This is a genomic window from Photobacterium japonica (assembly GCF_050337005.1).
GTDB lineage: Bacteria > Pseudomonadota > Gammaproteobacteria > Enterobacterales > Vibrionaceae > Photobacterium > Photobacterium japonica.
Genome location: NZ_JAKJSN010000028.1, coordinates 1 through 57,671 on the forward strand (window position 1 = coordinate 1; position 57,671 = coordinate 57,671).

Genomic DNA, 57,671 nt, shown 5'->3' on the forward strand with positions numbered 1-57,671 from the left:
CATGTAACACGATATGGGTATAGTTACTCATTACCGCATACGCACAGATATCAATCGAGAACACCCTTGCCAGGAAAAGCAACCGCTGTTCCACCCAAGTACGTCGATGCTCATAACACTTCCCCGTTAGCGGATCTTTTCCGCAAAGGAAGGTTCTTCTCACACATCGCGATACACAATGGTAATAAGGCGTGTCGGTTAAACTCACTTGTGTTTTTCTTGCCTTGGGCATGATGGCCGGCTCCCTTTTTCATCCATGAAAAATGAAGCCTAGAACACAGGGCAAGAAAGTACAAAAGTATGGGTGTCTTGGTTGTTCTCGTGTTCTCGCGTGCCGTCACACGGGTATCACGCGTGATATTGAGAGTGGAAGACGTCCAGCAGAGGTTATGGCTGACTCGGGACATGCTGACTTATCGACGTTGAGTATTTACATTAGCCGGTCGGTAGAGAGTAGAGCTGAATCGGCGATGAACAAGCATATATAACCTGATTATCTGATCGTAATAATACGCATTATTACGGTAACAAGCTGTAATATAAGGGGGTATTCACCCCCTCTACCACTTCTTACGTCTTGTTATCAATCTTACTGGTGCTAGTAATGTGTATTATTTGAACTTTCTCGTTTTAAATTCGGCGCCAGCTTTCCAGTCTGATATTTTCATGAACCTTATCGTACCGACGTCGTGCTTATCAAAGATATCTACAATTTTTTGATGATAAGCAATGTACCCCATGTCTGAGCCGGCGATTGGGAAAATGAGTCGTTCTTCTTCTGGAATAGCGTCAAGGATCTCATCTGACAAAGACATACGGTTAAAGAAATGGCGTTTAGAACTAGGGTCGTAATCTATAATATCGGACATAACATAATCTATGGCTGGTAAAGACGCGTAGGTGTTAAAGAACCAATAACCCTCATGGTATTGCTGATTACGGTCGATTATCACAGCTGGATAAAGTTGAAAATTATTAATATCGTAATCAACCAAGTCTAGATAAATATCATTGTTCACAACAAGTCTTTGTATGCTTATATGAGCTTTAGTTGGTTCGATTTCAATTTCCTGACAGGAGTCTTCTAGAAATATGGGTTGTTCACCATAGTTCAATTTAACCGAACGCGGTCTTCTGTTGTTACTGTCGACCGTTAACTTCAGAAATAATACTGCACCATTTTCATCACTCTGGTGAAATGCAAGGTAATATTGTTCATTATATTTGCTCATCGAGTTATTTACCTATTTTCGGCGTCCATGTGCCTTTGAATGTAATGGTTTTTGAGTTCCCCTTTGGGGGCTTACTTGGTTTGCCTGTTCGCTTGCTGATCTTATTTGGGTCGTGTTGCGACCTTAAATCGACCCCATCGTGGCTTGCTGTTAACTCATGGCTTCTCCCTAGCTTACAATCGCATTCATTTATAGCTTCTGGATCGTATGTCTCAAAGTTTATTATTGCTTCATCGGTAATTATTTGATTTGCACATCCAATTTTACTATCAGGGTCAAAATTTTCATAGATAGTAGTAAGTGGCAGAATAAAACGGTTTATTGCTTTTAATGAAGCTCAGGCATGAGGCTCAGGCATGACATCCATATTTAAGCCTTCACAATTTAAAGTTTAATCATGACAGCCATATTTAAATCGCATCCATCAACAACGCCTTTTCTTCAGCAAACAGACGTATTTTGCCCTACAGTTTCCCTTGCACCGACGACCAGCATGAATAATTGGGATCTGATCGCTGTCATATAGAGTGTTCAGTCAATTTCTTGCATAACAAAGCCTAGCCACCTGGCTAGTCAAACATGGGGGGATGGCGGTAAGTTTATCAGGCTGCGTTTAACAGCCGTCGGCAAGCGCTTAGTCCTTGAGTGCGTCGCTGACCGATATGATGGTGGTACTCTCGCAATAAGTGTTCCTTACCGACCGCGCCAGAAAAGTTTTTCTCTAGATAACAGGATAGTTCCAACCAATTTTCTTCACTTARTCCCAAGCGAGCAACAATATTGCGTGCATTRTCTGAGATAGCCCCTTTCTTACCATCACGAATGGCACRTCCCGTTTCATCSACAAGCARYAAATAATCRGTAAACACAAAGGGCAAGCCCTTAGGCATATTGGCGCGAGGGTTACCYACGAAAGGAAGAAGTGTTCTCGGTTGGAAACKGGATTTCGCGGCATTTGCGCGATTTTTAATGCTGGTATGGGGAGAGGTTTCAGGTGTTTTAGCCATTCCTGCCCGAAYAGGATTCAGGTCAACATAAGCCATACACGCAACCAAAGCCGCCTCATCAAGCAGGGCTTGTGACTTGAACCGCCCTTCCCAAAAACGTCCGGTGCAACCGTCTTCTTGGTTGGCTTGTCGGGCTATCGGCTCATTGAGCAGGCGCATGAACCAACTRATATCGTATAGCCGCTCRCGCCAGTYTTCWGCRATCCRCTCRACCGCCAGTAACTGTGCYTTCTCCATGTGRCTTCGTTGACTTTCATCCAGCCAAGTATTGGAGAGGTAATTCCCTTTGCACACCCGATGCCAGCGCGTAATGACCTCTTCCGTTGACCAACGTTGAGCTTGTTCAGCATCCACATGTAACACGATATGGGTATRGTTACTCATTACCGCATACGCACAGATATCAATCGAGAACACCCTTGCCAGGAAAAGCAACCGCTGTTCCACCCAAGTACGTCGATGCTCATAACACTTCCCCGTTAGCGGATCTTTTCCGCAAAGGAAGGTTCTTCTCACACATCGCGATACACAATGGTAATAAGGTGTGTCGGTTAAGCTCACTTGTGTTTTTCTTGCCTTGGGCATGATGGCCAGCTCCCTTTTTCATCCATGAAAAATGAAGCCTAGAACACAGGGCAAGAAAGTACAAAAGTGTGGGTGTCTTGGTTGTTTTGTTCATGCAAGTGAACTTTCTAGAATATTTTCTTGAGATTCTCTTTTTTTTATTCTTCTAAACTTTACAACCCCCATTGTTTTAGAGGACTCACCGTAGAACCGACCATCCATTTCGGTTACTACGTCTCCCCTACTTTTCTTTTTCCATTCAATTTCAACCAAACCAGTGAACCTTTTGGTTGGTGGGGTATCGATTGGAGACTCATATCTGTAGATCAGACGGCCTCTTTTTTTTCCAAAACCTGAAATCAGACTCATCTTAGTTTCAAAATGCAAGTTTTTTGGCGCATCCGAACGCCATCCCTCAATTAAAACTCCATCCTTATCATGAGAAATTTCTGCGATCCGGATCTTAGTCGGAGCTTGGTCATGAGTCGCTTCATCAGGTTCTAAATCCGGAATGTTCTCATATTCCCAACTACCAACAAAGTCAGCCTGCTCATAATAATTACGCAAGAGAGGAGAAAAAACAGCAAATAATGCAACCGCAGCTACTAGAGAAAGAATAGATACCAGTGAAACATCAATTTCGAAAACATTAGATAGCAGCATCAATAGTAACGCCGCAGTGGCAATAAAAAACCTAATAGCCAACCCAATAACATTCATTCCCAGTAAATAGACAAGAAACCGCTTAAATTGTTTATTTTTGGGCCAAAACTTTTGCATTAGTTCCATCCAAAATCCTTATCATTACAGATTGTTAAACATAATACTTTTTATATAAATGCTCTAGTCTAATATTCCATACACACCACTAAAAATACCAATTTACAATTAAGATTATTGGCATTAATAACACACCAGCAAATTATACATGTAAACTTAGTAATAATTTAACATGTCATATTCTTCATTTTTATCATTCGTAATATGTCACGGTTAATTGTATAACCATGAAAAATTAATGTTATTTATGTGCTATACATACAAAAACGGCATGCCGAGGCATGCCGTTTTGTTAGTTATAAGCGTTATGTCATCACAAAGGATTACGCTTGTGCTTTCTTACGAGACTTCGCTGCTGGACGCGGTTCGTCCATCAAGCCTTTCACCAACGATACCGTTGCAATCAACAATACGATAGTGAATGGGAAGCCTGTGGTAACCGCCATCGCCTGTGCGGCAGCTAAGCCACCACCCAGCATAAGGGCAATCGCGACCAAGCCTTCAAACGTACACCAGAACACACGTTGTGCCGTTGGTGCATCCACTTTACCGCCCGCAGCGATGGTGTCGATAACCAATGAGCCCGAGTCAGCAGAGGTGATGAAGAAAACAACCACTAGTACGATACCAACCAGTGACGTGATTTCAGTCAGTGGCATAACGTCTAGCATCGCGAACAGTTTCAATGGCAGTTCAGCATTGAATACCGCTTGGTAACCATCGTTCACGTACTGGCTAATTGCCGTGCCGCCGAACGCTGTCATCCACAATACACATACGGTTGATGGGATCAAGATAACGCAGATGATGAACTCACGCACTGAACGACCACGAGATACACGCGCGATGAACATACCCACGAATGGTGACCAGGAAATCCACCATGCCCAGTAGAACGCAGTCCAGCCTTGTGTGAAGTTCACATCTTCACGGCCAAACGGCATAGATAGCGCACCAATGTTAGAGAAGTACGCGCCTAGGTTCTCGAAGAAACCGGTGAAGATGGCCATAGTTGGACCAACCACAATCACGAACAACAGCAGCAACGCCGCCAAGCCCATGTTGATTTCTGACAGACGCTTAACACCGCTATCCAAGCCCGCAACCACCGACATCAACGCCAGTGCAGTGATCACAACAATCAGTACCACTTGCGTGGTTTCTGTCATTGGGATACCGAACAAGAAGTTCAGACCGGTCGCCGCCTGAGAGGCACCGTAACCCAATGATGTCGCCAAACCAAACACCGTTGCGACAACCGCAAGGATATCAATAATGTGACCTGTCCAACCCCAAATACGCTCACCAAACAGTGGGTAGAAGATTGAACGCATGGTCAATGGCAAACCTTTGTTGAACGAGAAAATCGCCAAGCCCAGCGCCAATAGTGCGTAGATAGACCACGGGTGCAGTGCCCAGTGGTAAATCGTTGCTGCCATACCCAATGCTGATGCAGCTTCGGTGTTACCGATGGCACCCGCCAGTGGTGACCAGTCAGTACGAACACCGTCTTCAACGGTTACGCCACCCAATGCTGCACTGAAGTGTGACATTGGCTCTGATACGCCGAAGAATACCAGACCAATACCCATACCTGCAGCGAACAGCATGGCCAACCAACCCATATAGGAGTAGTCAGGTGTTGCTTCTGTACCACCGATGCGAACACGTCCAAGCGGCGTGACGATCAAGACCAAACAGACAACAACAAAAATGTTACCAGCAGAAAGGAAGAACCAATCCATGTTGGATGCTAACCATGAACGCAGGCCAGAAAAGAACGGCTCTACATGTTCTCCAAATGCGAGTGTGACTATAACGAACAGAACAATAAAGAGTCCTGAAATAGCAAACACGCGGTTATGGATATCGAGACCAAATGGCCCTACTTTTAAAGCAACGTTATCTTGACCAATTTGGTAATCGGTGTCGATTGCGTTGACTTTGCCATCGGGGCGTTGGATCCCGCCATTATTATCGGTACTCACGAATTATCTCCTTAAAAATACGTGACCGTTTACATCTTATTTTCTGTATCTGTGATAGCTTTTTGTGGGTTCTATTACAAAATCGTACAAATAAGCATCATTTTAGAGAAAATACTCTAACACCAAGTTTAACGATAAAAAACGCAATAACACATTGCATGTTTTCATCGTTACGATAAGTTTTATTTATCGTTTAAAATCTATCCCTTTGTTTTTAATGCTATTTAAGCATAAGCCCATTGCACGGTTTGTGACTATTGCCACAACGCCGACAGCGGCATGTCAGGGTCAAAATGGTATTGCAACTGCGCTTGAAGAAGCTCTGCCGTGGCTAACGCATCCGTTAAGGCATGATGGGGTTGGTAGGCTGGCAAACCATAACGCTCGCGCGCATGGCCTAAGCGTACAGAACCGGGTTTCTTGCCTTTTAACCAGTTGAGCCACCCAGCGCATTGTCGACGTTGTAACGCATATTCAATGTCTAGCGTGTCAACGACCGGAAATTGAATACCCTCACCAATGCAGTTAACTAACGCATGATGAAAAAATTGGCGCTCAATGTTTTTATAATGCACCAGCACCACTTTTCCGGCCATGGCCTCTAAAATGGGGGCCAGTAATGTATTGAGCTGCGGGGCATTTTTCACGTCTGAATCGGTAATCCCGTGGATCACCACCGACGATTCATTCAGCTCCCGATTTGGGTTCACCACCCAATGCCTGGATCCATTACATTGAATACGCGCCAAGGTAAACGGCACCAATCCAATAGTGAGGATGGCATCGTTTTGGGCATTTAATCCCGTCGTTTCAAAGTCTATAGAGACAAATGGCACGTCTTTTAACGGCGTATCACCGCTCACCATGGGAGTGGCATAGTAGGCTTTAAGGCGTGGATCGGTGGCCTCTGTGGCCAACTGTTGAAACAACGTTGGCCAGTCTGGCGTGCCGGACGTATCCAGCAGCGGCGCATCGCCTGCATGTTTGCTGAAGAGTCGCCTCATTTGCCGCTTCTCTGATAACGGAACTTCATGTAGTTCTGTGCGCTGCTTAAGATTTGGAACGCGGCTTTCAAATTACGGCGTTCAAAATCAGACATATGCTCAGGTTCAATGTTGTTATCCGGTTTTTCACCATTTTCAATATCCAACGCCTGATGTCGGATCCTCACCATGTAGATCAGCTCCATGGCGTCTTTTAAGTCCATGCCCCGCCCTTTCGGCAAGATGCCAGCATCATTGATGTCATCCAATCGCTCAAACGAGTTTTGCGAACGGGAGCCCATCGCCAACGCATGCACGCGGATCAAGTCAGCCATTGGTGCGGTACCACGGCGCTTCAAGTTTATCGAGTTACGGTGACGGCCATCTTTTTCCATCACGAAATCTTTAAAGAAGCCCAATGGCGGCGTACGGCGAATGGCGTTATAGGCCATCGCAGCCAAGAAACGGTTGTTCTTTTTCGCGCGACGTACGACAAAACTGCTAAGGTGTTCGGCCCATTTCAATCGGCCATGCACCGCCAACAAATCAAAGAAGATATTGCTGTTAAGCAGGCGTTCCGGCGTTGGGTTATCAATCCAATTGGCAAAACACTCTTCCCATTCTGCACGGGTTTTTCGCCATTCCGGATTGGTCGCCATGATATCGCCAGTGCAATATTCGTAACCACACTCTGCCAAGCCGTCACACACAAACTTGGCAAACTGCGCGAAGTACTCGCCATGCAATGCTTCATCGTAGCTATTATCTAAGATCAGGGCGTTATCTTGGTCGGTCACGATCAATTGTTCATCACGGGCCATCGAGCCCATGGCAATCAAACAATACGGGATCGGTGCGGGGCCTAACTCTTGTTCGGCCAATTCGGCCAATCTCTGTTTGAAGCTGCTGCCAATCACTGACATGGCGCGACCGATCATGTGCGCGTTGGCGTCTTCACTTACCATACGCACGAAGCAGTCTTTCACCTGCCCCGCCACTTGCTTGAGTTCATCAACGCTGGTTTGCTGATAAATGGTGCTGACCAGCAACAGACTGTTCTGCGATTCATAACGCACAATGTCTGTCATACCAATCACGCCGATCGGCTTCTTGTCTTTTAAAATAGGAAGGTGATGGGTGTTGTAACGCAGCATGGTCAGCATGGCTTCAAACACATACGCGTTGTAGTCCAGCGAGATCACATCGGTGGTCATCACTTCACTGACCATCAAATTGGTATCAATGCCCTGCGCTAGTACGCGAATGCACAGATCGCGATCGGTCAAAATACCCAATAACTGATCGTCATCGTCTTCCGTAGTTTCATCCGGCGAACGCACAATCAACAGCGCAGTAACATTCTCTTCCGCCATCAGCATGGCCGCTTCTTGAATGGTCGCTGTTGATGGTAACGTGACAGGGTCACGGCTTAAGATTTTGCGGGCTTTGGCGGTGGTAAAGTCATTGCCATCCGCTTGGCTGGAAACGGCGGTACGAAGGCGAGCGCTGTCTTCTAACTCCATAAAGTCAGCAAAGTTTTCAAACTCATCACACAACGCAATAAACAGTTGTTCAGGAATACAATATACCAGCGTGTCTTCAATCGCTTTCACGGGCATACGCACGCGGTTATTCATGAGCAAACCCATTTGCCCAAACAAACCACCCGAATCAATGCGGTTATACAGTTCACCTTTACGGCGATACACTTCTACGGCACCACTACGCACAATGTAGAGGTCGCGAATATCATCACCAAACTTCAAAATATCACTGCCCTGCCGGAAGTAAGCCACTTCGGCATTCATCGCAATGTTTTTAAGATGCTCATCGGGTAGGTCGTCAAAGGGGGGGTATTGGCTAATGAAATTGAGGACTTCTAACTGCTCAGCTTCCATTCATTTATTCCGCACATAGCCTAATCATCAGCAATAAATATCACTGAAAACCGCATCAATCAACAACTAAATCATTGAAAATGATATGAATAACCGCGAATTTACCGAATGATATCTCGTCATTTCGGGACCGTTGAGAGTGCGTTTTTTTGACTCTCGCTATTTAACGCTTCTGTTTTTTTCTTTCATATTAACAGGATAGCCAACACATCCTGTTACGCAATTTAAAAAAACAGCGCTTTTTATTTAACAAAAAACCGGAAAAAAAGAAGGGATAAATAAATACAACACATCGTTCACTCAGCTGCATATTACCGTTAATTTTGTGCTGCGGAATGAGTGCAAAAAGGAACAATTCAGTTTAAAGACCTGTATACCTAAAACTGTCCTAGAGCTGCCCCGCTCAGACACAGGGCGTCCCTCAAAGGCACTGCAACAACGCACCGCGTTCCTTTCGGCACACCGCGCGCTGTTTTACATCTCAGCTTGGATCTCGTTTAACGCCTCACGCAATTGCGTCAATGATACCGCTCCGGGAATGGCCCATTGCTGGTTAATCACTAATGTTGGCGTCGAGTTCACACCATAGGCTGCTGCCAATTGACGGTCTGCTTCTATCTCATGATGTCGCTGTGGATCGGGCATGTCCTGTTGGAAACGTGCTGTATCCAATCCGATTTCACCCGCAAGTGCAACCAGTACGGCGTCATCAGCAATATTGCGGTTTTCATGCAAATGCGCATGAGTGATAGCATCAAAGTAGTCCCAATATACGGCTTCGCTGCCCTGTTCTCCCCCTTGTTGAGCGGCCGCTTTACACGCCACCAGCCCAGGAGTTGAAATTGGATAATCAAACGCTTGGGCACGCATGCCTTCGACATTGATACGCTGATCATCGTCGGCTTTGGCACACTGCGCCCAGTGACCCATAATGATCTGTTTGGCTTGTGCGACCGAGCCAAATTTTTCGATTTGATCCTCACGCGTGGCGGTTAACGCAAAGGCGTGATGGTGAATATCAAGGTCAAATTCTGCGGCTAATTGACGTAAACGTGGTGATAACACGTAGCACCAGCCACAAATCACATCGTGGAAAAAATCAATTCGCAGTGTCGGTTGTTGCTTTTTGCTCATGGTGGTTCTTAATCCTGTCTAATTCATGCGATTCGCCGCACGTGGGCTCATTGTTAGGCGATCAGTACTCAGTGGCTTACAGCCAATCCAGTTGCGGCCCTGCCGGCACAATGCCGTAAGGGTTAATGTGTCGATGCGAAAAGTAGTAGTGCTGCTTCATGTATTCGATATCAATCGTGCGGCGAATACGTTCATCGGCAACAAGATCACGCATATAACGATATAAGTGCGTAAATGCACGCAATGGCTGTTTATTGGCCTTAAAATGCACTTCGTACACGGCTTCAAAACGCACTAACGTCGGCAGTAAAAATAAATCCGGCAACGTGACATTGTCACCCAGTAAGTACGTGGACTGACTCAGGCGTTGATCAAGCTGTTCCAAGGCTGCGAACAAGGTGTCACTGGCAGCATCATACGCGGCTTGTTCGGTGGCGAATCCCACCTCATACACTTTGCGGTTCACGTTTGCATGTAGCCATTGGTTCAGTGCGGTGATCTCCACCTGCATTGACGCGGGCACTAATTCAACCGGATGTTTGGCCAATGGCAGCCAACGAGTCGCAAGATCCATCGCCATGGCAGCTGAATCGTTACTGGCAATGGTCGCCGTCTTTTTATCCCACAGTAGCGGCACGGTGACGCTGCCGGTGTAATCGGCTTTGGCTTTCACATACAACTCAGCCAGCTTCGTGCTGCCGTAGAGGGGATCGACATGTGTTTCATCAAATTCCCAACCATCGGCATAACGCTTGGCCGCCACTGACGACACGGAGATCGCTGCCTCTAAGCCAAGATAAGCAATCACCAAATACGGCCGATGGGCAAACGGACAAGCCAGCGACATATATAAGTGATAACGCTCTGCTTCAACCTCGCTAGGTTGTGTAAACTGATCAATATGTGCCAGCTCACTTGCGTCTTTGTTCGGATACCAAATACCTTGCTCTAATACCGCCATGCTCAACCTCGCTCAGTTGGACCGTTATTTCGCGAATAATTATTTTGCGAATAACTGTTTCGCAAATTCACGTTTAGCCTTATCGCCTTATAGCGCACTTTCAAATGTCGCCATCAGGGCTTTCAGCTCAGCAGTGGTTTCGGTATCAAACTTACCCGCTTGGTATTTGTCGTAAAAACCACCCAAGCTGTACGTACCTTTCACATCACCGCCCCACCAAGGCATTAACTCGGCCATGGTTTTTAGGTTCGTTGCGCCACCGTTCGCACCCGGTGATGTGCTCACCAATAACACGGGCTTTTTTTCATCCCCAAAGAAGGAGGTGCCTTGCGGTGCCACACGAGACAACCAATCAATGGCATTTTTTAAGAAAGCCGGCATCGACCCATTATGCTCCGGTGATGCAATGATCAACGCGTCGTACTCATTCAGGGTAGCACGCAGTTTCACCGCGTCTTCCGGTACGCCTTGGCCTTCGACATCCAGCCCATACATTGGTAACGTAAAATCGTTCAGATCCAACGTGTTCACATCCGTTTGGGTCGCATGTGTCGCCAATGATTGAATTAAAATGTTGTGGATAGACTGGCTATTATTGCTACCGGTAAATGCAAGAATCTTCTTCATGGGGAGTCCTATTTTCTCTTCTTTTTCTGTCTACGGCTGACTGTCTTGGCAGCGCCTCTCTCTATGACAATAAGAATAATTGACTCACCTTAATGAATAAATACCATTATAGTGACTATATTGTTCACCAAAGCGGAACAATGGTATCCGCGATATAGGGCATAATACCCACCATCACCCACACAGCAGTACCCACAGCAATACCGAGGATTATGTGGATAAGATAAGAGCATTGACCGTGTTTCGACGTGTCGTAGAACTGGGCAGTTTTGTGGCAGCAGCTGACGATTTAAACCTGTCTAAGGCAGCCGTAAGCCGGAATATCAACGAACTCGAAAGCTATTTAAAAAGCCCATTGATCAACCGCACAACCCGTCAGTTGCACATTACCGATAACGGCCAACTGTACTACCAGCAGGTCTGTAACGTATTAGACGCTTTAAAAAACGCGGACTTATCGGTGATTGAGTCCTCTCAGCGCCTAACTGGCCGATTAACGATCAGCGCCCCGATGTCATTGGGCATTGTGGAGATCAACCCCATCATCTGCGCGTTCATGCAGGCGCATCCGGAATTAACCATTGATGTGGTGATGAGTGATGAAGTGATGGACTTGATCGATCAGGGAATCGATGTGGCCATTCGTGGTGGCGGCGAAATGGGTAACTCCAGTTTACGTTCACGCAAACTGTTCGATATTCGCCGCGTGCTGTGCGCCTCACCCGCGTATGTCGACCAAGCGGGGGCGTTGCAAACACCGGATGACATCGTGAACCATCGCTTACTCAGTTACAGCCTGTCGTCTACCGCCCGTCGCTGGACGTTTAAACAACACGATATGGTCAAGGCCATCGACTTACCCCCGAGTGTGTATGCCGTGAACAGTGGCCTCGCGTTAACCCAAACCGTCTGTGCCGGTCACGGTATTGCACTACTGCCCGATTTTTTTGTGGAGAAAGAGTTGGCGTCTGGTGAGTTGGTGGAGTTGCTGCCCGAATGGCAGATGGACAAACACGCCCTGTATATTGTGTACCCTTATCACAAAGAGCAATCATCCAAAGTCAGGGCCTTTATTGATTTTGTGGTGAAGCATTTTGAAGAAAAGCACACCGAGTACAAATACGCAACGCTCAAATAAAAAAGGAGCGTTTATACGCTCCTTTTACCGTCAGTCCAATCACTGTGTACGGGGCAACACGTTAGGAATGTGAAAAACACTGCCTTGTCACTAGGCCCCATTTCTCATCTTGATACATGTCTTCCTCAAACTTACCAGCGGTGTAATCTGTCACGACATCACGCCAAAATTTGACAGCATGATCGGCACCCGCTACTTGTTTGATTTCCCACGCGCCTCCTAACTGCTCGAAAAGGCGTGTAATAAACTGCTTGCCTACTTTGTTCTTTCTAAAACAAGGCAAAACGTAAAAATCACAAATCTCATAGGCTTTCGGTGATTTCTCATCAATCGCCGTTAGTGCTGCTGGCACACCGTCAACATACAGCAAGTAACCTGAAACATGACCTTCAATTTTCGGATAAATCTCAAACAGGCCATTTTCATTCGGCCTGTCATCAATAATCCGTGAAAACTCTGCCGCGTAACCTTGGTACAAATTTGCGTATACCTGTTCATTACCGATATCGACTTTAACGATATTCATACTTGCTACCTTGGTATAAAAAAAGCGTTCAACGTCCCTTTTATTCTGCCGAACGTGCAATTAGTTTTCGGCGACCTCAACCTCAATACCAAAAGGTCGCATCGCATCGAGCAAACGGGGAATATTATCGCCCCACTGGTTAGATATCACGACTTGCTCACCGGACGACAACGTCAGCCTGTCGGTCGGCGTGCTGTACCAGCGATCCAAATTGTTATCAGCAATCTCACTGACCAATGACACCACGCGCTTTAAATTGAACGGCAACAAAATGTCATGTATGGCCTGTAAGCTGCTTGGCTGATGGTCTTGAATCCAGTATGACAACACCGCGAATGCCAGTTTACGTTTGTTATAGACGCCGCCTTGGAAGCGGTATTTAGTGTAATCACGCTTTCCCTTGCGGCTCACGCGCTGTTCATCACGTTTTTCACGGAATTTGACCTGATATTCTTCCAACTCTGGCACCGGAATAATGTGTTCAGCATTAATCAGCACATCGTCTTTATAACGGTATGGTGTCAATCGCACACAACTGATGTCGATCCCTTTATCACGTAACCAAAGTACGGAGGTGGTCAACTCTTTACCGAAATCGGCGGAAGCCAAAACAATGCGCACGTCATTACCGAAATCATCCAAGCTGCTTTCATCCAGCCCGACAAAATCCAGCATCAGATCCCTTGCGTTTTGCTCTCTGCCTTCTTTTTGTAAATAGCGCTGAAAATAGTCACACGCTTTATCAAACGTCATGGTGGAAATCATCGCGGCGTAACGCAACGCCTGCAGATCCATATGCGCACCGACTTCATCACGCTTTAGTTCAATGACGACTAAATTGGCATTTTTATCGACTGCTAATAGATCAATGCGGCGGCGGCTGTCTTCCCAATCAGAAAATTCTTCCGAGATCACCAAGCAATCTGGCGCGATAGCCTCAATGTTCCTTTTTAGTGCCTCTTGCAAGTCCTGACGCTCTTGCAATCCTTCGGCCGCAAAAGTCGTTGGCGATAATGCCGTTAAGCTTTTATTGGAAATGTTATAAAGACTCATGATGAAAGTAATACGAAAAATAGGATGGAAGCGAGTATACATGAAGTAAATACGCCCTCACCATGGCGGCATACGATTTAAGAATTAACCATTATGAAAAGCGCGGGGAGACGACAGGCAGAAAGAAAGACAAACAGAAAGGTAGCTGTCGTGCCCTATCCCTCGAACGCGGTATAGAACACGACACATCATTAAAGCAGCGAGATTAACGTGCTTTCATTTCACACAGCTTAATGGCATTACCCAATACGTGCAGACAGGTCAAACGGCCGACACCACCCGGTACGGGCGTGATAGCAGCGGCTGAAACAACATCTTCATGGTGTTTAATATCACCCACCAGCTTGCCATCAATACGGTTAATACCAACATCGATGATTAATTGGCCTTCCACAAATTGGCTATTGTCTAGCGTGCCGTGATAACCCGTTGCCACCACGATCACATCAAACTGCGTCCAATCAACAGACGCGATATCAGAACGGCTATTGAAGCTTGATACCGTGCTCTGACGGTTGATCAACTCAATCGCCAGTGGCTTACCGACAATATTACTGCGCCCCAGTACCGCTACTTTAAGACCGGCGAAATGATTATCGCCAGCTTGGTTAGCATAATGATGCTCAATGATGTCAATGACCGCTTGTACCGTACACGGCAATACGGCATTTTGACCCAATACCAACTGACCCAATGTTTCTGAGCCGAAGCCATCCACATCAACCGTTGCTGGCAAATCGGGTGCCACAAGGCCGTTCGGTAACGGTAATTGGAACAACATTGGGTGATCGGCACGGGCAGCCAGACCATCCAAATCCGCTTGTGTGGTACCATCGGCATCCAGCGTGATGTGTTCGCATGGCAAACCCAGCTCATCAAACAAGCGGATTTTATTGCGTACATACACTTTACTGGCCGGATCGTCACCCACGGTCACGATAGTCAGTTTTACATCGAATTTTTCTGCGTCAATTTTCGCTTTCAACGCGGCCATTTTTGAATCGTACAGGCTACTGATTACTTCTTTCATGATACCCACTGCTTATTGATTATGTGTATTCCCTCATGCGCTTGATTCTACTCCAACAATGGCATTGGGCAACCCATGTCTGCAGCGAGCGGGGGTTTTGTTGAAATAACGGACAAAGGCGCGCTTAGCGTCTAAAATACAACCACTCACGCCATTTAGCTGTGGAAGTGGGAATTTTTGTGCTGTCATTCACCTTTCCGACAGAACACTTACGCTACCATGCTGACTTAGGTTTTCCCCAACAAGAGAATAGATGATGGATCTCTTACTGCTTAGCAATGGTAAAGTCGCCGGCAACACAAAAGTGATGGAATTTGCCCTACCCGCAATCACCGAATTACTGACGCGTAAAAACGTGAAAAATGTCGTGGTGATTCCCTACGCCGTGATCCGTGGCAGCCACGATGATCGCGCAGCAATGGTGGCAGACAGCCTAAGCCATCTTGATGTCAACGTGACAGGGTTACACCAAGCCGCCGATCCGGTGGAAGCCATCCGTAACGCGGATGCCATTATCGTCAGTGGCGGTAATACGTGGGTTCTGAACAAAACCCTGCATGATTTAGGCTTAATTGGCCCGATTCAGCAAGCTGTTATGCAACGCGGTGTGCCGTACATCGGCTGGAGTGCAGGCAGCGTAATTAGCGCACCGACCATTCGCACCACCAACGACATGTGTATTGTCAGCGCAGCCATTACCCCGTCACTCAGCTTTGTGCCATTCCAAATCAATGCGCATTATATTGATGCGACCATTGAAGGCCACATGGGCGAAACCCGTGATGAGCGTATTGAAGAGTTTTTGATTGTGAATCCGCACCAATCGGTGATCGGTATTCCAGAAGGCTCATGGTTGGCAGTAACAGATAACACGATGACCTATGAATCCGCCAATGAAAAACCGCTGCATTGGTTCCGCTTGAATCAAGATCGCTGCACCATGGCACCGGGGACGGATGTCAGTGAGCTGCTGGGCTTAGATTGTTAATACCTAGTTGCTAATATCTAGTCGCGAATACGATTAGATCACTAATATATGATTGTTAGCGCATGACCCACAAAAAAAGCACAACGCCATGTTGTGCTTTTTTATATTCATCGGTTTCTGTGTATCGTCGGTTATTGACGCGATACGGCATATTGCCTAGACGATTTTCTTCGGCAACCGCACCATCGGGATCATCACCGGGTAATCCCCCGCATGTACTTCATCCATCATCTCAAAGCCATGGCGTTCATAAAAGGCCATGTTCATCGGATGCGAACAGATCAAATACGCCAATTGTTTTTCTTCATCACACACTTTGGTGACACTTTCCATCAAGACAGAACCCGCACCCCGCCCCCGGTTGGCACTCTCAGCACCAATAAACGGTAAATACCAATGAGGCCGATTTGGCGTATAAGGGCTGAGTTTTTCACCCAGTAAAGCCAGTGTTTCCTGCTGCTGTTCGTTTGTGGTGGAGCGCAATAAGGCGTCCATTCTATCTTCATCCGGCTTCACACCCGGCGGTAACCACAGTGCGCCACAACCATTGTGATATAGCGCTGTACCAGTCGCAAACGCTTGACCGCCACACGCCATGATCCATTGTGGCATCGTGTTGATATAGACATCATTATCGGGCCAGCACCAACGGGCTGTCGGTTCAGTCGAAAACCCCATGACGATACTAATAATAACTTGCGATTGTATATCGTCAGGTACCCGACAAGACAATTCGATGCTGCTTCCGTTCATTCCTCTGCCACCTTTTCCAGGTCTATATAGATACATCGACATACTCACGCCGATATCGAGACATCAATTATCTACTGCGCAACGGTCAGCGCGGCATTCAGTGCCAGAATAAATATCAATACTGGGAGCAACCCCGCTTAACTTGGCCTGATGCCCCGCATCACTTGCCCAGTAACCATACGCCAACTTTGCGATTTATTCTGCCTTTTTGATCACAGCAACTTCCAACTCTCGGTTAAAAAGCCATCAAATTTGTTCGCAATGGTGCTTTTCATCTCATCCGCCAGCAGTAACGAGAAGCTTTCCAACTCATGCCCACGGGTGGCAATGGCCAAACTACGGCTCAGTCCCGGCTCTGGCAATGGCATCACCCGAATATTATCCAACAAGGCCATGTTGTGTGCCAAAAAGACAGGGGTGGCGAGTGTCCAGCCCAGTCCTGCATCAATCAACTCTAAAACGGTATCGGCACGTGACGACTCAAACCGCGTAGTGGGATTGAGCTTGCGCCATTTAAACCAATCCAGCGTTTGTGACCCCGTCGGCGAGGAGCTGGTATAAGAAATATAGTTTTGATTATTGCACAGCGATTTTATCGACTGCTCAGGCCATGACTTTGGGGTAATAGCTAAATATTTTTCCGTCAAAATCGGCGTAATGGTGATATTTCTTAACGGCTCAAGGTGGTTCATGGTCAAGATAATATCGAGATCACCGAGCTTTAGTTTTTCTAATAACGATGGCGCTAAGCCCGTTGATAGGCTGACATGATTGACTTTAGGTTCCAGAAACTGGAATAAATCCAGCCCTATCACCCCCACTAGCGAATCGATCATCCCAATACGCAATCGCATGATTTGATGGTTATCCAACGCATGGATCCGCTCTTCGGCTCGCTTACTTTCAGTAATGAACTTCGATCCAAACTCATACAGCTCATGCCCGGCTAACGTTGGGCGAATGGGCCGCTTGCTTCTATCAAGCAACTGCGTATTCAGGTTGTTTTCAATGCTAGAAATAAGCTGTGACACCGCCGATTGTGTTTGGGATAACTGCTCGGCTGCCGCACTGAATGATCCCGTATCAATCACGGCAATCAATGCTTTCAGGTGGCGTAAATCAAAGTTAAATTTTTTCATAACACTTCATGGCCCAACACTATTAGAAAAACTACTAGTGAATATTACGATAATTCCTACTGATCGGTAGGCGATCAAGCTCGCATTTTCGTTTCGATAATTTCACTACATTGTGTGCCAACAACGTTAATTATCAGATTATCAGGAACAAACACTATGCGTATCGAAACTGACTTTTTAGGCGAAATGGCGATAGATGATGCGGTGTACTACGGCATTCAAACGGAACGTGCCAGACTGAATTTTGCGGTTTCAGGCCGACTGGCTTCTGATGTGCCTTACTACATCGCTTCCATTGCCGTCATCAAGCAAGCCGCCGCCAAAGCCAACCACGCAATTGGTGCACTGGATAAAAACCAAGCCGATGCCATTGTACAAGCGTGTGAAGAAGTGATTGCAGGCCAATTTGCCGACCAATTCCCGATTGATGTGTTCCAAGGGGGTGGCGGTACGTCATCCAATATGAACATGAACGAAGTACTGGCTAACCGTGCCAACGAGATTCTGACGGGCAACAAAGGCTATGACGCCGTGCACCCAAATACGCACGTCAACATGGGCCAATCCACCAATGACGTGATCCCAGCGGCGATGAAAGTGACCAGCTACCAAGCGGTCAACGGTCTGATCGACGAAGTGGCTAAGCTGGAAACCCTGCTTGCACAGAAAACCGAAGACTTTGCTGACATCGTGAAGTTGGCGCGTACCTGTCTGCAAGATGCCGTGCCAATGACCTTCGGCCAGCAGTTCAGTGGTTACTACCACCAAGTGAAACGTCTGCACCAAGCGCTGATCACGGCCAACCGTGGTAACCTCGAACTGCCATTGGGTGCAACCGCTGTAGGTACGGGTTTGTCGACCCATGAAGGTTATTTGGAGCGTGTGTATGTCGAATTGCAAGCGCTAACCGACACCCCTTATGTGGCTGAAGATAACTTCTTTGATGGTCTGCAAAACGGCGACGGTTACTTAGAAGTGGCCGCACAAGTGAAAAAGCTGGCGGTTTTCATGTCGAAAATGGCCACCGATTTCCGCATTCAAAGCTCTGGCCCGCGCGCCGGTTTCAATGAGTTGACACTCCCAGCCGTACAGCCTGGGTCATCTATCATGCCAGGTAAAATTAACCCTGTGATGCCTGAGCTCGTAAACCAAATCGCCTATCAAATCATTGGTAACGACACCGCCATTACGATGGCCGTCGAAGGCGGCGAGCTGGATTTAAACGTGTGGGAACCGGTGATCATCAAGTCCCTGTTTGAATCTATCCAACTGTTGACCAATACCCTGCCGTTGTTCATGGACAAATGTATTGCCGATCTTGAACCGAATGTGGCGGTTTGCCGTGACTACGCCGAAAAGAGTACCGCGCTCGCCACCGTTATCGCGACGCTATTTGGCTACAAAGTAGGTTGTCAGGTGGCCAGTGCGGCATTTGATCAGAACAAACGCGTTCGTGATGTCGTACTTGAGCAAGGCATTCTTACCCCAGAGCAAGCGGATTACCTGCTTGACCCAATGGTGATGACGGATCCCGCCAAAAGTGCTGCCGCTATCCGTCGCTATCAGGAAGAGCAACAATGAGCACCTCCTCTGATACAAACCTAGATTCAAATGTGAATCAGGCGCTGCAGCCCTTTTTAGAACAACTGGCGCAATGGTGTTGTGATTTACAACTCAACGCCATTCCGGCGGAAGCGTTAGACGTGGCACAAACGGCGATGATTGATTACTTTGCCGTGACGATCCCCGGCAGTGAAATGCCGGTATCCAAAAACATTCAGGCCTTTGTGGCGAACCGTGTCACGCACGGACCGTGTCGTATTCTCGGTACCGAGCAAACCGCCAGCATGGCCTACGCCGCGTACGCCAATGGTGTGGCTTCACATGCGTTAGATTTCGATGACGTCAGCTGGGCAACCATTGGTCACCCCACCGTGACGATTGCACCGGCGGTACTGGCAGCAGCCGAACAAGAAAACGTGATGGGTGATGAGGCGCTTTTGGCCTATGTCACCGCCATTGAAGGGCAACACAAAATTGCCCGCTTACTGATGCCGACCCTGTCTGAGCAGGGCTGGCACACGACGCCGGTGATTGGCATTTTTGGCGCGGTAATTGCCGCGGCCAAAATCCTCAAGGTCGATGCCCACACACTCAGCCATGCGCTGGCCATTGCGGCGTCGATGGCCTCTGGCGTGCGCGGTAACTTTGGCAGCCAAACCAAAGCGCTGCACGCAGGCATGGCAGCATTCAACGGTATCAATGCATTAGAACTGGCGCAACTGGGGGTCACTGGCCGTCTTGATGTCTTAGAAAATGCCGATGGCTTTGCCGCGTGTTTTACCGGACTCACCCTCACCTCGCCGTCTGTGGCGGCGATGACGGAATGGGATATTTTGACGCCGGGGATCGTGTTTAAACAATACCCGTGTTGCAGCGGCTCCCACCCAGCCATTGATTGCCTGTCTGACGCGATTGAAAATCATGGCATCTCAGCCGACAACATTGAACACATAGCCGTGGGTGTTAGTTTACTGGGCCCGCGTGAACTGGTGTGTAACGCACCGACCAATGCCATTGAAGCGAAGTTTTCGATGCAGTATGCGCTGGCCGCACGCCTACACTACGGCCAAGTGGGGCTGACACAGTTTACCGACACCGCGGTGCAAGATGACACCATTCAGGATTGGATACGCCGTATTGATATGACGATCGATCCGGAACTGGCCAAGCTCGGTTTTATCGGCACCGCCCCAGCCAAGCTGACCATCACCACCAAAGATGGGCAAACCCATTGTTTTGAAAATAATTTAGCCAAAGGTAATCCGGAAAAACCGTTGTCTGAACAGGATATTGCCAGCAAATTTTCCCACTGTGTCACTCCGATGCTCGGTGAAGCACACACGGAACGTTTGTATCGCCACCTGTGTCAGCTCAGCACCACGCCCATTTCAACAATAATAAAATAATGGTCTGACTATGTACCCGACACATTCCTCAACATCGCAAAAAGTGCAACTCATTACCACCGGCGGCACCATCGATTCGTACTACGATATCGATGCCTGCACGGTGTTCCCTTTAGCCGAAAGTCCGATTCCGGCGTACTTAAAAAAGTACATCCGCATGGACGACAACAAACTGCAGCACACCCCGATCTGCTGCAAAGACAGCCGTGAAATCGACGAGCAGGATCTGAACAGTATCTACCAGTCCATTTTGACCAATGACAGCCGGTCACATGTGATCACTCACGGTACGTTTACTGTGTTTGACAGTGCCCGCAAGCTTAAAGCCATGCTGGGCGACAGCAACCGCCATACGGTCGTTTTTACCGGCGCCATGTGGCCGCTTGAAGGCTTTAGTTTAAACGATGCCGCCTTCAATTTAGGCGCGGCAATCATGGCCGCCAAGTGTTCTGCCCCTGGCGTGTATGTGGTGTTCTTCGGCGAGATCTTTGACGTTGAAGCGATGGAGTCGTTACACGCGTAATGGCCTTGCTGTGAGATATTAATACTGGGGATGTTGAGGAACCGTGTTGATTGACGTAACCATCTGATTAGAAATGGTATATATATCCCCTGTGAGAAATACTCACAGGGGAATTTTTAGGGTCCGCCATATACCCCGATACCAACAGATTACTGAACGGTAGATCGCGACAAATAGATATGCAGCAGCCCCAACAAACCATGCCCCACGATATACGCTTCTATCAGCCCCGTTAACGTTTTGTGCACGTCTTTCGCATCATGACTCCACCCACTATCACTGAGCCATAACATCAACCACATCGAACCGGATATCGCCACCAGCAAACCGGCGCCGAGTCCCAACCCTTGTACACATGCCGCCACCCCCTGCGGATTGGCTTCTGGCAAACGCCGTTGCTTGAGTTGCTGAAAATCGGCCTTGATCTGATCACACTGCCACCAAAGATACGGATAGAAATACCGCAAACCATGCGCACGTAATTCCACCCACGTAAACAGCACAATCGAGAGTAAAAACAGGCACCCAAATACGATGTGACCCCATGTAGAGACTTGCGCAAGCACGGTCTCTCTGATCTGCCCTTGCTTATCAATATGCATCCCATTACTGAGTAGCAACTGCGTTAATGCAATCACCATGACGGTATAATGCAAATAACGAATGTGCCGAACAAACTTCACATGGAAATAGTGTCTGAATAGTTGAAACATTGGCGGCCTTATCGGGATAAAAAGACATGCCGATAAGTATATACCCCGGGCATAAACGCGTGAGAAGGGCAACGCGCCTCTCCCGCCAGAAACAAAAAAGCCCCCGCAAGATGTCTCACGAGGGCTTTTAACGGCAGATGGTTAGATTGCAACCTAGCAACCTAGCAACCTAGCAACCTAGCAACTCATAACAGCAGTCTTCACAAATACTGTCACTATCCAGGAAGCCGGCAGGATAACGATATTTACAAATTATGCAGCGTGGAAACTGACCATAATCGGCCAGTAACCGTAAAAGGGTTTGAATCGCTATCTCAACGTCATCCGAGCAATACGTCGTATGTACACACCAGCACTGCTCTGGGTATTCGTTTTCTCGCTGTATCAATTCACAAGTCTTTAAAACGATCGGTTTAAAGTTTGCGTCCCGACATGGCGTCTCATTTTTCGGGTTCTCATTCGTCCCAAAAAAATCAATCGGCATTAATGAACTCATACTCATAAAACATTGCGGACTTTGTAAATGATAGAGGCACAAATACTCATCACGCGGTATGTTCCGCTCGATCATTAATCCTTCAACATACACCCACACGCCTTGCACTAAATGCTCATCTAAACATACTGCACCTTGTATCAAGGCGTCGTAAGCCGTGCAAAGCTGTTCGTCTGTTAATGCCAACTCATGGCTCCCTGTTTTGTTTCAATAAAACATGCTTCAACAATGCATGTCTATTTGTTACCGCCTATTGTCCATATCTGCAGTAAAAAAACACGCATAAATTCTCAATTTATGGCTCATAAAACAATCAGTTAGATAGCACGTAACACATGAAGATAAAACACACCGCGTCGTTGCATGAATATCATACAAATACTGATTATGAGGATATTTATTTGACTATTTAAACATTAACGACAACAAAAAAGAAGACACAGAAGCCATGATGGGCTTGAATTAGACTTGCATCTACTGCTTTTCGGTATATATTAGGGGCAAACAAAAGTACTGGATAAATAACCATGACTCTCCACAACGACAATCATTCTGCGGACATCAGTGCCGATATTGCGAACAAATTGAATGCGATTGGTTCTGCTCAGCGTGAACGCTTGGCGTTCATTGACTTTGCCCTCTATTTTTTTGGTGAAGTCACGCGGAAGGATTTGATTGATCGTTTTGCTGTCGGTCATGCGGCGACCACTCGCGATCTCGCCCTGTACAAAGAACTGATGCCTGACAACCTCAAGTTGGACATGCGATCGAAAAAGTATTTCAAACAGGCTGACTTTCTCCCGCTTTTTACCCTCGATCTTCAGAAAACCTTAGCGACAATCTCTTTGGGTTACGGGGATGGCTTTGCAGGCCATCAAGCCTTTCCGATCAACTGTGAAACGCCTATCTCGCTGACTATCCCCCGCACGCCGGTCATGGCAGTGTTGTGTGAAGGCATTTACCGCCATCGATTAATCGAGATTGATTATATCTCAGCATCCAGCGGACAAAGTACCCGCGTGATCGCGCCGCACAGCTTGGTCGATTCTGGCAACCGCTGGCACATTCGTTCATTTGACCGCAAGAACAATCAGTTTATGGATGTGGTCTGTAATCGCGTTGTCGCGGCACGCATTATTGAGCAAGCGCCCGATCAACACGAAAGTATCGACGCTGACCGTCAATGGCAGAAATACATTGAATTAGAATTGGTACCGCACCCAAGGTTAATCAATCCAAAAGCGATCGAAATGGACTACGAAATGCGTGAGGGTAAACTTGTGATTGAATCGCGCGCGGCATTAGCCGGCTATTTACTGCGTAAGTGGGAAGTGGATTGCAGTGCGGATGGGTGTCTGTATGTATACGTGGGCTATCAACTGGCACTGAATAACCCGCAAGCCTTGTACCAAGTAACCAGTGCAATGCTCGCCCCCGGGTACAAAGGCTGAGCTATCGCGCTAAACACGCCCTAAGCCGCTGAGCAAGACAACGTCTCAAAGCAACTTCGCAAAAAAACAGAGCCCACCGTATAGTATGTATCTATCACTACCTATCACGGAGGCTCTCTGTTTCGGCTTCTTGGGGGGGGGGTTATTGATAAGTCTTATTGGGAAACCTTCTTTGAGAAGCCTTATTTGGGAATATTAAAACGTTTTTCCCCATTACAGACAAAAGTAAAGTAACGTTGGCGTTCATTAAAGGCTTGGAAGCCTTTGCCATGGCAATAAGCCCCGTTCAATTCATGCATGTAGGCTAACGTGGCTTGATCTTTCACAGTGAAATAGCTGTCATTTTCACAACGCACACGAATTTTGCCATCGTCACCCTGCGAGTACGATTTCACCTTAGACCCACATAAGGTAAAACTGGCTTCCACATAGTCATCAGCCCGCTCATCAACAGACTTGCTACACCCTACCGCCAATAAAGACAAAAAAATCACTATCAGTTGTTTCATCGCTACCGCCTTACACCGATTAACAAAGATTTCTACTTATAATCAGTGTAGTGCGTGTGGTTAAAATTGATGGATTGATTGCCTTTTTTTGTCTTTGTGGTTGTTGGATGGCAGTCTTTTTTTTGTCTTTTTATTTTAGCCGTTCATGCGGCGTTTTTTACCCGGTTTGTCGTCAATACGGCGTCGATGCCAGACCGAGTAATGACGCAATCCCGCAGGACCATGCGCGATAATTACCGACATCAACAATACCGTGATAAATAACGCTGGCTTGTGCGCGGGCAAGAAATAAAAACTTCCGATCAGCGCCAACTTCACATACGTCAGCACGCCTTTTAATTGAATCAACCATAAACGTGACTGGCGAATTTCTAACACCGTCATGATCACACCCGTAACCATGGCCATGATCCACCAGTGGAGCCATAACGATTTATCGACACCATACAAAATGCCCCCAGCACTGCCCGCAATGCCGAGAATGTGTAACGCACGAATGGCGGTTTTGCTCAGGCGCTGAATCCAAAAATGGGTTTCAGACATGCCAAATTCTTCACCTTGCGGGGCGTCTTTCGGTGCTGAGCGGTTTGACTGGGGTGCCTGACGGCAAGAGGAGGTATCTGTCTTGTTTTTCATGATGTGTTTCGGGTATGGCTACAATGCGTGCAAGCATACCCGTTCTCATAGGACAACAACAGGCTATAAGGCTATTTTACACGCTTGGCTTTAATGATGGCACTCAACTGCCCATCCTCAACCATGACACAATCCATGCCTGCGGCTAATGCTGCTTTTTGTCCTAATAAGGTGTCTTCAAACACCAAGCACGCTTCGGGCGCCACACCGATGCGCTTAGCCGCTTCTAAAAACGTATCCGGTTCCGGCTTGTGGTTGTCCACATCATCAGCCGTTACCAACGCATCTAAGTGCGGATAAATGCCGGTTTCACTGAGCAAGGGCTCAGCATTCATCAATCGGCATCCGGTGCCCACTGCGATTTTTTTCGTGGCTTTATTGGCCAATAAAAGCTGATAGGTCACGGGGATGACCTCTCCTTTGAATGCTAACGCTTCAAAATGATGACACTTGGTGTCCGCCAACAGCTGCGGATCAAAGTGCTGTTCCCATTGATGATTAATGGCATGGGCGGTTTTTATGGTGGGTGAACCGCCCAACGCATAAAACCACTGTGCATCAAACGGAATTTCAAATTCTTCACAGGTTTGACGCCACGCTTCAACATGCGCAGGCATCGAATCGATCAAGGTGCCATCCATGTCAAAAATCAGCCCTTGGTAATGTGATAAATCCATTATTAACCTCCTTGCTTATCGTGTTTCTGCCTGCGTTATTGATTTACAAATATAGCTTGTCTGCAGGTATCATGCTTTGCGGTTCAGCTGCAATAAATCCCATTTATTGCCATACAGGTCTTGGAATACCACGACCGTTCCATAATCTTCAACGCGAGGTTCTTCATTAAAAACCACACCGTTTGCTTTCATCAGCCCATAGTCACGCCAGAAATCATTGGTTTGCAAAAACAAAAACACACGACCGCCGGTTTGGTTACCCACCGCTTGCTGCTGTGCTTCATTGCTCGCTTGTGCCAACAATAAATTCGTCCCATTTCCGTTCGGTGGAGAAACTTGCACCCAACGCTTTCCGCCACCTAAATCGGTATCTTCTACCAAGGTAAACTGAAGCTTCTGAGTATAAAAGGCAATCGCGTCATCGTAATTGTCGACCACTAAGGCAATATTGCCGATTTGCTGCTGAACCTGCTGTGACATTGAGACTCTCTGTCAGAAAAAGACGAAGGTCGATCTATACCACTTTCATCCTATGAGAAACAAGCAAATAGCGGTATGGGGTTTACTTCACCTCTAGCTTCACTAAGCCCCATTTTTTTGCGACCCGATCGAAAAAACCTTGCACACGTTTGAGCTCAATCCAGTGGTTCACATAATTGATCCACTCCTGATCGCCTTTTGGCAGCAGCATGGCAATCGGTGTAGGACGACGCATGCCATCTACACGCGCAATGCTCAGTTGTGGATAACGCTGAATTAACGTTGCGGCTTCAATGTTAGAGGTAATGATCGCGGTCGATTTATTATCGAGCAGGTACTGGTAACCTTGGTTGGGGGAATCGAGACTATGCTGACGGGCTTTCGGCAGCATTTCTTTCACGATAGCCTGCTGCACCGTCCCCGAAGTGGAAGTGATGACGACGGAAGGAGAATTGAAATCGCTCCATTTGCGATAGCGACTAAGGTTGTTCTTTTGGATAATCGGTACGAACGCCAAATAGAAGTACGTGTCGCTGTATCCGGCCATGCGTGCACGGTGAAGGTTTAACGAGGCGCTGCCTGTCATGTCATACTTGTCTGTCACGACACCGTTCACCAGTGTTTTCCAGGTCGTCGGGACATATTCCACCGTCACCCCAAGATCTTTGGCTAACTCTGTGGTGATATCAATATCAAACCCGCGGTAAAAATTGGTGGCCGGATCCCGCATCGTCATCGGACTCCAATCGCCCGTTGTGCCCACACGCAGCACACCGCGATCCATAATGTCTGACAAACGGGACGCGGCATAACTGGGAAAGGCATAGAGTAACAGCAATAAAAGCATAGGCAGAACAACAAAAAATACCGCACAATTCCGGCTGCAACGTTCCTTTACAAAGACCCCAGTTACCATCATACAGACCCCTGATACCTTCTACTTATATCGTTGTCTTTAAAAGATAGCAGTAATTTATCTTTCTATTTTTTAACTTTTATAGCCTTGCAAAAACATCGCAATGCAAGCCGTCAAATACGCCTTGCGCTCATCGTCTGACTCCTCCGCGTCTTGCCCGAGATTCGCCCAATACACCGACTTGCCATGGAACATCATCAGCAATTGCAGCGCCGCATGGTGGCAATTTAGGCTTGCCATTAGCTCACCTTTTTCCACCAGATGTGCCAAATACACCGCCATGTTACGCGTGGTGCATTCCGGTCCCGCATGCAAGTACACGGCAGCTAACTCCGGATGGCTATCACTTTGGCTCACCGCCGTTTTATAGGTATTTTTGACTTCATCAGACAGCAACATAGTTTGAAAACGCCAAGCAAAATCAAACAATACTTCGGCCGCAGGACGCGGATCACTCGTTAGGCTGACATCTAACTGATTGGCGATACAACGCGCACGAATACAGGTATCAAACAACTCATCTTTGGTTTTAAAGTGGGCATACACGGTTTGCTTGGACACCTGAGCCTTAGCCGCAATGGCTTCCATGCTGATCCCATACCCCTGTTCCACAAACAATGCCGTTGCCGCTTGTAAGATTTGTTCTCGTTTTTGCGCACTTCTTGGACTTAACACCCGATCACCCTTCTTTCGGCACTTATACAATCCGATAGCAATTTGACTACAACTGAACTAGACAGTCCAGTTCCATTGTATTATTTTTTAAAAATGGACTAGACGGTCTAGTTTATCAAGAAGGCAGGATGTTATGCGAAGGATCTCTACCACCAGCGCGATTATGTTATCCGTATTACTGGTGGGCTGTAACAGTTCGAGTTCGGAACCCGATGGCCACGCGCAACAAAACGCAACGTCCACGTCTGGACAGGCAGCAGGACAGGTTTCAGGCCAACAAACTCTCAGCGTCAATACGTTCACTCTACAGGCCACCGATCACTATACCGTGGCACGCGAATACGTCGGCATGGTGCAAGCCGGTCAACAAGCGAATCTCGGCGTAGAATTAGGGGGCAAAGTGGCCAAGCTCTGGGTCGATGTCGGTGACACGGTCACAACAGGGGATCCTCTCATCACGCTCGATACACAAATGTTACACACCCAAGTCGATGAACTGACCGCACGCCAAGCACAAATTACCGCCCAACTTGAACTCATCGAGGCCAACTTAACCCGTCAGCGTGCATTGAAAACCAAAGGATTCAGTGCTGAATCGGAAATGGATGCGTTACGCAGCCAGCGAAATGCGCTGAAAGCCAGCTTTCGCCAACTCACGGCAAATCTGAACGCCAACCAATTACAGCAGCAGAAATCCACGGTTTACGCCCCCTACGATGGCATCGTCAGTGATCGTTACGTCTCAACCGGTGATGTGATCAACACGGGCTCTCCTACCCTGACATTACTGGCGTCGTCACGTAAAGAAGCCCACATTGGTATTCCCGCCAAGCAATTACCTAAGTTGGCAGCAATCACAGACTGGACACTCCGCATTGGTGCAGTCACCTATCCCGCATCTCTACTTAATCCCGGCGCGAACATTGAACGCGGCTCACGCACCGTGAAACTGCGCTTCGCCTTACCCGGTGATGCCAAGGTCATCAACGGTGAATTAGCCTATCTGCAGTTTCAGGACCGTCATAACACAGCCGGCTATTGGATCCCCCTTTCCGCGATGACCGATGGGCTTCGTGGGGTATGGAATGTGTTTGCGCTGCGTGAAAACCCGACGGACGTCAGCAACAGCAACAGCAACAAGACATTTACGGTCGAACGCCGTTCAATCCAAGTGTTGCATGCCAACAATGACCACGCCTACGTCGAAGGTGCGATCAGCCCCAATGAAAAAATCATCGCCGATGGGCTTCACCGCTTAGTGCCCGGCCAAACGGTATCTCCCGTAAAAAAGCTGCCTCTGCCTCTCAATAACCCATTGGACGAGGCAACATTATGAGCATGCTTCCCATCATCAGTAACACACGGTTACTGATTTTAACGGTCGGGTTGCTAATCGTCGCGGGCCTGTCCGCCATCAGTACCCTACCGCGCGCTGAAGACCCCGTGATCCATAACCGTTTTGCCAGTGTCATCACCCATTTCCCTGGCGCGACTGCCGAACGTGTCGAAGCGCTGATAACGGAAAAAATAGAAACCAGCCTGCGCGAATTAGACGAAGTGCACTTACTCACCTCGGTCTCTCGTCCGGGGATTTCCGTGATCCAAATTGAGCTGAAAGATGCAATCACGGATGCCTCCCCCGTGTGGTCGCAAGCCAGAGATAAGCTGACCGACGTGGAAGTGTTACTGCCACAAGGCGCCTCAAGACCCGAATTGGATGACGATCATGGCTATGCGTTTACCGTGATCACCGCCTTGTCATGGCAAGGGAATACGGAACCAGACTTACTCACATTACGACGCTATGCCATCGAACTGGGTAATCGTCTGCGCAATTTAAGTGGCGTTGAGTTTGTGGATACCTATGGCTTGCCCGATGAAGAGATCCTTGTCTCTCTTGACCCATCAGCGACCAGCGCTGTAGGGCGTTCCGCGCTTTCCCTCTCACAAGCAATCAACAATGCCGATGCGAAAAATGCGGCTGGTGAATTAGTTAACGGTGCTAACCGCTTTACCTTAGAAGTATCTGATGCTTTAGATTCTCTCGATCGCGTACGCCGTGTACCGATCGCGATGGACAACAATGGCTATTTGGTTCGCTTGGAAGACATCGCGACCGTGAAACGTCAAGCGGCCTCGCCCCCGACTGAATTGGCCTTCATTAACGGGAAACCTACCGTGATCGTGGCGGCACGCATGCAGCCGTCATTGCGGGTCGACCAATGGACCGAGCGCGTCAATACCTTACTCGCCCACTACAATGCTCAATTGCCCAGCAACATCAACGCAGCGATCATTTTTGAGCAGCAAAGCTACACGGAGAACCGCCTTGCTGAGCTTAACAACAGTTTGCTTATCGGTTTTTCCATTATTTTAGTGGTGCTGTTACTGACCTTAGGCGGACGTTCAGCCTTGATTGTGGCACTGTCATTGCCTCTGACCGGTCTTGTCACCCTTACCATGATGAAGTTCTCCGGATTGCCGATTAATCAAATGTCCGTTACCGGATTGATCGTGGCATTGGGGATCATGGTAGATAATGCGATTGTGATGGTTGATACCATTGCGCATTACAAGCAACAAGGACAGGCTAAGTTGGATGCGGCCATGAAAGCCATTCAGCATTTATGGGTGCCGTTATTGGGCTCAACCCTGACCACTGTATTGGCGTTCGCACCTATCTTCCTCATGCCGGGCCCTGCAGGGGAATTTGTCGGAGCCATTGCCATTACCGTGTGTTTCTCGCTGATTGGCTCATACCTGATTGCACACACGCTGGTGGCCGGTTTTGCGGCGCGCTGGCTGCCCAATGCGAAACAAAGTGGTCGCTGGTATCAGTCCGGCATTCGGATCCCAATGATCAGTCATCGCTTTGAAGGATCCGTGCGTCTCGCCGTTAAGCACCCGTTGATCACGGCGTTACTGGTCAGCACCTTACCCATCACCGGCTTTTGGGGCGCAGGACAACTCACGGAGCAATTCTTCCCCCCGTCTGATCGTGACATGTTTGAGATCCAGCTCTTTCTTCCCCCGCAAGCCAGTGTGTTTGCCACCACAGCTGCCACCCAGCAAGTGGATGCCATCATGGCGGAATTTGATGATGTGGAAAGCGTCAGTTGGATCGTTGGCGGGAATTTTCCGTCCTTCTATTACAACTTGCTCAGTCGTCAACAAGGCGTGCCTAACTTTGCCCAAGCCATGGTGAAAGTCGCCAACTTTGAGGCTGCAAACCGTCTGATTCCGGTTATCCAACAGCAATTTGACCAACGCCTTCCCCATACGCAAATTCTGGTGCGAAAACTGGAACAAGGCCCACCGTTCAACGCCCCATTAGAAGTCCGGGTTTACGGGCCTAACTTGGATCAGCTGAAAGTACTAGGAGAAGAGATCCGCCTGATCATGGCGCAAACACCCGATGTGACCCATACCCGCGAAACCTTGCAGCCGGGCACACCGAAAGTACATGTGAATGTGAATGAAGAAGCCAGCCATTTAAATGGATTGTCATTACGTGATGTGGCCAACGTGTTACAAGCTTCTTTCACAGGGCGTCTTAGCGGCAGCATCATTGAGGCCAGCGAGTCGATTCCCGTTCGTGTGCGTGTCAGTGATGCCGCCCGTGAAAACATGAGCCACCTCAGTAGCCTCCCCCTACCAGTGACAACGTCACAAGAATTGCTGACCATCCCCATGTTCGCGTTGGCCGATCTCAGCTTAACGCCGAGCCGAGGGGCGATTCCACGCCGCAACGGTCAGCGGGTCAACACCATTGAAGGTTATATTCGCGCGGGCGTCTTACCGCAAACAGCCTTAGAACATTTTCAAACGCGGCTAGACACCTATCGGCAAACCCTGCCCTATGGCTACACCTTGGAATTCGGGGGAGAGTCGGCAGAGCGAAACGAGTCGGTGGGAAACCTGCTAGCAAACTTGACCATGGTAATGACATTGCTGGTCATGGTGGTCGTACTCTCGTTCAACTCTTTCCGTCTCAGTGCCATTATTTTCCAAGTCGGCTTTCTGGCATCGGGACTAGGATTGCTGTCGGTATGGCTATTTAACTACCCATTTGGCTTTACCGTGATCATCGGGATCCTCGGTTTAGTCGGGTTGGCGATTAATGCAGCCATTGTGATTTTGGCTGAACTCAAAGCCAGCCCACAGGCAAGACAAGGGGATATGGATGCCATTATTACCGCGGTCATGAGTTGTACTCGCCATATTACGTCAACCACTATCACGACCGTGGGGGGCTTTATGCCGTTAATCTTGGCGGGTGGCGGGTTCTGGCCGCCATTTGCAATCACCATTGCGGGCGGCACCGTGCTCACGACCCTGGTGTCATTCTATTTTGTACCGGCAGCGTTTCGCTTAGCGGTTAAATACAAAGATCTGGACAGTGTGATGCCCTCTGCCCAACCTAATCCTTACCGCGCACCATAAAAAATGGCGACCGTCCGGGTCGCCATTTTTATTGCCGTGTCAAATGCTACGCGAACCCGTTAATCACAAACATTGCTGTTGCAAATCAGAATACGCCTGCTCAAACGCCAGATTAGGGAAGTATTCGTTATTGATCAGCAAGCTCTTACTTTCCGTCCAGTTCATCACAAATGAGCCGTTACCATAAGGTATGTTGTACACCTCAAAATGGCGATCCATACGTTCAAACATCAAGTTTGCGGCTAACCGTCCGGAACGTACACTCATGTTTTTGTAATACTGGAAATCACCGTGACAGGTTTTCACAATGTATGACCCTTTATCACTGCGAACACTGATGTAAGGCTCCAGCGTATTCTCAAACTGAGAGAGTGTCCAAATACCCGACTCTCCGCGTAAACGGATCAGCGGATCCGCTTTCTCAACAGTGGGAGTATTCACCTGCGCCGTCTTCGTCGAAGTCGCCTTCTGCTGGGCATGATCTTCTGGGTTCATGTGCAAAATCGTCAATACTTCTTGCTCTACCGCAGCGTCTTCCACCGTCACGCTGAGCCATAATGCTTCTAACGGTGCACGAGCGGCACTGACTAACCCAGCCACGACAAGCACTATTAGCAATGCCGCAACGCCCCGATTGAGTAAGCGGTTTTCTCCCAACCCACGAAGTTGCTTCAACACCGTTGGTGAAATTGCCCCCGCCGCAGCATTTTTAGTCCCTTTTGCCGGAGTGGTCGGATTACCTGTCGCCGTATAACGCTGAGAGGATGCTGACTCACGACGCATCATGTTGTCGAGTTGCGTTTGTAACTGTCGATTTTCACGTCGCAGGGCAAGATTATCCCTTTCCAATACCTGCTTATACCGGGCATCGCCACCGGTACTCACCGGTTCATTCAAACCTGCATTAGCAGATTGGTTCGCCGCCGACGCTTTTTGCAACTGCTTGAGTGCGTTGTCCAACTGCTGCGTGAGCGTATCATTGTCAATTTTCAGCAGCTTGTACTGCGCGTCTAGCTGACGGTACTTTGTCTTCAAAGCCTCATGCTTCAAGGCCTCGTGTTTCAAGGCTTCGTCTGATACCGCTTTTTTGATCACCACGGTGGTCATCACCGCTTCGTCCATTCCTTTCCCATTCATGACTTTGTCATAAGACTGAGAAATTAATTGCATCAGTGCTTTAGATCCTTCTTTATCAGGATGGCAACGGCTAGACAGCAGTTTATAACGCCGTTTTACATCCGCCGGTTGCGTGGTTATTTCTGTACCAAGAATGTCGTGAAATGTGGTCATGCCGATTTAAACCATTAACAGCCAAAGCAAAAAGAGAGAAATAGTGACAGATGCAGTACGGCATGGCCTATAACTTGCAGTCTTTCACCTATCGCATCACGCTGTAAGCCCAATGAATACATATAAATAGGGAAAAGGAATACAGCTATAAAATGTATCGGCAACTGCATGAATACTTGAGAGAAAAGAAAGGAATATTTTTGCTTATGCAGAGGAATGTACAGAAAGGAAACCACATACGAAAAACGCTGACTAATCACACCCAACTCTTGCTTAGCCAGCGCCCTAAAAACGGTTTATTTCATGCGTTTAAATTATGCTTTCGCATTCTGAACTCCCCCGGCGAGCAGCCCATGTGCTTTTTAAACACCCGCGAAAAGTACGATACATCTTTAAAGCCTGCAGAATGGGCAATTTGTGAAATTTTTTCCCTATCTGAGCTAAGCAACCCGCACGCTAAATCCAACCGTTTTTTAATAATGTATTGCTTGAGCGTTACCCCCATCACACTGTGGAACAATCGTGAGAAATAGGTCGGTGAATAATGGCAAGCATTGGCAAGATCTTCCTCCCGCAAAGGCGCGCTGATGTTTTCATCAATGATCTTCAATGCAGGACGGATAGACATTTCACGTTGCTCAAAGCCTTGCACCGGTTCTGTTTTCACACTGTGCGTATGCAGACGGCTAAAGCAAGCATCGATATCCTGCTTCGTAGCGCTGGCGGCAATCACATCTTCGCCTCCGGCACGCAATACATTCAAGGCCAAATCGGCATCCAAGCGGTGATATACCACAACGACCTTAGTCTGAGGAAAGCGACTTTTCACTGAACGCAGTAATTCAAATCCGTTTGACGTGGAGTCGATGACTTCTAAGAAAATCAACTCCTGCCCCGTCATGGTCGACAACAATTCAAAAGGAGACACATCAACCACATCATGTGACAGCTTCAGGTTTTCCTTTGCCTCAGCGACTTTATCGTAATGGCTACAACTCACCCAGATCACAAGCGTTCACCTTTTTCTTTGGCTACGTATGTATAGCATTGTATGCGAGGATTAACTCTCCTTGTCAGTCAATACTGAACGTTCTTTGTTCGCCCATTCTTGTCAAAAAAATGACGTCACATGGATAATTAACGTCTATAAACCTAAATAAATCCAGAATTTAGTTTTGTTTCAACAATAAGCAATGACATGCCGTACATTCTGCTATTCCTGTGAGTTCAAAGAGTTAAACTAAGCGCATAATCATGAATAGCTACATTATTAAAACCAAAAGAAATAACAGTTATTTTTTAATTCTTTTTTTATCTATCTGGGTCACCCTAACTGCCGCTACAAAAATTAATTTCAGCACATGAAAACACCAACGTAACAGTATAACAACGACGCGGAATATCCCTTGTTGTTATGAGACTAAAACGACTGATTACCCACACCCCCTCTTTCCCTAACGTCATTGTCATCACAAATTATTCACAACATGTATTCCGAGCATAAAAAACGCGTGTCGTAGCAACGATACAACTTGCGAGTTATGTAACACTATTGATATTTCAATCTTTTGCAGAATATACAATGACAACACATCGTCGGCTTTGGTCATGCTTTGCTATCCTCATTGCAACCGCTTCTTTCTTCCCTCGTGCCGTGTTAAGTCATCCAACGGATGAGCCCGTTATTGCACTTTACTATCCTGATTGGAAAATCTATAACAAACAGTACATTACCCCTAGTCAATTACCTGCGGATAAAATTACCCACATCATCTATGCCTTTTTGGCCGTCTGCGGGCCCGTCACGGCCTCACCGGATAACGTGCAGCGTTTAATGGCGCAACAATGCCAAAATAAACCGACAGGCACCGCTATTTTGTTTGACGGGTTTGCGGCGACACAAAAACAGCTGCCGGGTCACACCTCTAAGCAGGTCAACTACCTTGGTAACTTTGGGCAACTCAAGTACTTAACCGAACAGCATCCATCACTCAATGTACTCGCCAGTTTTGGCGGATGGACACTGTCTGAACCGTTTCATACCGTGATTCAAGATAAAAAGACACAGTACGTCTTTGCCCGCAGCGTTCGCCAATTACTGGAGAAATATGACTTTTTCACCGGCATACAGATTGATTGGGAATACCCTGGTGGTCATGGCTTAGCGGGGATCGGCCTTGATCGACGAGAAGAAGAAAAGCACGGTTTTACCCAGTTGCTACAGGCCGTAAAGCGAGAACTCACGGGCCTGGAAAAACACACACAACGCCGCTACGAATTGTCAGCTGCGATCAATGCCAGCCCGAAATTTAGCGGCAGTATTGACTGGCCACAGGTGGCCCCCTTACTCGATCACGTTTTTCTGATGAGCTACGATTATTTAGGTAATTGGACCAATACCGTGGGGCATCACAGTAACCTTTTTGCCACCCCGACCACACCGAGTGGGCTCTCCGTTTCCGGGCAAGTGCAATCACTGCAGCAACAAGGTTTGAGCAATGATCAAATCATCGTCGGTGCGCCTTTTTACGGCCGAGGCTGGCAAGGCGTTAACGCATTTTCCCCTGAACACTTAGAAGGGTTAGATTCAGCTGGCGGGATCAATAAAGGCTCAAACCTTAATGAACCGGGTTATTTCACTTATCATGATATTGCCAAACATTTTCTGGCTAAAAAACAACTCGGTTTTGCTTATTATTACGACCAACAAGCCGAAGCCGCCGTACTCTACAATCCGAAATTAAAAGAATATATTTCTTTTGATGATGCCCGCTCCATCAAAGCAAAAGCCGATTATGTACGGGAACAACAGCTTGGCGGCGTCTTTGCCTGGGAAGCCACCGCTGATTATCAAGACCAACTGCTCGATGCAATCCGCGCAGGGCTCTACCCGATCCCCGAAACACAAACATCCCCTTCTGCTGCCCCTTTTTTGCAAACCTCGCGCATTCCTGCGTCAGAAAATGGACAACAGAACACACCAAGCAATGTGCCACAAACAAATGAAAATTCAGTAAATTGACACTTAAAAAAGAATAAGTGGTTAATAATTGCGTCAAAAAAAGTCTAAGACGTTGGTTTTTTTTGAAGACAATCTCATTTTTATTGATTAATATGTGCTGGAAAATTTGAGTTCCGATGAAGACAGCAGGAGAGTGGCACGACCTTACCGGTCAACGCCCGCCGAAGAAGTAAGTTCACCATCCCGTTTGAAACCCTTTCAAACAATGGCGAGTAAATCTTTCAGGCACCTTACTGATTGCCCTGTTTGCAGGTGTAAGACGTAAAGTATGGACTGTTGTTGGAGGAGCCTCTGGAGAGATCCGTTAAATCGGACGCCGAAGGAGCAAACCTACATCGCTACGCGTGATGCAGGTGAAACTCTCAGGCAAAAGGACAGAGGAGATAAGTTCAACAGCTCAGAAAGTTTCATACAACTTTTTCTGTAACACCATTACAACGGTATAACTGTTGTTCTTTATCTCTTCCTTTGATGTTTAAAGGTAAAGAGAAAATGAACCCACTATATAATTTTTTACAAACAATCGATAACCTCGTCTGGGGTCCCCCACTTCTACTTTTGCTAGTAGGTACGGGTCTATACCTGACAATTCGTCTAGGTTTTATCCAAATCCGTTACCTGCCACTCGCTTTGGGGCACCTGTTCAAAGGCAATAAAGACAGCAAAGCCGATGGCGATGTGTCTAGCTTTGCCGCCCTGTGTACCGCCCTATCCGCCACTATTGGTACCGGTAACATCGTTGGTGTTGCAACCGCCATTAAATTAGGTGGCCCGGGTGCGCTATTTTGGATGTGGCTTGCCGCTTTATTCGGCATGGCAACCAAATACGCAGAATGCCTACTTGCCGTTAAATACCGCGAAACCGATGCAAATGGCCAAATGATTGGCGGCCCAATGTATTACCTTGAAAAAGGGGCAGGTCAGAAATGGTTGGCGAAACTGTTTGCCATCTTTGCGCTGGGTGTCGCTTGTTTCGGTATCGGTACGTTCCCACAAGCGAATGCGATTGTGGATGCGGCTGCCCTGTCGTTCTCTATTCCTCGTGAAATCACGGTTGTAATTCTAACCATATTGGTCGCGACGGTAACATTGGGTGGCGTAAAGTCCATTTCAAGCGTTGCCAGTAAAGTCGTACCGTTTATGGCTATCTTTTACGTGGTGGCGTGTTCACTGGTACTGATCGCACAATACAGCGCGATTCCAGAAGCGATCCAGCTTGTGATCAGCTCTGCGTTCACTGGCCATGCGGCATCTGGTGGTTTCGTGGGTGCGGGTATCATGCTGGCGATTCAATCAGGGATTGCACGCGGTGTATTCTCAAATGAATCTGGCCTAGGTAGCGCACCTATGGCAGCCGCAGCCGCAAAAACCGACTCGTGTGTAGAGCAAGGTCTAGTCTCGATGACGGGTACCTTCTTTGACACCATCATTATTTGTACCATGACGGGTTTGACCCTTGTGGTAACCGGTGCATGGCAGAGTGATTTCGCTGGTGCTGCGATGACCAGCCACGCTTTTGCTACTGGTTTGGATTCGAGCCACTTCGGCCCAATGCTGGTGACGATTGGTTTGATGTTCTTTGCCTTCACCACCATTCTAGGTTGGAACTACTACGGCGAACGCTGCATCACTTACCTTTTCGGTGTGAAAGCCATTCTGCCGTATAAGATCTTCTTCTTGATGTTGATCGCGATGGGTGCCTTCATGAAACTGGATATGATTTGGCTGATCGCTGATATTGTGAATGGCTTGATGGCCGTCCCGAACCTCATTGGTCTGATTTTATTGCGTGAAGTGATCATCACCGAAACGCGTCAGTATTTTGAGCAGTTGACCTCACCATCATCAGCGTCACTGAAAGAAAGCGCCGTTTAAGCCCTAAACGCATCACAATAAAATCGCAGCAACGCAGAACATAACGGCACCCCCATGGGGTGCCGTTTTTTATACCCGCTAGTCAAGGTATTGCGTGAGTTGCTGATACACATCAAAGCTGCTGTCTTCTATCCAGCATTCCGTGATAAGCCCCGCCTCTTGTTTCAAAAATAGCATGCCCGTCATACTGACGCGCTGCGTTTTCTTCGGGATCCGTGCCCAGCCGCCAGTATAAAAAGCGTTACACTGGTATAGCACGACGGTTTTTTCATCTTGCTGAATAATATCGTTAAATTGAAATTCTACGTCACGAAAACGTTGATTCCATACCGACAACATCGACAAATAATCATCATGGCTTAAGGTGTAGGATTTCCCTCCGGGTAAGTGAAACTGCAACGGTTCTGCTGCCAATGCCCGTAATTGTGCCTCATTACTTTTTGCCCATACCGCATTGAACCAGCGCTTCACCCACTCATGGTCTGAATCCATGTGACATACCTCAACATTCATGCCTACCCTTATAATGAATTAGCACAATAACGTAAAAACAGACCACTCAAACCCACAAAAAAAGCAAATTTTTACATCAATAATGTGATGGCTGAACAAGGGGATATTGTAAAAACAGCCTCAACGTACGATGATATCCCCCTCGACGCTCAACACCGAATGGTCGGTATATCGTGCCAGCGGGTCGTATATTGCGGGGTCAGGCGATCCCGCCGCATCGTCCATTTTGGTGTGGTGCCTTGTGCTGCCATAAACACGGTACCGGTGCCATATTTGGCATTCAGGCCATCAAATGCCTTCATCAGCGCCAGATTGTTTGCATGTGGATCAAACAAATCAAACTGCGCGTGCGATCCATCCACCAAGTCAATCAGCCCGACGCCTAGCTTATAAAACCGTACACCCGGCACAAACAATTCAGCGACCGCTTTGGCAATGACCTGCATAAGGGTACACGTATCGTCCGTTGGATAGGCAAACCGATATTGAAAACGACGCGTCACCGGCTTTTCATCAAACGGGGAGTTACTGGCAAATACCATCATGTGCTGGCAAAGCGATCCTTGCTGGCGTAACTTTTCCGCCGCAATATGCCCCTGCCGACACAGGGCTTGCGAGAGTGTTTCAGCACACACAATACGATCACCCACACTGCGGGTAGAGAAAATTTGTTGCTTGTCAGCACGGGCTTCCCCCCACCCTTTACATGCTTCACCGTTCAACTCCCGCACGGTACGCTCAATCTCCACATTGAAATTTTTCCTGGCTAACGCGGGCGGTATCTCAGCCAGTTGCAACGCTGACCTCACCCCCATGATCCGCAACTGTTTTGCGGTACGTGGCCCGATACCCCACACATCTTGCACATCCATGGCTGACAATACGGTACGACGCGCGGTGTCTGTTCGGAGTACACATACACCTTGGTAAGCTTCCATCTTCTTCGCAGCATGGTTAGCCACTTTCGCTAATGTCAGCGTTGACCCCATGCCCACACAAACAGGTAAACGACACTCTTTCCAAACCGCCTTGCGTAACGCCTGTGCATGCGCGGTTAAATCAGGAATCGCCTGTTGGCAACGCTGAAAAGAAAGGAAGGATTCATCGATAGAATAGATATACTGATCCGGGGCAAAGCGGCCGATCACTTCCATCATTTTGGCAGACAGATCGCCGTATAATTCATAGTTTGATGAACACGCAATCACCCCTTTTTGCTCACATAAATCGCGCATAGCAAAATACGGCTTACATTTTTTGATCCCCACATCCTTCGCTTGCCGGTTGGCCGCGACCACCATGCCGTCATTATTCGATAGCACGATAATCGGCTTGCCACGCCAATCTGGGCGAAACACCTGCTCTGCCGAGCAATAAAACGCGTTCGCATCCACCAGCGCAAACATTATGCCTCCAACAAACGGCTAGGACGATGACAGCGAATGGATCGCACAACCACCCCTTCGATAGTGAAAGGCACGTCTGCCGCAATCCAAATAGGCGCATAACCAGCCTGTGCGGATACCAAGCGACGCTGGCGCAAATCGATGATCTTACAGACAAACTCGCCATTGTAATTGGCCACAATAATGTCGTGATCACGCACTTGAACATGACGGTCAATGATCAAAATATCGCCATCAAAAATACCAACACCTTCCATCGACGTCCCTTGCGCCCGTCCGATATAGGTCGCACTGGGGTGCTCCACAAGCAATTCATCGAGCGATAAAGGTAACTGGTGATAGTCAGCAGCAGGGCTGGAAAAACCGGTAATGCCGGCACTGGCAGGAAGAAGGATCACATTCATAGTTAAAAAATAACACTGTCTATTTATACAGTGTTATTTTGGGGGATATTGCATTGAAAAGCAATGTGGAAAGTACGCGGCACGTGATCAGAAAAAACGAATGCGCTCATGTTGAAAGCGCGGAACATAAAAAGAACGCGACTCACCGAAACCGTGCTGTATGCTGCAACACCCACAGTTGGGCGCGCTGATCGTGCGTGTTTTCGGCCAAGCGATTGGCAAGATGATGCCATTCTTGCTGTTCCGCATCCGGTAAGCGAGTCATCTGTCCGTCCCCTAAATCAAGGGCGGTTTCAATCATCAATTGGGCATACTGTTCTTGCTTGGCGAGTTGCCATGCGGTCTGCATCCACTCGGTGGCTTGCGTATAATCGCCTTGTGTCGCGTATAAACGCGCGGTTTCACGCAAATAATACACTTCCGCCCGCGGCTCAGATTGCGCCAAAAACAGATTGGCTTGTTCTAGGTAGTAACGGGCATTCTCCATGTCGCCCCGCATCACGAACGTGCGGGCAATTTGGCTCAGCAGTTCACTCATGAAGGTTTTGTCCATGCTGGAAGCAGCCATATTCAACATGGCAAAAAACGTGGTTGCGGTCAGCGCTGGATCGTCATAGTTCCACATCGCCATGTAGTCAGGAAAGTTAAAATCGGCATAACGGTGGCAATACGGCACGTCTTCTTGTGCAGCCTGCGCCGTAAGTACACTCTGCCCACCCAGTACAACAGCCAACACACCCAGTGCTGCTACTCTCGCTGTGCGTATAGACGATGACTTCGCTGCCTTCCCTGCTTTCATACCAATCACATCATTCCATTGTTTTTAATTACACTGACTGTCTCACTACTATATCTGTCACTCTCCCATCGCGGTATGCGCCCGCTAAGGTGAGAAAGCTATTTGGGAAACCATTCACAGCTTTGATCAAACACACCTTTGCAATGGCCATCATTAACCGATCTGGTACGCACTCGCCATATCACGCTCTCCCACCATCTATTTCACCCATAGAATGTCAGGGGAATCGTTGATTTTTCTGATCTTATATTTCATCAATACAAACATAATACCGATGAGTAAATAAACGACACTGACGAACATGTTCACAATAGCGATTAAATAATGGTCTGCATCTATAGCGTAATAAAACACATCAAATTTATCAGTGACATGAATGATACCTTTATGCTTATCTATATCGGTAACAACAAGCTGCCTATCTTCCATTTTTACGGATTGACAATCATGACACGCAATATAGCGCACCAGGTTATCTTTACTTTCACAAATACTGCTGTCATACGCAGGCCTCGTTGACGTTGCATACGTATAGTCCTCTCTTCCCATCCCATTCAGCATAAATACTGTCCGTCGTATTTTAGCTTTTTTATCGATGGCATTAACTGCTTTAGTTATCTTTCCAGATTTGCAATAGAGTCGAAAAGCCGAATAGACTTCGCTATAGTTATATTTATTATGGCGAGTATCTTCATCGAACAAAACAAAGTGTTGATTAACGTGACTATAATATAAATCTCTAACTTGCAGTAAATCACCTACTTCTGTATTTTTCAAATCCTCTGTTTTTCTTACATATTGACTTATTTTTGAATCGCCAAATTTGTCTTCATTATGTTCATAATAAGGCTTAGCTGCTGCTTGATGGTGGCTTTTGGCATGAAAAAGAAACATTGCTGAAAGAATAAAACCTACGAACATTACCACCAAAATCAATTCAGGCCAACAATCTTCATCTCGCGTGTATTTTACACCATTCACCTTTTCCACACTCAAAAAGTGGGTTTGCATCATTGGGTCTAACGATAACAACATTGTATAATGCTGGCCGACTTCAAGTGGGTGTTGGGTTTCAATAAAGACACCATCAATCATCCCAACAGTTCCATTTCTGTAACTATCCACCGGTTTGTTATACCTATCAGGCAGGGCATAGAATATCCCCTCCACAGAAAAATTTCGTGTCCCCGTATAAACAAAAAAAAGTATCAAGATGAGAAAGACAACAATAAGAGGTATGGCAAATACTGAAGCTGACGTCGCATTGAGTACAACGAAAAAACCGGTGAAAAACCATGACATTCCTGGAAGAAGAGCAAATTCAGCCCCCATATATATGGCACCGATATGCGGTTTCTTGGAAAAGGTTTCCGTCAACTCAGCAACCACATCAAAATCATTCATTTTCGTGATATAAAGACAATCCTTATACACGACACCTTCAGCGTCTACTTCCTTTTTATCTTCTGCTTTCAGTAAAATCTCCGAATAATTCACATGTTCTTCATTAAACTCATTACATTGAGAAAGAATAATAGGTTGATAAGGTCTATACCCTGTTTTAATTTTTATCCCGTTGATGGTTAATGGGTCACCACTAAAGAATGCGGATTTCTGTCCCTGACAAAAATGTCCCTTTATTTTATATACGTTACCATCTTTAAACGTTTTACCGTATATTTTCCTCAACATAGTCAACTGTTGATGAGATAACGACGTGGATGATACATTTTCAGGCACAAGGTGATTAAAAAGCAATGTCTGACGTGTGTCTTTTGCATTTTTAATAGACAGCAATGGAATAGCAGCAATAAACAACGTAAAAACAGAAATAATTAAAACTATTAGAATAATCACAAAAACTCCATTACATGTGATATCAACATCTATTCAAACAGACATTCACGACCAACAAGACAAAGCCGGAAAATAAAACGTCTGCATCACGTACTACCCTGAGTGCCACATGCCCTTATAACCACTATATAGACATGCACTATATAGACAGGCACGCAGAGGAAAAACGGAAATATTCCGCACACCGACACGGCATCATGACTTTGTGATGACTTTCACACATGGAAGTCAATGTATTGAATTAAAAGTGAAAAATAGAACAATCAAAGGCGCATAACGTAAGAGGAAAAGCACAGGCACAGCGGTGACTGTGCCCATGTACAGGAAGGTGAGACGATTAATGTAACGACAAGCGTGACAACACCGCTTGGTAATGCGCTAAATCTGGAATGTGCGTGTGATTACCTTTTGTGGCCCCCACTTCAACATACTCGTAACCTAACTCTTGCGACGCATGCTTGTTGCGTTCGCCATGACCAAACACGATACGGCGATCGAACGTATAGCCAGAATCTTGCTTGGCACGAAACGCGGCCAACGCCATGATCTCGGTACGACTGAGTGCATCCGATGAAGACGTAAACGTCACATCCGACACATCAATACCTGCTGCGCGTAATTTCAGTTTCGCGGCCGATTCCCACCCGCCCGTGGCTATCGCAATATGGGTGTCTTCGCGAGAACGAATATCCGATAAGAAATCTTGCGCACCTTGAATGGCACGGACAAAATCAGGGTGACTGCACAAGGCGTCATTAATCAATGCCAAATAGCATTGCTCGACTTTTCGGTGTACCAGTGAGCGACTTTCAGTGATGCCGTGCTGAGCGATAATGGCATCTAACACGCCAGCATCCGTGAGATTGGCATAATGACTCGGATCCGTCTCCATCTCTATGCCTAACACGTCTCTCACCGCCTGCGCGTAGCAACGTAGGTCGATTTTTTCCGAGTTCACCAATGCGCCATCACTATCAATTAAAAACAAATTCATGGTTTCACGAGCCTTTATTATTTTTAGTTATCTTTGAAATCAGATCGTGATCATGCACCTGTAAACAAAATGTTGCAAGTGCCGACATCTCAAAGCCAGTAAAAACAGAATGAAAAACTCATCTTTATTTTCAATGTGTTATTTGTATCTTGTGACAAAGAAAGCGGACGGTAGTAGTGATTTATTTTGATCTATTATCAATTTTTAAACGTATTTTCCGACAACTAAAGTGCAATTTGTTAACATGACGTGATGGATACGCAAAGGCAGATGGCCTAGATCCTCCTTGCTGTGGCACCCTACTTGTTTTGGCCACACGAGGAAATAAAAGCATTAATGATGCTATGACATAAAAAAGAAGAAGGAAGAAGCAATGAGTGATAAGACAAACCGCAGGACTTTTTTAAAATTCAGCTTAGCCAGCCTAGTAGGGATCACACTCGGCGATAAGGTCTTACGTTCCGCCCACGCTGCAGACGCACTCCCGCATTTAACCGAAGATGATCCACAAGCCAAAGCCCTTAAGTATGTCCATCAGGCGCCCGACAGTGCCAAGCACTGCGCCAACTGCGTACTGATTCAGGGCACTGATGGCGAAGAATGGCGACCATGCGCAATTTTCCCAGGCAAAGCGGTCAACGCGAAAGGCTGGTGTTCAGCGTGGGCACAAAAACCCCAATAATGCGCGATATATAACACGACGGTTCATAGCCATAAGCAACAAACGAAAACCGTCAGCATAAAAAACGCCCACATGATGTGGGCGTTTGCGTCTTTTGGCTGTTAGCGTTCTAGCAAGATGATGCTTAACGGAAGCACTGATCGGCCCAACGAGCCAGACCAGCCGTCACCGAGCCAAAGTAGCTACCGCTGACCACTGGAATGTTCGGCAACTGCTGCTCAATACACGCACGCAATACTGGTGAACGCGCTGTACCGCCCGTCATATACACCACATCTGGCTGCTTACCACTTTGGGTGATCGCTTCTGTCACTAGCTGGCTGATATGCACTTTAGGGGCTTCAATCGCTTCAGCCATGGCTTGCTGTGTCACATCCACATGCAGTAATTCCGACAAGTAGCTCAGATCCACACGGTGTTGCTGTGCATCCGACAGCGCAATCTTACACTCTTCAGCCTTGCGCACTAACTGATAACCCAAGGTTTCATGGTATACACGGATCAAACGCGCCAATTTATCCGGCTCGGCCGCGTCACGACGCAATTGCTCTAGGGCCGTGCGGTTGGCCGACCCGTAAAAGTCGGTTTGTGCGACCACGTTGTTGATGGCAATCGGGTTCCAGAATTGGCTGATCGGCATTTCAATCCCTTTCAGGGTCTTACTGCCTAAACCAAACTGCGGCATCAGTTGACGAAGCGCAACGTAAATGTCGAGATCGTTCCCGCCAACACGCAAACCGCTATGAGCCAACAAACTGGCTTGGCGATCCGTTTTACCGACCCAGCTTGGCCCCATTTCGATCATGGAGCAGTCCGTGGTTCCCCCGCCGATATCCACCACCAGCACGGTTTTATCTTCTGTCAGCGTACTTTCATATTCAAGGCCAGCCGCTACCGGCTCAAACTGAAAATCGATGTGCTGAAAACCAGCACGTGCTGCCGCACGACGAAGAATCGACTCCGCTTGTTGGTTGGCTTTTTCGCCACCGGTACCCTGAAAGTTCACCGGGCGACCAATCATGGTATGGGTGATCGCCTGTTGTAGGCTCGCTTCCGCTTTCGTCTTGATGTTCGACATCATCGCGCACACCAAGTCTTCAAAGAAGCTGATTTGTACGTCACGCAAACCATTCGCCCCTAAGAACGATTTCGGCGACTTCACGTAGTAGACTTCTTCAGGGTCTTCTAAATACAGATCCAACGCCGCCTGACCAAACAGCAGATCGCCTTTTTCAACCACAATGTCTTCGTCGCGGTTCATGGCAATGGCACGACGCAGCACTTGTTCACCCAGCGCATCCGCTGGTTTTACCCCCATGTGGCGGTACAAGTATTCACTCACCGCTTCGCGCGTAGGCGCACACAGAGTCGAAGAAATAAACGTATTATCGCCTTCGAGGGGAAGCATGCGTGGCTGCCCTTGCTCCATCACAGCCACTGAGCAATTTGCCGTTCCATAGTCAAATCCGATAAACATGTTTCCTCCGAACCAATAAAAAAGCCGGCCATCATACTGCATCTCTTCATGAGATCAATCAAAACCCGCGACCCTTGCCAACTTCTTAACAACAGGCAATTAATTTATAAATCAATAGCGATTTATGGCATATTTTGAGCCATAATAATCCCTTTAACACATGACAAAAGATCACTATGAATAAACGCATTAAATTTCTGGCTCCCGCCGCTTTTCTTCTTGCCATCCTAGCAGGCTGTAGTGACAACAATGTGCCAAAAGAAGGTACACAGTACACGGTTGTCCCAACCCCGACAGAAAACGTGGACAGCGTGGTTGAAGTCTTTTCATTAGGCTGTGGTCACTGCCGTAACATGGAAACCATGCTGCCTGAGATCAAGAAAATGGCGGATGTGGATGTGCAACAGATGCACGTGACGTTCAATAAAAGCGCAGAATTGGCCGCGTACATTTATTACACCGCCGCCATTCAAACCAACGGCAAGCCGAGCCCTGAATTAAAAGAAGCGCTATTTGGCTTCGTGCAAGACAAAAAAGCGGACGCCACGGAAGAAGAAAACCAAGCGGCCCTCAATGCGATTTTTGCAAAATACGGCTTGGTGAGCCCTTACGCCCTGGATGACGCACAGCGCGAAAAAGTGTTCAAAATGCTGACTGACTCACGCTTGCTAGAAACCAATGCACAAATTACTTCTGTGCCCTCTTTCTTGGTACAAGGTAAGTATTTGGTGAACAACGCTGAGCACGAGAGTTTGGAAGATTTGGCTAACACCATCCAATACTTGTCACAAAAGCAGGATTAAGCGTCGTCCGTCAGCCTACACACTGACACCCCAACGCTATCCCCAAAAAGCAGCACGTTAATTGCTGCTTTTTTCATTTTTCCGCTTCTGTTTTTCATCCACTCTCATCCTAAAAACACCGCTCTGCGACCCACTTCACGCCCCTACCGTCCCTTACAGATTACGTGCCAATCTGACGGATACAACCAATCAATCTATCCAGCGCCACCCGATTTATCATTTGGTTACATGCCATCATTATCTCTCTGTCAAGACTTGAAGATCATCAGGGTTAGTGGTTTGATCTGCGCCTTGTCTCGTTCACGTCTCTCATGCTCGACAACGTGATTCCAATATAAAACAGTTTCTTATGGTGGTTTTATTGAGGGCGGGCAACACACACGACTGATTAAGGTGCATTGTAATGGCGAAAACTCCAACGGCTTCGGAAGTATCTCAAACAATTGATATTGCATACCAATCGACCTCGATGGAGATCTGGGACAGCAAGTATCGACTGAAATCAAAGCATGGAGACGCGATTGATATCACGCTAGATGACACTTTCCAACGCGTCGCACGCGCATTGGCCGATCTAGAACAAGAAGACGTCAAAGCACACTGGTATAACGCATTCCTATGGGCCCTGCGCAACGGGGCGATCCCTGCTGGCCGCATCACCTCTAACGCTGGTGCGTTTGAACACAAACCGGCCACGTCCACCATCAACTGTACCGTGTCTGGCACCATTGAAGATTCGATGGACGACATCCTCAATAAAGTACACGAAGCGGGTCTAACGCTGAAAGCAGGCTGTGGCATCGGTTACGATTTCTCGACCCTCCGCCCTCGTGGGGCATTTGTGTCGGGTGCGGGGGCCTACACCTCTGGCCCCATGTCGTTCATGGATATCTACGACAAAATGTGCTTCACCGTCTCTTCTGCCGGTGGTCGTCGTGGCGCGCAAATGGGCACCATGGACATCCGTCACCCTGATATTATCGATTTCATTCGCGCTAAACGTGAAGATGGCCGCTTACGCCAATTTAACCTGTCTCTGCTGATCACCGAAGACTTCATTGAAGCGGTGAAGAACGATGCCTCTTGGCAACTACTGTTCCCCATCACCGCCAAAGAAGCCAAGCAAGACAAGATGGATCTCGACAACGATGACAGCATTGTGTGGGCTGACTGGCCAACCAAGGCCGAATTGGTAGAAGACAGCGAAGGCCGTGTCGCCTGTAAGGTGTACCGCACCCTGCCGGCACGTAATTTGTGGAATGTGATCATGACATCCACCTATGACTACGCAGAACCGGGCTTCATTTTGATCGACAAGGTGAACCAGATGAACAACAACTGGTTCTGTGAAGACATTCGCGCCACCAATCCTTGTGGAGAGCAGCCGCTACCGCCGTATGGTGCATGTTTGCTGGGCTCGATCAACCTGACTAAATTTGTTCGCCAGCCATTTACCGATGACGCAACGTTTGATTGGGACACCTTTCGCCGCGTCGTTGCTATCTTCACCCGTATGCTCGACAACGTAGTGGAAATCAATCAGCTGCCATTGGAAAAGCAACGTCATGAAATCATGCACAAACGCCGTCACGGCATGGGCTTCTTAGGGCTCGGCTCAACCATCACCATGATGCAGCACCAATACGGCAGCGCAGCATCGGTGGCCTTTACAGAACAAGTGGCGCAAGAAATGGCGATCACCGGCTGGAAAGAGTCCCTGAGCCTAGCGAAAGAGAAAGGCGTCGCGCCGATCATGGACGAAGTGTTCGAGATCACCGCGAAAATGCTGCGTCTACGCCCTGAAATGGCCGACGATGGCATCCAGATCGGCGATAAAGTGAAAGGCAAAGTGCTGCACGCCAAATACAGCCGTTACATGCAGCAAGTGGCCGACATTGAGCCAGAACTCGTAGAAAAACTGGCGAAACACGGCGGTCGCTTTACCCACCACAGTTCGATTGCCCCGACAGGCACGATTTCGCTGTCACTGGCGAACAACGCCAGCAACGGCATTGAGCCCAGCTTTGCGCACCACTACACCCGTAACGTGATTGTCCCAGGCAAAAAAACCAAAGAAAGTGTCGATGTGTATAGCTTTGAATTGTTGGCTTACCGTGAGTTGGTGAATAAAAAAGCAATGCCTTACAGCACCGACGATGCCACTCGCCTACCGGAATACTTCATCACGGCAGACGATATTACTCCAAGCCAGCATGTTAACGTGCAAGCCGCGGCACAGCGTTGGATTGACTCGTCGATCTCGAAAACCGCGAACGTCCCAACAGACTTCCCGTTTGAAGATTTCAAAGACATCTACATGGATGCCTACGACAAGGGATTAAAAGGCTGCACCACATTCCGCTTCAACCCGGAAGTGTTTCAAGGCGTACTGGTGAAAGAGAAAGATTTGGAAAACACCACATATGTCTTCACGCTGGAAGATGGCACCACCTTTGAAGCGAAAGGTAATGAGCAGATTGAGTATGATGGCGAAACGCACACGGCGGCGAACCTCTACGATGCGCTGAAAGAAGGCTATTACGGTAAATATTAAGGTATAGGGTAAAGACAGATGGTCAAAAAAATTGACAGCAAAATTGTTGCCTTCAAGGTGAAAAGCCAAGAGCAAGAAGCCACCTCTGCCGCGCCAGCGACGCCAGAAGTGGAAGTACAGCACATGCATGAAGACATGCCGCGCCCTGAAAAGCTGCTGGGTACCACCTATAAGTTAAAAACGCCGGAACACATTTCAGAGCACTCCTTGTTCATCACCATTAATGATTTGGTGCTCAATGAAGGCACAGAGTATGAAGTACGTCGTCCGTTTGAAGTGTTCATCAACTCCAAAAGCCTTGAGCATTACCAATGGATTGTGGCGCTGACACGCATTATGTCGGCGGTATTCCGTAAAGGCGGTGATTGCACCTTCTTGGTGGAAGAGTTACGCTCGGTCTTCGACCCACGTGGTGGCTACTGGAACAAAGGCAAATACGTCCCTTCTTTGATTGCTGAAATCGGTAACGTGATTGAGCAGCACTTAACGGAAATCGGCATGCTGGGCGAACCTGAAGTGGATGCCCACCAGCAAGCGTTTCTGGAAGCGAAAAAGGCGGAACTAGCGGGCAAACCAGAGCCTGCTGCGGAAGAAGAAACCGGCGGTAACTTTCCGCCAAGTGCGACACTTTGCTACAAGTGCCACAACAAATCCGTGATCGTCAAAGACGGTTGCCAAACCTGCCTGAACTGCGGCGATTCAAAGTGTGGTTAAGATCGGGTAAATGAATCTTATCGTAAATAGAAAAAGCTGCTTAGGCAGCTTTTTTGTTGGTTAGAGCCACGGTTGATTAAAACTCAGTTATATTTTCCAGTTTTGAGTTCGATGGAAGTGTAAAAACATGGGCATCTCAATCATTTTTACAATCAGTCAAAATAATTATTAGCAACAGTCACAGCACACCCAACCTTAGTAAGCAACATCACCTTACTCTCATCACATTTTCCGAGCGACTTCTTTTTTTCAGCCCACGCCCATTGTCAACGATCCCCTAACTCAAGATACTGCATTAAGAACCTACATCCCCAACGAATCACACAATTTCACTTAATCAAGGGCACAATGAAAACGCTATCCAGACAACGGAAAATCAATCCATTTAACCTCGTTAAAACGGTACTGGCTCGCACACTGTTTTTTGGTGTGCTTGCTTTTTATATCGTTTATTTGGTCAATGAACCCTTCTTATACCAAGTAGGCTATATCCTGCTCATATCGAGTGTCTCCATCATGATGGATTATCTGGCATCTCGCTCACCCCGCACTGAAGCGATCAGCATCAGGAATGACAAAATGACATTACTGAATGTTGATATTGATTTATCCAGCACTCATGAAATATTGTATTTCCAAGCCAAACGGTTTGAACACACAATTCGATTTCGTTTTAACAATGACACCTATCAGGATTTTGAATTATCCGATTCAGATTTGATCGAAAACCTGCGCTTCTACCATTTCCTCGTCGACAATCAGTTACCGGTTAAAATGCTGGATGACGGTGAACGACTTAGATGAAAAAATAATGAAACATCACCTTACAGGCAATTCGTATGACACTCTCAAGATCAAATCTTTGTATAGCATTTATTATCGGATGTGTGGGTATTTTTACCTAGATATCACACCTGAACGCACACAATTATTTCATTAGGGATGAACATAATGATTTTCAATAAAATAAGCAAACTGGTTGTTTTAGGCTTATTTAGCGTCAGCACACTGGGCTTAACATACGTCGCCCATCGCATCGCCACGGATCCCGCTCCGCATATCGGTGCTGACCCGCAGTGGATAACACAGTTACTTTTCGGGTTACTGCTCTGTGTCTTATTCCTGCCATTTACTGCTTCGACACGCCTCAAATATGGCATGGTGGCCTATTGCATCATTTTCATGGTGATACTGTACGCGATCAATTATTTCGGTATTCTGCTTGAATACGGGGAGTGGATCGATCGCGGTATGCAACAAAGGCCATTTTGATACCGATAAACGCTATTACTCGCGGCTTATTTCTCCTCGGCCACCAACTCTCTACCCAGCATCGTAAACAGCTTCTTGGCAATATCGGTGTTATCCATTTGCCCAATGAACTGCTCTTTGCCTTGTCCAAAGGCAAACACTGGGACATCGACCCCAGTATGACCGCCTGTTGTCCAACCGGTATTGGTGCGCTTATCAATCACACGATTCAAGGCTTGGTATAAGGCTTTCGCCCCTTCTTTGTGCGCAGGTTGCAGTATAGCGATTTCAGCTTCCGTTAGGGTAAAGCCGAGCTGCTGATTGAGCGTTGATGGATTCCACGCTTGCTCGGCATGGGTCACCGCTATCGTGCGGGGTGAAGCCGTAAACTGATGCAAATAAGCCGGTTCCCAACGGTAGCCCCCTTCTCGTTCTCCCATGGTCATGCCACCAGTATTGTGATCGGCCGTGACGACCACCAAGGTATTCGGATGCTGGCTGACATAAGTTTCTAACCACAACAAGGCACGGTGTAAATCGTCCATTTCTGCCATAGTCGATGCCACATCATTGGCGTGGCTGGCCCAATCAATTTGTGACCCTTCCACCAATAAGAAAAATCCGTTGTCGTTAGTCTCTAAACGCGTGACTGCCGCTTTCACCATGTCTGTTAAACGGTCAGGATTCGCTTCATCCAACGCCGCCGGTAGGCCTCTGTCGGCAAAAAGTCCCAATACGTTGTGATTATCGATCGTTGACAGTTGTGCGTAGCTGTCGATGTACTGATACCCTGCCTGCTTGAATTCTTCAACAAGGTTGCGATCGTCTCGAATAAAGTATTGCCAGCCGCCCCCCAGCATGACATTGACCTTAAACTGGTCGTCAATCTTGGCATCAAAGTAGCTGTCTGCAATCTCGTTATACATACGGCGTTGCGGCACATGCGCAACATAACTGGCGGGCGTGGCGTGATTAATTTGCGAAGTCACCACCAGCCCGGTCGATTTACCCAAGGCTTTGGCATATTCCAGTACGCTTTCGACGGGCTGCTGATCGTTATCTAGACCAATGGCGCCATTATAGGTTTTATAGCCAGAGGCCAATGCAGTGCCAGAGGCGGCACTGTCGGTGACGAGCCCTTGCGATAAGGCCGGATAGGTACTGCTACGCCCAACAAAATGGCGATCAAATACGGTTGATTCAACCTGCGGCGTGGCGGGATCATCATGAAAATAGCGATACGCCGAGGTATGCACAGGTCCCATGCCATCACCCACCACCATAATAATATTCGGCGCATCAGCCCAAACAACTGGCGAAAAAGCGGCGGCAAACAGTGACGATAACCCTAACGATGTGGCTAAAAATGAACGAGAAAATAACGGCATAGCAAGCCTCCCTGGCGGAAATGGTTCAAATCCGATGAACCGATAAGCGTTGACACGTGATCATGCCAGCGAGGAGAGCAAAAGATCAATGGGGAGAGTGTAAGAAAATCCCAACGGGTGCCGTAAAAAAGCCGTGACTATACTTGCACATCGCCACGGCCTCATGTTTTGGAGTCTGTTATCGTCAGTGTTTGATCACGATAGTATTAGCAGCCAAGTCCCCAAGACGTTGACGCTTGCGGGTTAAAATGAAGATGGCATCAATCACGCCAATAACCGGGGTCAAAATGTTACGGAGGAACGATTGCCACAGTGAACAATACGCCCCAGTGTCTTTATCAATCACCGCCATGCTCAGCACACGCTTGCCCAGGCTTTGTCCCCGTGGCAGCGCGTCGGCAAAAATCCAATACAGCGCTCCACTACCCAATGCCATAATATCAATGTAATTCTGTTCAAGCGCCAGCGCCTTACCCGCCGCGAACAACGCAAAAATAATGACGAAGGCCACAATGGCGTCCAGCATTTGGCCGACATAGCGGCGACCCGGGCTAGCGAGATAACGTCGCGGGGAGGATGCCGATGTGTTTTGAGGTGCTGTCGCGTTTTGATTCAGGTAGGCACCAATGCCATGCTCTGATTCTGCTATATCGGTTTGTGTGCATGACGACATGGATGGCTCTGCGCCCTCTTCTGCCACTTTGATGTCTGTAAGTTGAGGTTCAATCCGCATATCAACGCTCCTTGTTGACGGTTTACATAACGCTGTTTATTCGCTTCTATTTTATCTGCTTGCTACAAGCTGATTTTTGCCCGCAGAACGTACCACCTTCGCACACCATATGCAATTGCACGCAATAAAGAAAAACGGCTTCATCGTCATACCCACTGGGTGACAATGAAGCCGTTTTACGTGATTACAATTTACGTCATCACAATAACACGCGGATAATCATCCTTATGGGGATAAGAATGGATTACTCCGCTTTATGCTCAAGCAGTACCATCACTTCAGCGTGTTCAGTATGCGGGAACATATCGAACCATTGCAGGCGCTTAACTTGATAGTTTGGCATGCCGTCCAAATCCGTTTTTAAGGTCTGCGGGTTACAGCTTGAGTAAATAATGTGTTTCGGGGCCAGTTCCACCAACTGATCCGTCAAGGCTTTGCCCAAACCACGGCGCGGCGGGTTAACCAGCACCAATTCAGGGGCGCAGTTGTGCATGAGCGAGAACTTGGCGGAATCCAACGCATCGAAATCCAGATTAGTAATCCCCATGGCTTCTGCGGAACGCTTGGCACTGGCAATCGCTTCTGGCTCAATCTCGATACCAGTCACTGCTGTCTGCTCGCTGGCACAATGCAAGGCAAAGCCGCCGACACCACAGAACAAGTCCCACATTTTTTGAGGGGTGATTTCACGTACCCACTCGCGTGCTGTCGCATACAGTTGCGCTGCCACTTTCGGATTCGTTTGGAAGAAACTCTTCGGACGGATCACCATCGGCACATCATTGAACTGTTCAATCAACGAATGAGATTCGGTCAGGAAGAACTCCTCGTCCCCTTCTAAACGCGCCATGTGTACCGGCTGCAAATTCACAGAGACCACTTTGATACTTGGGAATGCGGTCAGCAATCGCGGTAGGTTGCTCTCTATGCGGGCAACCGCATCGCGGCTACGCATAACAAAGCGCAGCATAAACTCGCCGTGATGTTCACTGCGGGTCAACAGCACGTACTTCAGCTCACCTTTTTTCTTATTTTTGTTGTAAGGCGGAATACCGGCAATGCGAATCCAGTCTTGCAGGTACGCCAACACCGCTTGCATGTCTTCCGTATACAACGGGCAATGCACCAAGCTGACCGGCTCACTCTGCCCCTCTTTTTGAACATCCGCCCCTAAAATAGGGGCATGTGCGGCACCTAACACCACCATTTTGGCCTTATTGCGGCAGGCGGTTTCATCGCTGGTGACAGCAGGTAACCATTGTTCAGGCATACGATCGATAAATAAGGCTTTTAAGGCTTCGTCTTTTTGCGCGATTTGCTGTGGATAAGGAATGCCACTGTATTCACAAGATTGGCACTGCTGCTGATTATAGAAAGCACACTGCATAGTGTTTAACTAGCTAAAAGTTAAAGATATTATTTTATTATTCTGCGAGAAAAATTCCATTTGAGTTGTTTATCGATACGATTTAATACGCTCGCTATGTATTTTAGGAATACGCACACACGCTCACGTTTCTGTCATTTGTGACCCGATCATTCTCTCGAAACAGCCACGCCTTGACAGTAATCACCCCATCAATCCGTTAAATTGGAAGGATGATCACTTTATCCTAGCCTCAATGAAACTCTCACAACTTAATGCTTTTAAAGCCATTATCGAATGCCGAACCATCACCGCCGCTGCTGAGCGCCTGAATTTAAGCCAACCGGCGGTCAGTCGCCTACTCGCCGGATTAGAAGAACGCTTACGATTTAAATTGTTCATCCGCAAAGGTAACCGCCTCGTGCTAAGTGATGAAGGGCAAGCCTTCTACCTTGAAGTCGCCAAAGTGTTTGATGCTGTTTCTGGCTTAGATCAGGCTGCACTTTCTATTCGCTCCCGCCATTTTGGCAGCCTGAATATCGCCGCGATGCCTTTATTGTCAAACACCTACCTACCCCGCGTGCTGGCGAACTTTCTGCAACAGGCCACGAAACTCAAAATCGGCTTGAAAACGTATCGTTCCGAAGAAGTGATCCGGCATGTACAAAGCCAGACCACTGACATTGGCTTTGCTTTCGTTGATAGCCCTGTGGCAGGCGTACATGCGCAGCGCGTGTCTTGCGAGTGTGTCTGTCTCATTCCGGTTACCTCCCCGTTGGCCGCCTTGGCAGAAATCGATATTCATGACATCGCCAATCAAGTACTGATCCGCCACGAGAAAGATGCAACCCAATGCAAAATCGACACCCTACTTCGCCGCTATGGGCTTTCCACTATTGAACAAGTTGAAGTGTCGCTGGCCAGTACCGCTGCCGCACTGGTACGCGAAGGGGTCGGCATTGCCATTACCGACCCCTTCACTGCCGCCATCGACAGTGAACACCCACAAGTAGTAATGCGTCCCCTCGTGTTCAGCCTGCCGGTTGAGTTCGACATTCTGTACCCAGCACTGAAACCCATTCATCGTCATGCTGAACGCTTCATAGAGCAATTTATGCTGCTGGCAGATAACCTGAATATCGACTTGAAACTGGGCCCGATGCGGGATCTCAACGAGTAGCACGTTGCGTGCCTTCACACTTTACTCGCGAATGAAGCACGAAAAAATTAAACCAATTAGCTATTTACAATCAATAAGTTAAATCAAAAACAAACAGCCAGTATAACTTTTTTGCATGGCTGTTTGCGCGTTCATCATTGGTCTGACAGCACCTTGGCTCCTTACTCTGAGTGCAACCCAACACTCAATATAAAAAGGAATAATTATGTCAACGCGTGTTTCTGTTATCGGCTCAGGTAATGCAGGTTTAACAGCGGCTTACCACTTCACCTTACACGGCGCGAGTGTGTGTTTATATGGGGCAACCGGCTTTGATCAGCCATTAACGGATATTGAACAACAAGGCGGTATTGAAGCACTTGCCAGCTTCAATGATGTCGAACTGACATACTCAGGCAAGCAGGCTATCGATAAAGTCAGTCGCAATCTGCAAGACACCTTGGAGTATGCCGATTTGCTGGTACTGCCAGTGCCGTCTTTCGCCCAAGAGCCGCTGTTCATCGACATGCTGCCGCACCTACGTGACGGCCAGATCATCATGCTGATGCCGGGTAACTATGGGTCACTGGTGCTCAACCGCATTAAACATGAACAAGGTTACGGCCATTTGGATATCACCTTTGTGGATGCGATATCCATTCCATGGGCAACCCGCATTGTCGGCCCGGCACAATTGGCGATTCTGGGCATGAAAGCCTTCTTACCTGTTGCAGCCTTCCCTGCGAACCGCACCCAACAGGCCATTGATGCCCTACAGCCTGTGATGCCACTGCCACTCACACCACTGAACAATGTGGTTGAAGCGGGTCTGGAGAACATCAACTTTGGTGGCCACCCACTGCTGACCACCTTGAACATGGGCTTGCTGGAAAACTTCGACGGCCAATTCAATTACTACAAAGACTGCTGCTCAATCTCAACCGCCAGGGCTGCAGCGGTGATGGAATCAGAACGTCTGGCCGTGGGCAACGCACTGGGCTTAACGCTGAAGCCAGAATTGGAGGCGATGAACGCCCTGTACGAAATGGACTGCCCGTCAGTCTATGAGGTTAACCGCACCTCTGAAACCCACGG

Annotated in this window: 51 protein-coding genes, 1 pseudogene and 2 riboswitches (1 of these 54 running past the window's edge); of the genes and pseudogenes, 18 read left to right on the plus strand and 34 right to left on the minus strand. The window is 47.7% G+C overall.

Annotated features, from left to right (window positions below):
- The 9 genes and pseudogenes from L4C36_RS12105 to L4C36_RS12145 all read right to left on the minus strand — a co-directional run.
- Nucleotides 1-232: pseudogene (locus L4C36_RS12105) on the minus strand (transposase); the annotation flags it as partial.
- A gap of 379 nt (nucleotides 233-611) precedes the next feature.
- Complete coding sequence (locus L4C36_RS12110; protein ID WP_428478064.1) at nucleotides 612-1,232, minus strand: hypothetical protein; 621 nt, start codon at nucleotides 1,230-1,232, stop codon at nucleotides 612-614.
- A gap of 1,682 nt (nucleotides 1,233-2,914) precedes the next feature.
- A complete protein-coding gene (locus L4C36_RS12115; protein ID WP_428478065.1) occupies nucleotides 2,915-3,592 on the minus strand; it encodes a hypothetical protein in 678 nt (225 codons plus the stop codon).
- 314 nt (nucleotides 3,593-3,906) lie between these two features.
- The gene (locus tag L4C36_RS12120; RefSeq protein ID WP_428478066.1) at nucleotides 3,907-5,571 is read right to left on the minus strand and encodes a BCCT family transporter; all 1,665 of its coding nucleotides are present in this window, start codon (nucleotides 5,569-5,571) and stop codon (nucleotides 3,907-3,909) included.
- A gap of 254 nt (nucleotides 5,572-5,825) precedes the next feature.
- Nucleotides 5,826-6,575, minus strand: coding sequence for a 3'-5' exonuclease (locus tag L4C36_RS12125; RefSeq protein WP_428478067.1), 750 nt, complete (start codon nucleotides 6,573-6,575; stop codon nucleotides 5,826-5,828).
- Nucleotides 6,572-8,452 (minus strand): DUF294 nucleotidyltransferase-like domain-containing protein, encoded by a 1,881-nt coding sequence (locus tag L4C36_RS12130; RefSeq protein WP_428478068.1) that lies wholly within the window; start codon nucleotides 8,450-8,452, stop codon nucleotides 6,572-6,574. Before L4C36_RS12130 ends, L4C36_RS12125 begins: the two co-directional genes overlap by 4 nt.
- A 474-nt stretch (nucleotides 8,453-8,926) precedes the next feature.
- Nucleotides 8,927-9,586: a DsbA family oxidoreductase gene (locus L4C36_RS12135; protein ID WP_428478069.1), complete on the minus strand. Its 660-nt coding sequence runs from the start codon at nucleotides 9,584-9,586 to the stop codon at nucleotides 8,927-8,929.
- A gap of 76 nt (nucleotides 9,587-9,662) precedes the next feature.
- Nucleotides 9,663-10,547 carry a glutathione S-transferase C-terminal domain-containing protein gene (locus L4C36_RS12140; protein WP_428478070.1) on the minus strand — a complete coding sequence of 295 codons (885 nt, stop codon included), beginning with the start codon at nucleotides 10,545-10,547 and terminating at the stop codon, nucleotides 9,663-9,665.
- Between the two features lie 87 nt (nucleotides 10,548-10,634).
- Complete coding sequence (locus tag L4C36_RS12145) at nucleotides 10,635-11,174, minus strand: NADPH-dependent FMN reductase (protein ID WP_428478071.1); 540 nt, start codon at nucleotides 11,172-11,174, stop codon at nucleotides 10,635-10,637.
- A 214-nt stretch (nucleotides 11,175-11,388) separates the two neighbouring features.
- On the opposite strand from L4C36_RS12145, the gene L4C36_RS12150 reads away from it, so the two are divergent.
- Nucleotides 11,389-12,312 (plus strand): LysR family transcriptional regulator, encoded by a 924-nt coding sequence (locus L4C36_RS12150; RefSeq protein ID WP_428478072.1) that lies wholly within the window; start codon nucleotides 11,389-11,391, stop codon nucleotides 12,310-12,312.
- A gap of 61 nt (nucleotides 12,313-12,373) precedes the next feature.
- On the opposite strand, the gene L4C36_RS12155 is transcribed toward L4C36_RS12150, so the two are convergent.
- The 3 genes from L4C36_RS12155 to L4C36_RS12165 all read right to left on the minus strand — a co-directional run bounded on the left by L4C36_RS12155 (nucleotide 12,374) and on the right by L4C36_RS12165 (nucleotide 14,921).
- Entirely contained in the window at nucleotides 12,374-12,838 is a 465-nt protein-coding gene (locus L4C36_RS12155; protein ID WP_428478073.1) for a GNAT family N-acetyltransferase, read from the minus strand.
- Between the two features lie 60 nt (nucleotides 12,839-12,898).
- The gene (locus tag L4C36_RS12160) at nucleotides 12,899-13,891 is read right to left on the minus strand and encodes a hypothetical protein (RefSeq protein WP_428478127.1); all 993 of its coding nucleotides are present in this window, start codon (nucleotides 13,889-13,891) and stop codon (nucleotides 12,899-12,901) included.
- A gap of 205 nt (nucleotides 13,892-14,096) precedes the next feature.
- On the minus strand, nucleotides 14,097-14,921 hold the full coding sequence (locus L4C36_RS12165; protein ID WP_428478074.1) for a tetrahydrofolate dehydrogenase/cyclohydrolase catalytic domain-containing protein: 825 nt from the start codon (nucleotides 14,919-14,921) through the stop codon (nucleotides 14,097-14,099).
- Between the two features lie 256 nt (nucleotides 14,922-15,177).
- Between L4C36_RS12165 and pepE the strand changes: the two genes are divergently transcribed.
- Complete coding sequence (gene pepE / locus L4C36_RS12170; protein ID WP_428478128.1) at nucleotides 15,178-15,909, plus strand: dipeptidase PepE; 732 nt, start codon at nucleotides 15,178-15,180, stop codon at nucleotides 15,907-15,909.
- A 156-nt stretch (nucleotides 15,910-16,065) separates the two neighbouring features.
- Here the strand turns inward: pepE and L4C36_RS12175 are convergent, their stop codons facing one another.
- Nucleotides 16,066-16,662: a GNAT family N-acetyltransferase gene (locus L4C36_RS12175; RefSeq protein WP_428478075.1), complete on the minus strand. Its 597-nt coding sequence runs from the start codon at nucleotides 16,660-16,662 to the stop codon at nucleotides 16,066-16,068.
- 212 nt (nucleotides 16,663-16,874) lie between these two features.
- The gene (locus tag L4C36_RS12180; RefSeq protein ID WP_428478076.1) at nucleotides 16,875-17,801 is read right to left on the minus strand and encodes a LysR family transcriptional regulator; all 927 of its coding nucleotides are present in this window, start codon (nucleotides 17,799-17,801) and stop codon (nucleotides 16,875-16,877) included.
- Nucleotides 17,802-17,957: 156 nt separating this feature from the next.
- Here L4C36_RS12180 and L4C36_RS12185 point away from each other — a divergent pair, with 156 nt between their 5' ends.
- From L4C36_RS12185 to L4C36_RS12195, 3 genes are read left to right on the plus strand one after another with little or no spacing between them, the layout of a single operon-like run.
- The gene (locus L4C36_RS12185) at nucleotides 17,958-19,382 is read left to right on the plus strand and encodes an aspartate ammonia-lyase (RefSeq protein ID WP_428478077.1); all 1,425 of its coding nucleotides are present in this window, start codon (nucleotides 17,958-17,960) and stop codon (nucleotides 19,380-19,382) included.
- Nucleotides 19,379-20,770 (plus strand): MmgE/PrpD family protein, encoded by a 1,392-nt coding sequence (locus L4C36_RS12190; protein ID WP_428478078.1) that lies wholly within the window; start codon nucleotides 19,379-19,381, stop codon nucleotides 20,768-20,770. Before L4C36_RS12185 ends, L4C36_RS12190 begins: the two co-directional genes overlap by 4 nt.
- A gap of 10 nt (nucleotides 20,771-20,780) precedes the next feature.
- Nucleotides 20,781-21,293 carry an asparaginase domain-containing protein gene (locus L4C36_RS12195; RefSeq protein ID WP_428478079.1) on the plus strand — a complete coding sequence of 171 codons (513 nt, stop codon included), beginning with the start codon at nucleotides 20,781-20,783 and terminating at the stop codon, nucleotides 21,291-21,293.
- A gap of 149 nt (nucleotides 21,294-21,442) precedes the next feature.
- On the opposite strand, the gene L4C36_RS12200 is transcribed toward L4C36_RS12195, so the two are convergent.
- Both L4C36_RS12200 and L4C36_RS12205 read right to left on the minus strand, forming a co-directional pair.
- Nucleotides 21,443-22,006, minus strand: a complete 564-nt coding sequence (locus L4C36_RS12200; RefSeq protein ID WP_428478080.1) for a cytochrome b/b6 domain-containing protein — start codon at nucleotides 22,004-22,006, stop codon at nucleotides 21,443-21,445.
- Between the two features lie 169 nt (nucleotides 22,007-22,175).
- A complete protein-coding gene (locus tag L4C36_RS12205) occupies nucleotides 22,176-22,688 on the minus strand; it encodes a hypothetical protein (protein WP_428478081.1) in 513 nt (170 codons plus the stop codon).
- Between the two features lie 341 nt (nucleotides 22,689-23,029).
- Here L4C36_RS12205 and L4C36_RS12210 point away from each other — a divergent pair, with 341 nt between their 5' ends.
- Nucleotides 23,030-23,953, plus strand: coding sequence for a WYL domain-containing protein (locus L4C36_RS12210; protein WP_428478082.1), 924 nt, complete (start codon nucleotides 23,030-23,032; stop codon nucleotides 23,951-23,953).
- A 182-nt stretch (nucleotides 23,954-24,135) separates the two neighbouring features.
- Here L4C36_RS12210 and L4C36_RS12215 read toward each other — a convergent pair whose 3' ends face one another.
- From L4C36_RS12215 to L4C36_RS12240, 6 genes are all read right to left on the minus strand, one after another.
- Nucleotides 24,136-24,462 carry a hypothetical protein gene (locus L4C36_RS12215; RefSeq protein ID WP_428478083.1) on the minus strand — a complete coding sequence of 109 codons (327 nt, stop codon included), beginning with the start codon at nucleotides 24,460-24,462 and terminating at the stop codon, nucleotides 24,136-24,138.
- A 135-nt stretch (nucleotides 24,463-24,597) separates the two neighbouring features.
- Entirely contained in the window at nucleotides 24,598-25,098 is a 501-nt protein-coding gene (locus L4C36_RS12220) for a hypothetical protein (RefSeq protein WP_428478084.1), read from the minus strand.
- 71 nt (nucleotides 25,099-25,169) lie between these two features.
- A complete protein-coding gene (locus L4C36_RS12225; protein WP_428478085.1) occupies nucleotides 25,170-25,775 on the minus strand; it encodes an HAD family hydrolase in 606 nt (201 codons plus the stop codon).
- Nucleotides 25,776-25,844: 69 nt separating this feature from the next.
- Nucleotides 25,845-26,255, minus strand: coding sequence for a VOC family protein (locus tag L4C36_RS12230; RefSeq protein WP_428478086.1), 411 nt, complete (start codon nucleotides 26,253-26,255; stop codon nucleotides 25,845-25,847).
- An 82-nt stretch (nucleotides 26,256-26,337) separates the two neighbouring features.
- Entirely contained in the window at nucleotides 26,338-27,102 is a 765-nt protein-coding gene (locus L4C36_RS12235; RefSeq protein ID WP_428478087.1) for a transporter substrate-binding domain-containing protein, read from the minus strand.
- Nucleotides 27,103-27,243: 141 nt separating this feature from the next.
- The gene (locus L4C36_RS12240; RefSeq protein ID WP_428478088.1) at nucleotides 27,244-27,846 is read right to left on the minus strand and encodes a TetR/AcrR family transcriptional regulator; all 603 of its coding nucleotides are present in this window, start codon (nucleotides 27,844-27,846) and stop codon (nucleotides 27,244-27,246) included.
- 133 nt (nucleotides 27,847-27,979) lie between these two features.
- Here L4C36_RS12240 and L4C36_RS12245 point away from each other — a divergent pair, with 133 nt between their 5' ends.
- Both L4C36_RS12245 and L4C36_RS12250 read left to right on the plus strand, forming a co-directional pair.
- Complete coding sequence (locus tag L4C36_RS12245; RefSeq protein ID WP_428478089.1) at nucleotides 27,980-29,182, plus strand: efflux RND transporter periplasmic adaptor subunit; 1,203 nt, start codon at nucleotides 27,980-27,982, stop codon at nucleotides 29,180-29,182.
- A 2-nt stretch (nucleotides 29,183-29,184) separates the two neighbouring features.
- The gene (locus tag L4C36_RS12250; protein ID WP_428478129.1) at nucleotides 29,185-32,289 is read left to right on the plus strand and encodes an efflux RND transporter permease subunit; all 3,105 of its coding nucleotides are present in this window, start codon (nucleotides 29,185-29,187) and stop codon (nucleotides 32,287-32,289) included.
- Between the two features lie 63 nt (nucleotides 32,290-32,352).
- Here L4C36_RS12250 and L4C36_RS12255 read toward each other — a convergent pair whose 3' ends face one another.
- Both L4C36_RS12255 and L4C36_RS12260 read right to left on the minus strand, forming a co-directional pair.
- Nucleotides 32,353-33,579: a J domain-containing protein gene (locus L4C36_RS12255; RefSeq protein ID WP_428478090.1), complete on the minus strand. Its 1,227-nt coding sequence runs from the start codon at nucleotides 33,577-33,579 to the stop codon at nucleotides 32,353-32,355.
- Nucleotides 33,580-33,880: 301 nt separating this feature from the next.
- A complete protein-coding gene (locus tag L4C36_RS12260; protein WP_428478091.1) occupies nucleotides 33,881-34,588 on the minus strand; it encodes a response regulator transcription factor in 708 nt (235 codons plus the stop codon).
- A 573-nt stretch (nucleotides 34,589-35,161) separates the two neighbouring features.
- On the opposite strand from L4C36_RS12260, the gene L4C36_RS12265 reads away from it, so the two are divergent.
- Both L4C36_RS12265 and L4C36_RS12270 read left to right on the plus strand, forming a co-directional pair.
- Nucleotides 35,162-36,601: a glycoside hydrolase family 18 protein gene (locus L4C36_RS12265; protein ID WP_428478092.1), complete on the plus strand. Its 1,440-nt coding sequence runs from the start codon at nucleotides 35,162-35,164 to the stop codon at nucleotides 36,599-36,601.
- A gap of 116 nt (nucleotides 36,602-36,717) precedes the next feature.
- Nucleotides 36,718-36,847, plus strand: a riboswitch (glycine riboswitch).
- 35 nt (nucleotides 36,848-36,882) lie between these two features.
- Nucleotides 36,883-36,989: riboswitch (glycine riboswitch) on the plus strand.
- Nucleotides 36,990-37,093: 104 nt separating this feature from the next.
- On the plus strand, nucleotides 37,094-38,476 hold the full coding sequence (locus L4C36_RS12270; RefSeq protein WP_428478093.1) for an alanine/glycine:cation symporter family protein: 1,383 nt from the start codon (nucleotides 37,094-37,096) through the stop codon (nucleotides 38,474-38,476).
- 78 nt (nucleotides 38,477-38,554) lie between these two features.
- Here L4C36_RS12270 and L4C36_RS12275 read toward each other — a convergent pair whose 3' ends face one another.
- The 6 genes from L4C36_RS12275 to L4C36_RS12300 all read right to left on the minus strand — a co-directional run bounded on the left by L4C36_RS12275 (nucleotide 38,555) and on the right by L4C36_RS12300 (nucleotide 44,449).
- On the minus strand, nucleotides 38,555-38,968 hold the full coding sequence (locus tag L4C36_RS12275; protein WP_428478094.1) for an ester cyclase: 414 nt from the start codon (nucleotides 38,966-38,968) through the stop codon (nucleotides 38,555-38,557).
- Between the two features lie 170 nt (nucleotides 38,969-39,138).
- The gene (locus tag L4C36_RS12280; protein WP_428478095.1) at nucleotides 39,139-40,395 is read right to left on the minus strand and encodes a Y-family DNA polymerase; all 1,257 of its coding nucleotides are present in this window, start codon (nucleotides 40,393-40,395) and stop codon (nucleotides 39,139-39,141) included.
- Nucleotides 40,395-40,799: a LexA family protein gene (locus L4C36_RS12285; RefSeq protein WP_428478096.1), complete on the minus strand. Its 405-nt coding sequence runs from the start codon at nucleotides 40,797-40,799 to the stop codon at nucleotides 40,395-40,397. The genes L4C36_RS12280 and L4C36_RS12285 overlap by 1 nt, the downstream gene beginning before the upstream one ends.
- Nucleotides 40,800-40,941: 142 nt before the next feature.
- Nucleotides 40,942-41,598, minus strand: coding sequence for a hypothetical protein (locus tag L4C36_RS12290; RefSeq protein WP_428478097.1), 657 nt, complete (start codon nucleotides 41,596-41,598; stop codon nucleotides 40,942-40,944).
- 198 nt (nucleotides 41,599-41,796) lie between these two features.
- On the minus strand, nucleotides 41,797-43,455 hold the full coding sequence (locus L4C36_RS12295; RefSeq protein ID WP_428478098.1) for a hypothetical protein: 1,659 nt from the start codon (nucleotides 43,453-43,455) through the stop codon (nucleotides 41,797-41,799).
- 337 nt (nucleotides 43,456-43,792) lie between these two features.
- Nucleotides 43,793-44,449 carry an HAD family hydrolase gene (locus L4C36_RS12300; protein ID WP_428478099.1) on the minus strand — a complete coding sequence of 219 codons (657 nt, stop codon included), beginning with the start codon at nucleotides 44,447-44,449 and terminating at the stop codon, nucleotides 43,793-43,795.
- 373 nt (nucleotides 44,450-44,822) lie between these two features.
- Between L4C36_RS12300 and L4C36_RS12305 the strand changes: the two genes are divergently transcribed.
- Nucleotides 44,823-45,131, plus strand: a complete 309-nt coding sequence (locus L4C36_RS12305) for a high-potential iron-sulfur protein (RefSeq protein WP_428478100.1) — start codon at nucleotides 44,823-44,825, stop codon at nucleotides 45,129-45,131.
- 124 nt (nucleotides 45,132-45,255) lie between these two features.
- Here the strand turns inward: L4C36_RS12305 and yegD are convergent, their stop codons facing one another.
- Entirely contained in the window at nucleotides 45,256-46,608 is a 1,353-nt protein-coding gene (yegD, locus tag L4C36_RS12310) for a molecular chaperone (protein ID WP_428478101.1), read from the minus strand.
- A gap of 176 nt (nucleotides 46,609-46,784) precedes the next feature.
- Between yegD and L4C36_RS12315 the strand changes: the two genes are divergently transcribed.
- The 5 genes from L4C36_RS12315 (at nucleotide 46,785) to L4C36_RS12335 (ending at nucleotide 51,951) form a co-directional block, all read left to right on the plus strand.
- Entirely contained in the window at nucleotides 46,785-47,411 is a 627-nt protein-coding gene (locus L4C36_RS12315; RefSeq protein ID WP_428478102.1) for a thiol:disulfide interchange protein DsbA/DsbL, read from the plus strand.
- 403 nt (nucleotides 47,412-47,814) lie between these two features.
- On the plus strand, nucleotides 47,815-49,965 hold the full coding sequence (locus L4C36_RS12320; RefSeq protein WP_428478103.1) for an adenosylcobalamin-dependent ribonucleoside-diphosphate reductase: 2,151 nt from the start codon (nucleotides 47,815-47,817) through the stop codon (nucleotides 49,963-49,965).
- An 18-nt stretch (nucleotides 49,966-49,983) separates the two neighbouring features.
- Nucleotides 49,984-50,679 (plus strand): TSCPD domain-containing protein, encoded by a 696-nt coding sequence (locus L4C36_RS12325; protein ID WP_428478104.1) that lies wholly within the window; start codon nucleotides 49,984-49,986, stop codon nucleotides 50,677-50,679.
- A 579-nt stretch (nucleotides 50,680-51,258) separates the two neighbouring features.
- Nucleotides 51,259-51,483: a hypothetical protein gene (locus tag L4C36_RS12330; protein ID WP_428478105.1), complete on the plus strand. Its 225-nt coding sequence runs from the start codon at nucleotides 51,259-51,261 to the stop codon at nucleotides 51,481-51,483.
- Nucleotides 51,484-51,630: 147 nt separating this feature from the next.
- Nucleotides 51,631-51,951 (plus strand): hypothetical protein, encoded by a 321-nt coding sequence (locus tag L4C36_RS12335; protein ID WP_428478106.1) that lies wholly within the window; start codon nucleotides 51,631-51,633, stop codon nucleotides 51,949-51,951.
- Nucleotides 51,952-51,977: 26 nt separating this feature from the next.
- Here the strand turns inward: L4C36_RS12335 and L4C36_RS12340 are convergent, their stop codons facing one another.
- The 3 genes from L4C36_RS12340 to rlmC all read right to left on the minus strand — a co-directional run bounded on the left by L4C36_RS12340 (nucleotide 51,978) and on the right by rlmC (nucleotide 55,438).
- Nucleotides 51,978-53,318, minus strand: a complete 1,341-nt coding sequence (locus L4C36_RS12340) for an alkaline phosphatase (RefSeq protein WP_428478107.1) — start codon at nucleotides 53,316-53,318, stop codon at nucleotides 51,978-51,980.
- A 184-nt stretch (nucleotides 53,319-53,502) separates the two neighbouring features.
- Complete coding sequence (locus L4C36_RS12345) at nucleotides 53,503-54,051, minus strand: RDD family protein (protein ID WP_428478108.1); 549 nt, start codon at nucleotides 54,049-54,051, stop codon at nucleotides 53,503-53,505.
- A 244-nt stretch (nucleotides 54,052-54,295) separates the two neighbouring features.
- The gene (gene rlmC, locus L4C36_RS12350; RefSeq protein WP_428478109.1) at nucleotides 54,296-55,438 is read right to left on the minus strand and encodes a 23S rRNA (uracil(747)-C(5))-methyltransferase RlmC; all 1,143 of its coding nucleotides are present in this window, start codon (nucleotides 55,436-55,438) and stop codon (nucleotides 54,296-54,298) included.
- A gap of 235 nt (nucleotides 55,439-55,673) precedes the next feature.
- On the opposite strand from rlmC, the gene L4C36_RS12355 reads away from it, so the two are divergent.
- Together L4C36_RS12355 and L4C36_RS12360 are read left to right on the plus strand one after the other, a co-directional pair.
- On the plus strand, nucleotides 55,674-56,597 hold the full coding sequence (locus L4C36_RS12355) for a LysR family transcriptional regulator (protein WP_428478110.1): 924 nt from the start codon (nucleotides 55,674-55,676) through the stop codon (nucleotides 56,595-56,597).
- Nucleotides 56,598-56,802: 205 nt separating this feature from the next.
- Nucleotides 56,803-57,671: the 5' portion of an NAD/NADP octopine/nopaline dehydrogenase family protein gene (locus L4C36_RS12360; protein WP_428478111.1), read on the plus strand. 241 nt of this gene lie beyond the right edge of the window; the window shows 869 of its 1,110 coding nt (coding positions 1-869); it begins with the start codon at nucleotides 56,803-56,805; the stop codon falls past the right edge of the window.

Coding starts and splice junctions, on each gene's coding strand:
- L4C36_RS12340 (WP_428478107.1), bottom strand. CDS start 53,318: ATGCCGTTATTTTCTCGTTCATTTTTAGCCACATCGTTAGGGTTATCG.
- yegD (WP_428478101.1), bottom strand. CDS start 46,608: ATGTTTATCGGATTTGACTATGGAACGGCAAATTGCTCAGTGGCTGTG.
- L4C36_RS12125 (WP_428478067.1), bottom strand. CDS start 6,575: ATGAGGCGACTCTTCAGCAAACATGCAGGCGATGCGCCGCTGCTGGAT.
- L4C36_RS12230 (WP_428478086.1), bottom strand. CDS start 26,255: ATGTCACAGCAGGTTCAGCAGCAAATCGGCAATATTGCCTTAGTGGTC.
- L4C36_RS12130 (WP_428478068.1), bottom strand. CDS start 8,452: ATGGAAGCTGAGCAGTTAGAAGTCCTCAATTTCATTAGCCAATACCCC.
- L4C36_RS12275 (WP_428478094.1), bottom strand. CDS start 38,968: ATGGATTCAGACCATGAGTGGGTGAAGCGCTGGTTCAATGCGGTATGG.
- L4C36_RS12155 (WP_428478073.1), bottom strand. CDS start 12,838: ATGAATATCGTTAAAGTCGATATCGGTAATGAACAGGTATACGCAAAT.
- L4C36_RS12190 (WP_428478078.1), top strand. CDS start 19,379: ATGAGCACCTCCTCTGATACAAACCTAGATTCAAATGTGAATCAGGCG.
- L4C36_RS12355 (WP_428478110.1), top strand. CDS start 55,674: ATGAAACTCTCACAACTTAATGCTTTTAAAGCCATTATCGAATGCCGA.
- L4C36_RS12140 (WP_428478070.1), bottom strand. CDS start 10,547: ATGGCGGTATTAGAGCAAGGTATTTGGTATCCGAACAAAGACGCAAGT.
- L4C36_RS12250 (WP_428478129.1), top strand. CDS start 29,185: ATGCTTCCCATCATCAGTAACACACGGTTACTGATTTTAACGGTCGGG.
- L4C36_RS12185 (WP_428478077.1), top strand. CDS start 17,958: ATGCGTATCGAAACTGACTTTTTAGGCGAAATGGCGATAGATGATGCG.
- L4C36_RS12300 (WP_428478099.1), bottom strand. CDS start 44,449: ATGAATTTGTTTTTAATTGATAGTGATGGCGCATTGGTGAACTCGGAA.
- L4C36_RS12325 (WP_428478104.1), top strand. CDS start 49,984: ATGGTCAAAAAAATTGACAGCAAAATTGTTGCCTTCAAGGTGAAAAGC.
- L4C36_RS12345 (WP_428478108.1), bottom strand. CDS start 54,051: ATGCGGATTGAACCTCAACTTACAGACATCAAAGTGGCAGAAGAGGGC.
- L4C36_RS12160 (WP_428478127.1), bottom strand. CDS start 13,891: ATGAGTCTTTATAACATTTCCAATAAAAGCTTAACGGCATTATCGCCA.
- L4C36_RS12215 (WP_428478083.1), bottom strand. CDS start 24,462: ATGAAACAACTGATAGTGATTTTTTTGTCTTTATTGGCGGTAGGGTGT.
- L4C36_RS12255 (WP_428478090.1), bottom strand. CDS start 33,579: ATGACCACATTTCACGACATTCTTGGTACAGAAATAACCACGCAACCG.
- L4C36_RS12110 (WP_428478064.1), bottom strand. CDS start 1,232: ATGAGCAAATATAATGAACAATATTACCTTGCATTTCACCAGAGTGAT.
- L4C36_RS12305 (WP_428478100.1), top strand. CDS start 44,823: ATGAGTGATAAGACAAACCGCAGGACTTTTTTAAAATTCAGCTTAGCC.
- L4C36_RS12220 (WP_428478084.1), bottom strand. CDS start 25,098: ATGAAAAACAAGACAGATACCTCCTCTTGCCGTCAGGCACCCCAGTCA.
- L4C36_RS12145 (WP_428478071.1), bottom strand. CDS start 11,174: ATGAAGAAGATTCTTGCATTTACCGGTAGCAATAATAGCCAGTCTATC.
- L4C36_RS12335 (WP_428478106.1), top strand. CDS start 51,631: ATGATTTTCAATAAAATAAGCAAACTGGTTGTTTTAGGCTTATTTAGC.
- L4C36_RS12320 (WP_428478103.1), top strand. CDS start 47,815: ATGGCGAAAACTCCAACGGCTTCGGAAGTATCTCAAACAATTGATATT.
- L4C36_RS12115 (WP_428478065.1), bottom strand. CDS start 3,592: ATGGAACTAATGCAAAAGTTTTGGCCCAAAAATAAACAATTTAAGCGG.
- L4C36_RS12290 (WP_428478097.1), bottom strand. CDS start 41,598: ATGAAAGCAGGGAAGGCAGCGAAGTCATCGTCTATACGCACAGCGAGA.
- L4C36_RS12225 (WP_428478085.1), bottom strand. CDS start 25,775: ATGGATTTATCACATTACCAAGGGCTGATTTTTGACATGGATGGCACC.
- L4C36_RS12180 (WP_428478076.1), bottom strand. CDS start 17,801: ATGAAAAAATTTAACTTTGATTTACGCCACCTGAAAGCATTGATTGCC.
- pepE (WP_428478128.1), top strand. CDS start 15,178: ATGGATCTCTTACTGCTTAGCAATGGTAAAGTCGCCGGCAACACAAAA.
- L4C36_RS12135 (WP_428478069.1), bottom strand. CDS start 9,586: ATGAGCAAAAAGCAACAACCGACACTGCGAATTGATTTTTTCCACGAT.
- L4C36_RS12265 (WP_428478092.1), top strand. CDS start 35,162: ATGACAACACATCGTCGGCTTTGGTCATGCTTTGCTATCCTCATTGCA.
- L4C36_RS12285 (WP_428478096.1), bottom strand. CDS start 40,799: ATGAATGTGATCCTTCTTCCTGCCAGTGCCGGCATTACCGGTTTTTCC.
- L4C36_RS12235 (WP_428478087.1), bottom strand. CDS start 27,102: ATGCTTTTATTGCTGTTACTCTATGCCTTTCCCAGTTATGCCGCGTCC.
- L4C36_RS12165 (WP_428478074.1), bottom strand. CDS start 14,921: ATGAAAGAAGTAATCAGTAGCCTGTACGATTCAAAAATGGCCGCGTTG.
- L4C36_RS12315 (WP_428478102.1), top strand. CDS start 46,785: ATGAATAAACGCATTAAATTTCTGGCTCCCGCCGCTTTTCTTCTTGCC.
- L4C36_RS12330 (WP_428478105.1), top strand. CDS start 51,259: ATGACATTACTGAATGTTGATATTGATTTATCCAGCACTCATGAAATA.
- L4C36_RS12195 (WP_428478079.1), top strand. CDS start 20,781: ATGTACCCGACACATTCCTCAACATCGCAAAAAGTGCAACTCATTACC.
- L4C36_RS12175 (WP_428478075.1), bottom strand. CDS start 16,662: ATGAACGGAAGCAGCATCGAATTGTCTTGTCGGGTACCTGACGATATA.
- L4C36_RS12280 (WP_428478095.1), bottom strand. CDS start 40,395: ATGTTTGCGCTGGTGGATGCGAACGCGTTTTATTGCTCGGCAGAGCAG.
- L4C36_RS12210 (WP_428478082.1), top strand. CDS start 23,030: ATGACTCTCCACAACGACAATCATTCTGCGGACATCAGTGCCGATATT.
- L4C36_RS12245 (WP_428478089.1), top strand. CDS start 27,980: ATGCGAAGGATCTCTACCACCAGCGCGATTATGTTATCCGTATTACTG.
- L4C36_RS12270 (WP_428478093.1), top strand. CDS start 37,094: ATGAACCCACTATATAATTTTTTACAAACAATCGATAACCTCGTCTGG.
- rlmC (WP_428478109.1), bottom strand. CDS start 55,438: ATGCAGTGTGCTTTCTATAATCAGCAGCAGTGCCAATCTTGTGAATAC.
- L4C36_RS12200 (WP_428478080.1), bottom strand. CDS start 22,006: ATGTTTCAACTATTCAGACACTATTTCCATGTGAAGTTTGTTCGGCAC.